A 55,319-nucleotide genomic window follows, 5' to 3' on the forward strand; every position below is an offset into this window, starting at 1 on the left:
CAATTTTCGATATTACCTTTTTCCTACAGAGGTAGGCTCATGACGAAAATTCCTGGACCTCCGTCGTTCGACGGTCTCAAACGACGGATTGCCACCCACCGGGCAGAAGGCACGCCCCGGAAGAACGATCGTTTCGTCCGACAAACCTATTGCCTCAATCTCCTCGATGCCCGCGCCAAGGCGCGCGAATGGTTCGACGAATATCCTAAGGCAGCCTATTGGACGGAAGTCGAGAGCTGGCGCCAGCTGGAAGGCGACCAGATCGAATTCACGATGCGGCGGCTGCCGTCTGCCGATTGAACGGCTTTACTCGGCGGCGCCTTTCAGCCTGCTTTCGATAAGCAGCCCGCTTTCGTCAAGGATCGGGTGTGCGACCGAAACAATGTGGGCGTTGATGCGCTTCAGGTCGCGCAGCATGTCCAGATGCAATGAGCTTGTCTGCAGGCTGTCGGCGCGGCCATCGCGCAGGCGCTCCAGATGCCGTTCCGAGGACTGCTTCTCCATCCGGCGAACCTCGACCTTCACCTCCATCAGCTGCTTGGCGAGATTGAAGTCGCGGGTGACGAGGATCGTCTGGGCAACGCGCAGGTTGTCGATCGTCAGGTGGAAAAGCTTCTGCAGTTCCTCGTAGCCTTCCTGGGAGAACTTCAGTCCCAGCGAAACCTTCTTGGTCACCTGCGGCATCAGACCCTTCTCTATAATGTCGCCCATATGTTCGAGGTTGATCGCGTAGTCGATGATAACGATGGAACGGCGACCGTCCTCTTCGCTCAGGCCACCATGCCCAAGCTTGGAAAGATAGATCTTCACCTCCTGCTGCAGGCTGTCGACCCGCTTTTCCAGCGACGGGATTTCCTTGAGTTTCGCCAGGTCATTGCTCTCGAAAGCGCTTGAGGCGCGCAGCAGCATCCGTTCGATCAGATCGCCGACGCCGAGCACCTCTCGTGTCGCGCTTGCGAGGGCGACAACAGGCGTCGAAAGTTCCTGCGCGTCGAGGTATCTCGGTCCGCTGTCCGGCTGCGTGTCGTCCGGCACCAATCTCAGCATCAGCCGCGAAAGGGGGCGCGAGAAGGGCCAGGCGAGGGCTGCAAGGATCAGGTTGAAGCCGAGATGGGCATCGACCGGCAGTTTTGCCGGCGTCAGCGGCAACGTTCCCAGCAACTCGGCGCCGTAGCCGGCGAGCGGCAATGCAATCAGGCAGCCGATTGCCCGCACAATCAAATTGCCGAGTGTGACACGCCTGGCGGCTGCCGGCCCGGCGAGCGAAGCTATCACAGGCGGAATGGCGCCGCCGAGATTGGCGCCGAGCACCAGCACGATGACCAGTCCGGCCGACAGGATGCCCGTTGAGGCGAGCGAGAGAATGAGGACGACGGCGGCTAGGCTCGACGACGAGATGAAGGCGATGCCGGCGGAAAAGGCCAGTGCGACCGGCCAGGCATTGTCCAGCAGGGCGATGAAGGCGCCAAGGGCCGGCGACTGCCGCATCGGTTCGGTGGCGCTGCTCAGCAGATGCAGCGACAGCAGCATCAGGCCGATGCCGATTAACGCCGTGCCGCCGCCCTGGCGTGACGACGAGCCGCTGCGATGGAGGATCATTCCGGCAAGGATCACCAGAGGAGACAGCCACGCGATGCCGGTGGCGACGATCCAGGCGGTCACCGCGGTTCCGACATTGGCGCCGAGCAGGACGATTTGCGCCATGCGCGGCTTCACCAGTTCGCGCTCGACGAAGGAGGCGACCATCAGAGCCGTCGCGGTGGAGCTCTGCAGCGCGATCGTGGCGACGAAGCCGGACAGGAAAGAGCGCAAGCCACTGCGGGTGCCGGTCGCAAGGCCAGTGCGCAATCGGGCTCCAAACGCTCGGGAAACGCCGTCCTTCACCTGTGCCAAGCCAAACAGTAGCAGGGCTACCGCGCCGAACAGGTTGATCATGACGATCGTCGATTCCATTCTGCCGTTTCTTTTGTCTCTTACGCGAACAGGCGCCTTCCTGTTCGAATCTCTCTTTGCCAAGTAATTGAAAACATGGCTTTCTGGACATTTTTTTAATTGTCCGGCTAAAAACTATACGCCGCTCAGGAAAATTCACAACGCCGTTCGCGACATATTCCGAGGCTATATCGGCATTTGCGTCACCGGGGCCGGAAATCAACCCCAGACGGTCTGCCGCATGGCCTCTCCGATAATCATCGCGGCCGAGACGGCAACATTGATAGAGCGTTGGCCTTCAACCATCGGAACAAGGATCCGGGCGTCGGCTGCCGCGTGCACATGATCTGGAACGCCGGCGCTCTCGCGGCCGAAAAGCAATATGTCGTCGGCACGGAATGCGAAGTCTGTATAGCGGCCGGACGACTTGGTGGATGCCAGCACCAGGCGTCGGCCGGTGCTCCTTCGCCAATCGTCGAAGCGATCCCAATTGACATGGCGGGTGAGGGCGGCAGCAGCGATGTAGTCCATGCCGGCCCGCTTGAGATTGCGATCCGATATGTCAAAGCCTGCGGGCTCGATGATGTCGATGGCAAAACCGAGGCAGGCGGCAAGACGCAGGATGGTACCGGTATTACCCGGAATGTCAGGCTGATAAAGGGCTAGTCTGAGGTCTGCCATAGTGGAATGTCGTCTTTTCCGCTTTTTCGTCGAAAGACACCTATTGCAACTGTGATTTTGACGCAACAGGACGCATTTTGGCCGATAATTGTTCAATTTCCGGCCGGCCGGGGCTGGAAATTCAGCTTAATTCGCGTTAAGGATGCACATCTTTTAATCGCCAGAAGGGAGCGCCAAGATGGAAATATTGCCGCGTATGCGCTCTCGACGCGTGAACCCACGAGTGGCGATCTGGCACGCCTAGTGCCATTTCTTTCCTGAATTCCCATTTCTAATCCATTGCGCGGCTGTCGTGGCCTCGCCCCGTGAACGTCCGGTTCCCATATGAGCTCAAGCGCCGTTTTGCGCGAGCCGGGAGGCCGGAGCGATCAAGTTTCGGAGCATTTTCATGTTTGGCTGGTTCGAACAGCGACTCAATCCCTTCCCCAGCGAGGAGCCGATTGCTCCTCCGAAGGGCCTTTTTGCATTTTGCTGGCACTATACGAAGCCGGCAGCGCCGTGGCTTGCCATCATGGCGGTCCTGACGGCGCTGATTGCCGTCGGTGAGGTGGCGCTCTTCCAGTTCCTCGGTGACATCGTGGACTGGCTGACCAAGGCGGACAAGGCGACATTCCTTCAGACGGAGTGGCCGAGGCTGGCATGGATGGGAGCGTTGATCCTCATCGGCCTGCCGCTGGCGGCGGGGCTGGATTCGCTCATCATGCATCAGGTGCTTCTCGGCAATTACCCGATGATCGCGCGCTGGCAGATGCACCGGTTCCTGCTGCGTCACAGCATGACCTTCTTCGCCAACGAGTTCGCCGGACGCGTTGCGACGAAAGTGATGCAGACGTCGCTTGCGGTTCGTGAAACGACGATGAAGATCCTCGATGTCTTCGTCTATGTCGTCACTTATTTCCTGTCGATGATCATCGTCATCGCGGCTGCCGACGTGCGGCTGATGGTGCCGATCCTCGTCTGGCTGGCCGTCTATATCGGCATCGTTTCCTACTTCGTACCGCGGCTTCGCAAGATTGCGGCGCAACAGGCGGATGCACGCTCGATGATGACCGGGCGGGTGGTCGACAGCTACACGAATATCGCGACGGTCAAGCTGTTCTCGCATGCCGGCCGCGAGGAGACCTATGCACGTAGCGGTATGGAGGAATTCCTCGGAACCGTTCACGCGCAGATGCGCCGCGTCACGTTGTTTCACGTCGCTGTCTATATGAACAACTGCGTCGCGCTCTTCGTGGTGTCGGGCCTGTCCATCTGGTTCTGGCTGAACGGACAGATCTCCGTCGGCGCCATCGCCATCGCGATCGGTCTTGCCATGCGCGTCAACGGCATGTCGCAATGGATCATGTGGGAGGTCTCGGCGCTGTTCGAGAACATCGGCACGGTCTATGACGGCATGGAGATGATGACCAAGACGCACGACATCGTCGACAAGCCGGGCGCGCCGCAGCTGTCTGCGAAGAAGGGTGCAATCCACTACGAGCGCATCCGCTTCCATTATGGCAAGGGCAAAGGCGTCATCGACAATCTCTCTCTTGACATCAAGGCGGGCGAGAAAGTCGGTCTGGTCGGCCGCTCCGGCGCCGGCAAGACTACGTTGATGAACCTGCTGCTGCGCTTCTACGATCTGGAGGCTGGCCGCATCACCATCGATGGACAGGACATCTCGGCCGTGTCGCAGGAGAGCCTGCGTGAACTGATCGGCGTCGTGACGCAGGATACGTCCCTGCTGCACCGTTCGATCCGCGACAACATCGCCTATGGCCGCCCCGAGGCGACCGATGCTCAGGTGATCGAAGCGGCCAGGCGGGCCAACGCCTGGGAGTTCATCGAAGGGCTTGTCGACATGCAGGGTCGCAAGGGGCTCGACGCGCAGGTCGGCGAGCGTGGCGTGAAGCTCTCCGGCGGCCAGCGTCAGCGCGTCGCGATCGCCCGCGTCTTCTTGAAGGATGCGCCGATCCTGGTGCTCGACGAGGCGACATCGGCGCTCGATTCCGAGGTCGAAGCGGCGATCCAGGAAAACCTGTTTGCGCTGATGGAAGGCAAGACGGTGATTGCAATCGCGCACCGCCTGTCGACCCTGACCGAGATGGACCGCTTGATCGTGCTCGATAAGGGCAGGATCGTCGAAGCCGGTGCCCATGCCGAGCTTGTCGACCAAGGCGGCATCTATGCCGACCTCTGGAACCGGCAATCGGGCGGCTTCCTGGCCGACCATTCCGAAGAAGCGGAAGAGGCGGCCGAATAAGCCAGAAGCCCTCTCTGTGGATGCGGAGAGGGCTTCTCATTTGCGTTCATGGATGTCGGCTCAGAGGCTGTCTGCCCAGTCTTTCACGCGGTTCCCTTCGACAAGCATGCTGTTGGTCGAAGCAAGCGTACGCAAGGCGAACAGGCGCCGCTCTTCCTCACGATCAATCCACGCAGATATCGCCTCTGCGACAGCCTGATCGTAGGAAATATCCAACTGTTCAACGATTGCATCAAGTCGTTCCGCAAGGGGCAGCGGAATACTCGACATGAGTGCCTTTCTTGCTTGCATCGCGGCCATCTCCCGTAAGAATCCATTGTACCCCGAGATTGTGACGAGGTCAGTCTCATTCAACGGCGATGCCGTTGTTGTTACCGATTGTTACGAAAATATAAGGTTGCGCCCTGGGGCCGTTGCTTTCCCGCTCCGGCTATTAAGCCTATATCGCAAATATGCTGATAAAACGACTCTTTCGTGCTTTCGAAAACTGGATTAATCCCTTTGCGCCGCGGGAAAACATTCAACCACCGCGCTCCACGCTTGGATTCATCTGGTTCTATATTGGTCAAGCGAAGGCGCCGTTCGTGGCGATGCTGGTGCTCGGGGGCATGTCGGCGGCGATCGAGGCGGCCTTGTTCTGGTTCGTCGGGCGGCTCGTGGATATTCTCGCGACGATCACGCCGGCGGCAGGCTGGAGCGGTCTCCTGGCCGCCCACGGCGCCGAGTTGTTCAGCATGCTCGTTCTTATCGGCATTGTCCGCTTTGTCGTCGCGCTGTTGATCGCACTTGTCGATCAGCAGGTGATCACACCCGGTTTCTACAACCTGGCGCGCTGGCAATCCTACCTGCATGTTTCGCGGCAATCGCTCTCCTTCTTCCAAAGCGATTTTTCGGGTCGCGTCGTCACCAAGGTCTGGTCGGCCGGCCAGGCCACCGGCGACTTGGTGACGTCACTGATGGAGAGTGTCTGGTTCGTCGGCATCTATGCGGCGACGACGCTGGTGCTCGTCGCAGGGCTCGATTTCTCGCTTGCCGTCGTCGTGCTCTGCTGGCTGTGCGCCTTTGGCGTTCTGGCGCGTTATTTCGTGCCACGCATCCGGTTTCATTCCCGCGAAACAGCCGAAGCCGCCTCGATGATCAACGGGCGCATGGTGGACGCCTACAGCAATATCCAGACCCTCAAGCTATTTGCGCGCGATGAGGAAAGCGACCGCTATATGCGGCAAGGCTTCGACTTCTATCAGGAGACGGTGCTGCGGTTCACGCGCTTCATCACCGGCGTGCGCGCCTCGATGGCGCTGCTCTCGGGCATCATGATCGTCAGCATGGCGGCTCTCAGCGTTCACCTGTGGTTGGCCGGCCTCGTCAGTTCCGGTGCGGTGGCCTTCTCGCTGGCGCTCGTGCTGCGCCTGAACTTTCTCCTGGGCCGGTTGATGACCCAGTTCAACGGCATCATGCGCAACCTTGGCACGATCCAGAATGCCGCGGAGTTGATCTCGCAGCCGCTTGGACTGGTCGATCGCCCCGGTGCCAGTGATCTTGTCATCCGACAGCCTGGCATCCGCTTCGAGAACATCTCTTTTCACTACGGCAGGCCAAATGGCGTCATCGACAACTTTTCGCTCACGATCGAGCCAGGCGAGAAGGTCGGCATCGTCGGGCGCTCCGGTGCGGGCAAGTCGACGCTGGTGAACCTGCTGCTACGGCTCTACGACCTCGAAGGGGGGCAGATATTGGTCGACGGCCAGAATATTGCGGCGGTCAGGCAGGAGTCACTGCGCATGCAGATCGGGGTCGTCAGCCAGGATACGTCGCTGCTGCATCGCTCGGTCCGGGACAATATCCTGTTCGGCCGCCCGGATGCGGGGGAGGCGCGGCTGGTTGAGGCGGCACGGCGCGCAGAAGCGCTTGGCTTCATCGAGCGCCTGCAGGACCAAAATGGCCGCAAGGGCTTCGATGCACATGTCGGGGAACGTGGCGTGAAACTCTCCGGCGGTCAGCGCCAGCGCATTGCGATCGCACGCATCATGCTGAAGGATGCGCCGATCCTGGTTCTCGACGAAGCCACCTCGGCGCTCGATTCCGAGGTGGAAGAGGCAATCCAATCCAATCTGATCGGCCTCATGGAAGGCAAGACCGTGCTCGCCATTGCGCATCGGCTCTCGACCATTGCTGCCCTCGATAGATTGATCGTCGTCGACGAGGGGGGGATCATAGAAGAGGGGACGCACGAGACCCTGCTGAAGCGTGGCGGTCTCTATGCCGAACTCTGGGCGCGGCAATCAGGCGGGTTCCTCGCCACCGATTTCGACGCGTCGCAGTCTGCGTCAAGAGCTGAGGGCAAACTCGGCCATGAGGCCAAAGTGGTTTGATCCCATATTGTCCTCGATCCGTTCGACCGATTGCAGCCGCAGTGGCGCACGGGCGAGCACGTGATCGATACTGATACCGAAGTCACGCGCCTTGATCGGCCAGGTCGCCGGCTCCGGAAAGACCGTATGAAAGCCGCTCGTGCGCATAAAGCGCTGGATACGTGGGTCGAGGATCGCGGAATTGAAGTCTCCGGTGAGGACAAGCGGCGCATCGATAGCGACTGTCGCAGACGCGAGATCAACGAGTTCGTCCGCCTGGAAGTCATCGAAGTAAGGCTTGGCGAGATGGGCTACGAGAAAGCTGATCTTCGTTCCGTCGAAGTCGATGGCTGAATACGTCAGCCGATTTTGCCACAGCTTGCCAAGGCTGCTGACTTTCTTCTCGATGAACGGTCGCTTCGAGAGGACGAGCGTGTCGCACTGGTTGATCTCTTCGCCGCAGCCTATGTGATAGGGATATGTGCTGGACAGGCGTGCGATGTAAGGGCGAAGCGGAGCTGCCTCCAGGATGTTCACGACATCGGCATTCGAGGCGATGACGAAATCCGCAATTCGCCCAGCATTGGAGAAGTTCTCGTGTTCGATGTTGAAGGACATCACCCTGAAAAGCGGCGGCGTATTGGCGCGCGCTGGAGTGGCGGCGAATTCCCTCAGCATGATAAAGCCATGCCCCAAGAGCATCACTGCGATGGTCAGAAGCAGATAGGCATACCAGTGCCGCTTGAGGAGCAGAAGGACCAGGCACCCTGCGATTGCGGCCAGGGCGAAATGAATCTGAAAGCTGTAGACGAAGGCGAGAAGCCAGACGTGTGTGATGTAGCGCAAAGACATCAGCGCCAGTAACAGCGAGAGGAGGACACTTCCTATGCAGTATAAAGTGTCTTTCATCGGCGGGCGCGGGAATAGGGAGAGGTTTGTGGCGCTCGCCTAGCACGAGGTTCGAATTGGTGCAATGCACAACTGTGGCAAGCATGTGATTGTCTTCGAAAATCATCTGAAAATTCCCGCGACATTGTGCCCACATGGCCTTGCCAAGGCTGGACATAATTTGCGATCAAGCTTAGAACGCGCCGGATTGGTGGGGAATCTATGGTCGAATTGTGTCGCGACAGATTCGCTGCCGCGAGGGGAAGGCGGAGTTCCGCAAAAATTGCGTAGAGGATGGTTGAAGCCGTGAGCGAACACGAAACGACAAGCGAGATCACGGGCGAGCCTACTCGCCGTGATTTCCTTTATCTCACCACTGGTATGGCGGGCGCTGTCGGCGCCGTTTCGGTCGCTTGGCCGTTTATCGATCAGATGCGTCCGGATGCCTCGACGTTGGCTCTGGCATCCATCGAAGTCGACGTTTCCAGCCTCGAGCCTGGAATGTCGCTGACCGCCAAGTGGCGCGGCAAGCCGATCTTCATCCGCAACCGTACGCCCGAGGAAGTGAAGGCTGCCGATGAAGTTCCGCTCTCTGATCTGAAGGATCCGATTGCGCGCAACGCCAACCTGCCTTCGGACGCACAGGCGACCGGCGTTGACCGTTCCGCCGGCAAGGACAAGGAAAACTGGATCGTCATGATCGGCTCGTGCACGCATCTCGGCTGCATTCCGCTCGGCCAGGCCGGCGAATATAATGGTTGGTTCTGTCCCTGCCATGGCTCGGTCTACGATACGGCCGGCCGCATCCGCAAAGGCCCGGCGCCCACGAACCTGGCGATTCCGACCTATTCGTTTGTTTCCGATAAAGTAGTCAAGATCGGTTGAGGGGGACTGATTTATGAGTGGCCATTCCAGCTACGAGCCATCAACCGGCCTCGAGAAGTGGATCGATTCGCGCCTGCCTTTGCCGCGGATGGTCTACGATAGTTTCGTCGCATACCCGGTTCCGCGGAACCTGAACTATGCCTACACCTTCGGCGCCATGCTTGCGGTCATGCTCGTCGTGCAGATCCTCACCGGCGTCGTGCTCGCCATGCACTATGCCGCGGAAACGACGGTTGCCTTCAACTCCGTCGAAAAGATCATGCGTGACGTCAACCACGGCTGGCTGCTGCGCTACATGCACGCCAACGGCGCGTCCTTCTTCTTCGTTGCGGTCTATCTGCACATTGCCCGCGGTCTCTACTACGGCTCCTACAAGGCGCCGCGCGAGATCCTGTGGATCCTCGGCGTCCTCATCTACCTCCTGATGATGGCAACCGGCTTCATGGGCTACGTTCTGCCCTGGGGTCAGATGTCCTTCTGGGGCGCGACCGTTATCACCGGTTTCTTCTCGGCATTCCCGCTGGTCGGCGAGTGGATCCAGCAGTTCCTTCTCGGTGGTTTCGCCGTCGAGAACCCGACGCTGAACCGCTTCTTCTCGCTGCACTACCTGCTGCCCTTCGTCATTGCGGGCGTTGTCGTCCTGCATATCTGGGCGCTGCACGTGGTCGGCCAGACGAACCCGACCGGCGTCGAGGTCAAGACCAAGACGGACACCGTTCGCTTCACGCCATATGCAACCCTCAAGGATGCGCTCGGCGTTTCGATCTTCCTTTTGGTCTACGCCTACTTCGTCTTCTACATGCCGAATTTCCTCGGCCACCCGGACAACTACATCCCGGCTGATCCGTTGAAGACGCCCGCCCACATCGTTCCGGAATGGTACTTCCTGCCTTTCTACGCGATGCTGCGCTCGATCACCTTCAACATCGGACCGATCGACTCGAAGCTCGCAGGCGTTCTGATCATGTTCGGCGCGATCATCGTGCTGTTCTTCGTGCCCTGGCTCGATACCTCGAAGGTTCGCTCCGCTGCCTACCGCCCATGGTACAAGGTGTTCTTCTGGCTGTTCGTTGCCAATTCCATCGTTCTCGGTTGGCTCGGCTCGCGTCCTGCCGAGGGTACCTATGTGATCATGTCGCAGCTCGGCACTCTCTTCTACTTCGCCTTCTTCCTGGTGATCATGCCGGTTCTCGGCCTCGTCGAGACGCCGCGCCGCTTGCCAAATTCGATTACGGAAGCGGTTCTGGAAAAGCGCAACAAGGCGGCGGCTGCTGAGCCGGTCAGAGCCTGAGCGTGCGACGGGAAGGGAAGAGAAACATGAAAAAGCTTGTTACAAGCATTCTGTCGCTTGCTGTCGTCGCGGGTCTGAGCGGTGCGGCATTCGCCCAGGAAGCCGCCTCGGGCGGAGCCGAGCCGGCGCAACACGCCGAAAGCGAAACGCCGCACTATCCGCTGCTTCATCCGAAGCACGAACACTGGAGCTTCGCCGGGCCGGCCGGTCACTATGACAAGGGTCAGCTGCAGCGCGGTCTGAAGGTCTACGCCGAAGTGTGCGCGGCCTGTCATTCGATGAGCCTCGTGCCGTTCCGCACGCTTGGGGCTCTTGGCTACTCCGAGGCTCAGGTGAAGGCTTTTGCCGCCAACTACGAGGTTCAGGACGGTCCGAACGCCAGCGGTGACATGTTCACCCGCAAGGCTATTCCAGCGGACTACTTCCCGTCGCCGTTCCCGAACCACGAGGCGGCGGCAGCGGCCAACAATGGCGCGGCTCCTCCGGATTTCTCGCTGATCGCCAAGGCGCGCGGCATTGAACGTGGTTTCCCGCAGTTCCTGATCGACATGATCCCGTTCGTCGGTGGTTATCAGGAAGGCGGTCCTGACTACATCTATTCGCTGCTGACCGGCTACGACGAGCAGCCGCCGGCAGGCGTCCAGGTTGCCCAAGGCACGCATTATAACCCGTACTTCGCCGGCGCTGCCGCTCTCGCAATGCCGAAGCCGCTTTCCGACGGCCAGGTGACCTATGACGACGGCGCGCCGGCGACGGTCGATCAGTATGCCAAGGACGTCTCGGCTTTCCTGATGTGGGCTGCCGAGCCGCATCTCGAAGACCGCAAGCGCACCGGCTTCATGGTCATGGTCTTCCTGCTGATCTTCTCGGGACTGATCTACCTGACGAAGCGTTCGGTCTACGCGAACAAGGAACACTGAGAGCTTCGCTCCAGACTCTAGGGAAAGGCGGTCTTCGGGCCGCCTTTTTTGTTGGTTCCGACAGTGGCAATTGATAGGGTGCAGCCGAACTGAAGCCTTGCAGAATATGGATACTCCATGAGTGAAACGATTTCGGAGCTTGCAGCGAGCATCCGCTCCATCCCGGACTACCCAAAGCCCGGCATTATCTTCCGTGACATCACGACGCTTCTCGGCAACCCGCGCGCGTTCCGCCGTGCCGTCGACGAACTGGTGCAGCCCTATGCCGGCCTGAAGATCGACAAGATTGCCGGAACCGAAGCGCGGGGCTTCATTCTGGGCGGTGCGGTCGCGCATCAGCTTTCGGCCGGGTTCGTACCGATCCGCAAGAAGGGCAAGCTGCCTCGCGATACCGTGCGCGTCGCCTATAGCCTGGAGTATGGTGTCGACGAGATGGAGATGCATCGCGATGCCGTCCAGCCCGGCGAGAAGGTTATTCTCGTCGACGATCTGATCGCAACCGGCGGGACGGCAGTGGCCGCCACGCAGCTCCTGCGGCAGATGGGGGCGGAGGTCGTTTCCGCCTGCTTCGTCATCGACCTGCCGGACCTCGGCGGTCGCAAGAAGCTGGAAGAGCTTGGCGTCGACGTCCGGACCCTGGTGGAGTTCGCGGGCCACTAGGCCCGCGACTACTCGAATTCTATGACGGTGCTTTCGAACCGGATGACCGGCGTGCCGTCAGCGATCGTTCCCTCGCAGAGGATCGTGTTCAGCCGACGTCCCGGACGCGACGCCAGGGGGCGACTTGAAAGAAGCGTGACGAAGTAGGTCACTTCCTCGCCGGCGAAGACCGGCCGCAGCCACTGAAGCGCTTGGAATCCCGGGGAGGGGCCGAGTTTCGGCGGCCTGATGCCTTCGCTCGCCAGTCGCGCGCACTCTGCACTCCAATAGGCGACGAAGGTCTTCATCCAAGCCGCGCAAGTGTGCCATCCCGAAGCGCAGAGACCGCCAAAGAGCGTAGCCTTTGCAGCTTCCGCGTCCAAGTGGAACAGTTGAGGGTCGAAGCGCTCGGCAAAGTGAACGATCCGTTCGGTCGTGAACACGTAGCTGCCGATTTCGGTCTTCTCGCCGCTGGCGTAGTGTTCCGTCATGATCATGCGGTCTTCTCCAGCGCTTCACGCAGGACGAACATGATCGAATTCTCGGCCAAGCAGACGAGTTCGCCTTTCTGATTCTCAACCTCGTGGCGGAACTTCACCATGCCGATGCCGGGCCTTGAGCGCAGCGCACGGGTCTCCATGACCGTCGAATGACCGGAAAGCGTGTCTCCGGCAAGGACCGGCTTTCGCCATTCCATGAAATCGACGCCGGGCGCACCTTGCGAAAACGAGTTGATGAGGAAGCTCTCCGCCATCATGCGCATGAACAGCGCCGACGTATGCCAGCCGGATGCCGCCAGGCCACCGAGGATGCTGGCGCGACCGGCCGCCTCATCGAGATGCATCGGCTGCGGGTCGAACTCGCGGGCGAACTCGATGATCTCCGCTGCCGTTACCGGCCTCGGGCCGAGTGCAAAACGTCGCCCCGGCTGGAAATCTTCAAAGGCAAGTTTCTGATCGGACAAATTCTTCTTCCCCTCGTAGGAGTTTCCAAACGACTACAATACCATTCGACGCGACTCAACGATTCCCGGATTCCCGCGAGATTTTGAACATGCCAGAATTGAAGTTGATCCTCGATGAGGCCACCCGAAAGGGTATCATTCCTCTCCATGCTGCTGAGCGGCTTTTGCCGTTTCTGATCGAACGCGGCGTGAAGGCGGATGGCCAGCCGGTGGAGCCTCGCGCGCAGCCAACTCCTTTTTCAGACACAGAGACGCCGAGCTTCGTGCGCGGCTTTCATGATGTGCTCATAACGATCGGCATCATCGTGGCGCTGGCAGGGCTGTGGGGCATCGCTTCGGTCTTCGCGGTGTTGCCGGCAATCGTCGTTCTTGCGGAGATCCTTGTTCGACGCCAGAGGCTGGCATTGCCTGCCGTCGTCCTGACGCTCACACTTGCGGTCTGGACTGCAATCGTGGCTGCGCGCTGGCTGGAAGGCTCTGCCGTCATGGCGATTGGCGGCAACGTGGCACTGCAGTACACGCTCGCCTTTCCGGTTGTGCTCGGAGCCTTCTATCTGCTCTATCGCATACCGCTTGCCCTTGCCCTGACGATCATGGGGGCGGCGGTGGTTGTTCTGCAGCTGGTTTTGCGCGCGCTCGGCTGGCTCACCGGCGATCCCCTCTTCGAGGTCAATCATCCCGTCTTGTTGTCGATCACCGCGATCGTATGCGCGCTCGGCCTTTTCGCACTCGCCATGAAATTCGATCTGCGCGACCCGCTTCGTCGTACAGTCAATTCCGATATTGCCTTCTGGCTTCATCTCGGCGCAGCACCGGCGTTGCTCTACAGCATCATTTCGCTTGCCGGTCTCAGCGGCGGCACACTCGCTGCGCTGCAGACAGTATCGTTTCGTACGCCGGTGGTGGTTGCGACCGTCGTCGCGCTTATGCTGATCGGCCTGATCATCGACCGGCGCGCATTCGTGACGTCAGGATTGCTGTCGCTGGGCTTTGCGCTCTACGGCATCTTCCGCCAGGGGGACGCGCGTGTCGATACCTACATCTACATCACGCTTCTGACCGTCGGCGCGATCGTGCTCGTCATCGGCACCGGATGGATGCCACTTCGGCGCTTCGTCATGCGACAGCTGCCGGTTGCCATGCAGGAGAAACTGCCGCCGGCATAGGCGGCAGTCGCTCCGGTTCCGTCTCAGGTGTTGAAGCGGAAGTGAATGACGTCGCCGTCCTGGACGACATATTCCTTGCCTTCGTCGCGACCTTTGCCTGCTTCCTTGGCGCCGACTTCACCCTTGAAGTTGATGTAGTCGTCATAGGCGATGGTGAAGGCGCGGATGAAGCCGCGTTCGAAGTCGGTGTGGATCACGCCGGCGGCGGCAGGCGCCTTGGTGCCGCGCACGATCGTCCAGGCACGGGTTTCCTTGGGGCCGACGGTGAAATAGGTGATCAGGTCGAGCAGGTGGTAACCGGCGCGGATCAGTCGGTCGAGACCGGCTTCCTCGAGGCCGAGCGCCGAAAGGAACTCGGCTGCTTCCTCGTCGGGAAGTTGGGCCACTTCGGATTCGATCGCGGCCGAGATGACGACGCATTCGGCGCCCTGCTTCTCAGCCATGGCGGCCACGGCCTTGGTGTGCTCGTTGCCGGTCGAAGCGTCGGCTTCCGCGACGTTGCAAACGTAGAGCACCGGATGCGAGGTCAGGAGGTTGAGGCCCTTGAGGATCTCGATCTCCTCAAGCGCCAGCGTCTTGAGAAGCAGGCGTGCAGGCTTGCCCTCGTTCAGCAGCTTGATCACGGCTTCCATGACAGGGAGCTGCGTCAGCGAATCCTTGTCCTTGCTGGCGGCGCGCTTGCGGGTCTGCTCGACGCGGCGCTCAAGGCTCTCGAGGTCGGCGAGCATCAGCTCGGTCTCGATCGTGTCGGCATCGCCGACCGGGTTGATGCGGCCCTCGACGTGGGTGATATCGTCGTCTTCGAAGCAGCGCAGCACATGCACGACGGCATCGACTTCGCGGATATTGGCGAGGAACTTGTTGCCGAGGCCTTCACCCTTCGACGCTCCGCGCACCAGGCCGGCAATATCGACGAAGGAGATGCGGGTCGGGATGATTTCCTTGGAGCCGGCGACCGTTGCGAGCTTCTGCATGCGCGGATCGGGGACGGCGACTTCGCCGGTGTTCGGTTCGATCGTGCAGAAGGGATAGTTCGCCGCCTGCGCCTGCGCCGTCTTGGTGAGCGCGTTGAAGAGTGTCGATTTGCCGACATTCGGCAGACCGACGATACCGCATTTAAAGCCCATGGCCTGAAACCTGCTGTTCTTGAATTCGTTGGTGCTGGCTATGGGATAAAACGCGCCTTGCGGTCAAGCTCTTCGCGCAAGTCTCTTGCATTCTCAGGGGTTGAACGCCGCCTTTGCGGTGCAATATAGATATTGCGAACTGTTCTCGCCTTTCCATGTCATCAACGGGTGGGTTTCCGATGAGTGACAACGATGTTGCCCTTAAACCGAAGACAAAGTCGAAACCGAAGCTGGATCGGCCGAAGCTCTATAAGGTCATTCTCTTCAATGACGACTACACGCCGCGTGAATTCGTGGTGATGATCCTCAAGGCTGTTTTCCATATGAGCGAGGAGACTGGCTACCGCGTCATGATGACCGCGCATAAGCTCGGATCGAGCGTCGTTGTGGTCTGCGCGAAGGATATCGCCGAGACCAAGGTCAAGGAGGCGATGGACTATGCCAAGGACGCCGGCTTTCCTCTGATGTTGACGGCGGAGCCGGAGGAATAGTCGTCAGCGCCGGATCTGGTAGCCGGTCTTGTCCTGCGTGAAGCCGCAATTCTCGTAGAAACGTAGCGTTGCCGGATCCTTCGAGCCGGTCAGGAGCATCACCTTGTAGCAGCCGGCCTTAAAGGCGGCTTCGATGGCGCACTGGATCAACGCTCGTCCGTAGCCGCGTTGCCTGAAGCGAGCAGCAGTGACAACGTTCTCGATCAGAGCATAAGACGCGCCATTCCGGGTCAGATTAGGGACGATAACCAGCGTCACCGACGCCGCGGCAGCCTGACCCGCAACGCCGACGAAAATCGTCATGCCGGGCTGTGCGAGGATCGCTTGAAACCGTTCTTCGGCATGTGCGCGGTCCATGACTGGATCAGTTGGGTTGAGCTCATGGTAGAGGGCAAGCAGGCGCGGCAGATCACCAATCTCGCAGCGCGGATGACGAGTTCGCCGGCAGACATGCTCAATCGCCCTTGTTGCCGAACATCTTCTTCAGCATTTCGGCCATTGGCCCAGTTGCAGGCAGCTTTGGCTGATTGTGATTGCGGGCCTGGTGGATATGGGACTTGGCCGCTGGCTTCTTCTCCAGCTTCGGCTTTTCCTCTTCGGCCTTTGCGCCAATCGCCAGCGCCAGCTTGTTCATCAGCTGAGAGTCTTCCTTGCGGACAAGCATGTCAGCGTTGTCGGCAAGGGCGTCAAGCAGTGGCTCAAGCCACGCCTGATCGGCCTTGGCGAAGTCGCCGAGGACGTGATGCTGCACGAGCTCTTTGACGCCGGGGTGTCCGATGCCAAGCCGCAACCGGCGATAGTCCTTGCCGCAATGCGCGTCCAGCGACTTGATGCCGTTATGGCCTCCATGACCACCGCCCGTCTTGAGGCGCGCCTTGCCGGACGGCAGGTCGAGTTCGTCATAGATCGCGACGAGGTCGGCGGGCTGCAGTTTATAAAAGCGCATGGCTTCGCCGACGGCTTCACCTGAAACGTTCATGTAGGTCTGCGGCTTGATAAGCAGCACCTTCTCGCCCGCGATGTCGCCCTCGGCGATCTCAGCCTTAAACTTCTTCGACCAAGGCGGAAAATTATGGCGGCGATAAATCGCGTCGACGGCCATGAAGCCGATATTGTGGCGGTTTCCGACGTACTTGGCGCCGGGATTGCCGAGGCCCGCGATGATCAGCATGGCTCGTTCGTTCCTTGCAATGTGCCTTATGCGTTCACCACCGCGAAACGGCGTCAAAGTCAAGGCGGAGAGGCCATAACCGCAGAAAAATCAGTTTTCGGAGCTAAGGCCATACCTGGTGAAGATGGTTTTCTGCGTGCCATCGGCAATCAGCTTGTCCAAGGCTTCCTGCATCTTGGCCAGCAGGTCGTTAGGGAAGTTCTTTTCGCAGGCTACCCCCATCGGCTGGGTGGAGAGCACCGTGACCTTCTCCAAAGGCTGCTCCGTCTTGAGTTTGGTGAAGTAGATCTCGGAGATCGGCATCATGTCGATGCGACCATTGAGCAGCTTGCGCAGTGTGGCGTTGAAGTCGGTGGCGACGTCGAGCTTGGTGAAACCGTTCTCCTTCAGCGTCACCTCTGTATAATCTTCGCGCTGTGTTCCAATGGTATATTGCCTCGCTTCCTCAAGGTTCTTCGCTGTCACGCCTGACCCGGACCTGGTGATGAGGATGTTGCGATCGACCAGCAAGGGCTCGACCCACTTGAACATAGGGTCGCGCTTCGCGCTGTGAGCGGTCGTAAAGACGCAGCTCATAGGCGTGGTCTGGGCGAGATTATAGGCCCTGGCCCAAGGCATCATCGCGATCTTGTAGTCGATACCGGCGTCTTTCATCACCTTTTCGACTTGCTCGACCGAGGCGCCCTTGATTGTCTTTCCATCACGATAGCTGAAGGGAGGGTATTCCTCGGTGGCGAGTATAACGCCGGCTGCAGTGGCTTGGGTGGAGGCGGAGATGCTCAAAAGAGTGACAAGCAGCAGCTTTTTCATCGTGTTGCCTTTCTGTGTTCAAGAGGCCCGCGCAATAAGCTGCTCAGTCGCAGACAGACGCTCGATCAGAGCCGCGGCTTGCTGCGGGCGATGGAACAGGTATCCCTGGCCGAAGTCGAGGCCCATTTCGTGCAAGGTCTGGCATTCGTCCTCGGTCTCGATGCCCTCGGCAATAACGATGCAGCCCATCTTGTGAGAGAGCGTGGTGATGCTTTCCACCAGCGTGCGGCTTTTCTCGCGAACGTCGTCGTTGGCGTCGTTGATCGACTGCGTGAAGGACTGGTCGATCTTGATGATGTCGACCGGGAAGCGGTTGAGATAGCTCAGCGACGAATAGCCCGTGCCGAAGTCGTCGAGGGCAATCCGGCAGCCGAAGCGGCGCATCTCGGCGACAACAGCGCGGATTTGCGGATTGTTGTGCATCAGCACCGCCTCTGTGATTTCCACGACGATGCGCTGAGGGCGGATGCCATGGCGGCCGAGCAATGCGGCAAGCCGCGCGGGCAAAGCGGCTTCGAATTGCAGTGGCGAGAAGTTGATGGCGAGATAGCTGTCCTGCATGCCGGGGAGGCGGGAGATGACCGCAAGATGGGCGATCGCCTTTTCCATGATGACGTTGCCGACGCGCACGATCTTTGCGGTTTCCTCCGCGACATTGATGATTTCCGCCGGTGCCATCAGACCCTTTTGCGGATGGTTGAGGCGCATGAGGGCCTCGAAGCCGGCAACGCCGCGGCCGTTCAGGTTGACGATCGGCTGCAGGTAGGCGTCGAACCAATCATCGGTGAGACCGGCTTCGATGCAGCTTTCGATTTCGGCGCGTGCCCTTGTGTGGTCCACCATGCTGGCGTCGAAGAGCTGCGCGCCGTTCTTGCCATCACGCTTCTTGGCATACATGGCCATGTCGGATTTCTGCAGCAGCTCGGCGGCGTTGGCGGCATGGCGTGGGTAAATGGCGATGCCAACGCTGGCACTCAGATGCAGGTCCGGGCCGAACGGCTCGATGAAGATGGAGGCGATCTGCTCAGCCATCGCGCTTGCCCTGCGGGCCGCATCCTTTGCCGGCAGAAGTATCGCGAATTCGTCACCACCGAGGCGGGCCGCCTGATCCGATGGCGCCAGATGCGTCTTCAACCGGTCAACAAACTCGCGGAGCGCCTTGTCGCCCTCGGCGTGGCCGAGATTGTCGTTGATCCACTTGAAGCGATCGAGATCGACGAACAGGCAGGCAAGTTCCTGGCCGACCGCATCCGCTTCACGGATCTTGGTGTCGAGCACCGACTCGAATCCCTGACGGTTCAGCAGGCCGGTCAGATGATCCCGGATCGCTTGCTGGTGGTTGCGCGCCTCGGATGCTTTCAGCTCGGTGACATCGGTCATCACCGATAGCGAAAGTCGGTCATACCCCGTCGTGGCTGCCGTCGATTCCAGGATGAGAACATCCATGAGGCGGCGGTCGGCGCATATGAACTTTACCGTCACGTCGACTGCGGCGCCGCCGTCGAGGTCGTTCTTGCGCTTCAGGAAGGCTTCGCGCGTATCTGATGTCACAAGGTCTGCGAACCTGCAGCCGATCACGCGCGGCCGGTCGTAGCCGGTCGCGACGAGCCAGTAGTCGCTAACAGCCGTTATGCGATCATCCTCATCGAGCGAGAACAGCATGGCCGGCGTCAGGTCGTAGATGTCGACAGCGCGGCGATGCGCGAGCTTCAGTTCGCGTTCCTCGCTTTCGAGCTTCGATTGCATTTCGTTGAAGCCGCGTGCCAGGCGGCCCATCTCGTCGTTTGACTGCCAGTTGACGTGATGCCGCGAGCCGAGCTGGCGGGTCGCCTCGACGGCTGCCGTAAGGCGCATCAGCGGCCGGATAATGAAGATGCGATTGCCGATCAGTGCCGCGCTGAAGACCGCAAGCACCGCGAAGATGAAGATCGACATGAAGACGACCTCTTCGTGCTTGAGGCCGGAGAACAAGCCAAGCGCCGGATAGAAGACGGAGATGCTGCCTAAATTCTTCGGGCCGTCGATGGTGTTGTATATGATCGCGCGCGATACCTGGACGAGATTGCCGTTGAACGATTTCGGTATTGTCGACTGCGTCACGTCGAGCTGACCGGATTGATCCCGGACCTGAACCTTGACGATGGCGCCCTGCGAAACGATCGTCGCGCTGATCTGGGTTACGCTGTCATCATCGAGGTCCCAGAGCGGCTTTGCGAGCGCCTGAGAATTGGCGACAAGAAGAACCGAGATATGGTCGCGTATTTCCTTGTCTGCGCGCTCGGAAGAAAGAAAAAGGAAAAGGACGAACAGTGGAGCAACGAACAGGAGCAAAGCTCCGCAAATGATTGCTAAAAAACGATTTTCAACGGAATTGTTCATTGTTCCGTTTGCCCCCAGCCGCACTTTGCGCTCACGGTTTTCTACGCCCGTCGGTCTTTAAAAACCTACCGGCATGCTTCCATGAAATGTATTAAATGTTGCTGAAACAGGCTCCTCGCGTGCAAATGAAAAGGCCCGCTTTCGCGAGAAAGCGGGCCCTATGCTTTACAAATTATGGAAGCGATCAGGCTTCGGCTTCGCCTTCTTCTTCGACCGTTTCGTCAACGCCGCCAGCCGGGGCGATGATCGTTGCGATCGTGAAGTCGCGGTCGGCGATAACCGGCGCTACACCCTTCGGCAGGGTGAGGTCGGAGATGTGGATGCTGTCGCCGATCTTCTTGCCGCTCAGGTCAACGTTGAAGAATTCCGGGATCGCATCGGCCGGGCACTGCACTTCGATTTCGTGACGAACGATGTTCAAAACGCCGCCAGCCTTGAGCCCCTGGGACTTTTCTTCGTTGACGAAGTGAACCGGGATTTCAACGGTAACCTGGGTGTTGCCGGAAACGCGCAGGAAGTCCACGTGCATCGTGAAGTCGCGGACCGGATCGAGCTGATAGTCCTTCGGCAGAACCTTGTACTTCTTGCCGTCGACTTCGATGGTCGCGATGGTGGTCATGAAGCCACCTGCGTGAATGCGCTTCGTCACCTCATTGGTGCTGAGAGCGATAGAAATGGGGGCCTGCTTGTCACCATAGATGACAGCGGGAATCAAACCGTTGCGGCGAAGTTCACGGGCGGACCCCTTACCAACCCGTTCGCGCGCCTCGGCCTTGAGCTCGTAGCTTTCGTGGCTCATGACTTTTCCTTCCGAGGTTATTTGGAGAGCCCCGCGGAGGCCTATGCTTGCCGCGGAACTGGAGGCGGGTTACCCCATCCTCATCCGCGTTGCCTCCAAGGGTGTCTGCGCGGACGCGTGCGCTATAGTATAGATGCGACGGAAAGGCAAGCTGGTGCCTTGCCAGCGGCAGCAGCAACGATTTCGGACAAGCTGCTGGCGAGTGGTGTCGTTCGGGCGATTCCAGAAGTTGAAGCGGATCGCGAAAGCTTAACCATATAGCCGGATTTCGCGCGAGATTAAGGAATACAGAATGTCACGGCGGCTATGAAGGCCAAAACGTAACCTGGTCCCTTCGATGCCTCGTCTCCTTACCTGCATTGTTGCCGAACACAGCTGGCCGCATCTGATCTTCGCAACCGTTATCTGCCTGCTTGGGTCCTTGCTGACGGTGCGGCTTTTTTCGCGGGTTCGGCGCACGCAAGGACTGCAGAGATTCAATTGGCTTTTCCTGTCGGGCTTCGTAGGCGGTGCGACGATTTGGACGACCCATTTCATTGCCATGCTTGGCTTTCGCGCGCCGGCGCTCAGCGGCTATGAGCCCGATTTGACGCTGCTGTCGCTTTTCATCGGCATCGCCTCCACGATGATCGGCTTTGCCGTGGCCTCGATGCGAAGCCGGGACGCGCTTGTCGAGGCCGGCGGCGCCATCGTTGGACTTGGCGTGGCAGCCATGCACTATGTCGGCATCGCTGGCTACAGGGTGGCCGGGGATATCCAGTGGAGCAGCGTCTATGTCATCTGCTCGCTGATTGCAGCGGCCGGATTCGGCGCCTTCGTGACGAGCCGGGTTGCTCGCCCGACGACACGTTTCAGCCCGCTGGGCGCCGCCCTGCCGCTGATCCTTGCAATCGTTTCGACGCATTTCCTCGGCATGGCAGGCATGACGATCGTCCCCGACGCGACCGCGTCCGTTCCCCGCGAGATTCTCTCCGTCGGCGTGATGACCAGCCTAGTTGGCGCAGTCATGATCATCATCCTGCTTCTCGGCGCCTCCACCTACATCATCGACATGCAGTCGACGGAAGCGGCTGTGGCCCGCTACCGCCATCTGTCGCTTCACGATCCGCTGACGAACCTCGCAAACCGCTCCGCGCTGAACGAACATCTGGCGACCTCGACCAAAAACACCCATGAAATCGGCTGGAATGTCGCGGTCCTCTGCTTCGACCTTGATCGGTTCAAGGAAATCAACGACGTCCACGGTCATGCGGCTGGCGACGCCGTGCTCCGGGCGATCGGCGAGCGGCTGGCGAAGGTCATGCAGAAGGGACAGTTTGCAGCCCGCGTCGGCGGTGATGAATTCGTGGTCGTGATGCGCGATCACGCTGGCCGTTCGGAGGCCAGGAGCATAGCACAACGCCTGCTCGACGAGATCGAGCGACCTGTGGAGTGGAACGGCCAATCGCTCAGCGTCGGATCCAGCATCGGCATTTCCAGTTTCCCGGACAGGGCGCGCACCGTCGATGACCTGCTTTCGCAGGCCGATGTCGCCATGTACCGCGCCAAGACGACGGTGGGAAGCAGCATCTGCTTCTACGACCCCTCGATGGACGAGGCAGCGCGGGAACGAAGTGCGCTGGCGATCGAGATGCGCGAAGGACTGAAGAAGGGTGAATTCGAACTGTTTTATCAACAACAGAACGATACCGTGACGCGCGAGGTGCTGGGTTTCGAAGCGCTGCTGCGCTGGAAGCATCCGACGCGCGGCTATATCTCGCCGGTGGAATTCATCCCGATCGCCGAGAAGACGGGGTTCATCATGGAACTCGGCGAATGGGTGCTGCGCAGTGCTTGCGTCGAAGCGGCCAGCTGGAAGAACCCGTTGAATATAGCGGTCAACGTGGCGGCCCAGCAGCTCGCCGATAGCCGTCTGCCGCAGATCGTGCATCAGATCCTGATGGAAACGGGGCTGGTGGCAGCGCGGCTCGAGCTCGAGATTACGGAATCCGGCATCATTGCCGACCACGGGCATGCGCTGAATGCGATCCGGCGGCTCAAGGCGCTTGGCGTCAAGGTGGCAATGGACGACTACGGCACCGGTTACTCCTCGCTGTCGACGTTGCAGAGTTTCCCGTTCGACAAGATCAAGATCGATCGTGCCTTCGTCGATGGCGTCGTCACCAACAAACAGTCAGCTGCGATTGTCCGCTCGACGCTTATTCTAGCGCAAAGCCTTGATATTCCGGTTCTCGCCGAGGGCGTGGAACGAGAGGAGCATGTCGATTTCCTTCGCCGCGAAGGTTGCCTGCAGGTGCAGGGCTTCCTTTTCGGAAAGCCGATGCCGCGTCCCGACATCGAGGCCTTCGTCAATGCCGACAATACAGTCGCAGCAGATGGTCCGGCGCTCGCCGCTAAGACCGACGCCGCGGCCTGACCGCGGCGTTGCAACACAGCTTGACATCCGCCGCCCGGAAACCTCACATGCTGGCAAAACGCAAGCGGCGGAGGAATTCAGGTATGCGGCTCAATCTCATTGCGGCAACGAGCACGATCGCGATCGCTCTGGCATCCGGAGCCTACGCCGCCGACATCAACCAGGCAGGGGCGAAACAAGTCGAAGAAAGCCTGACGAAGCTGCTGCCGAGGAGCGTGGCGAAAGACGGCTTCGTGACCGTGAATCCGGCAGGGACACGCTACGAGATCATCTATGATTTTGCGAAGCTCCTGAAGAAGATCGATCCGAGCAGATTTTCGATCACCGGCTTGGCGCCCTGGTCGATGTTCGCGACACCGCAGGATGCCGGCCTGTGGAGCGTCGAAGGGAACAATTCCCTCAATGTTTCCGGCAACTTCAAGGCGCCGGGACAGCCGAGAACGGATTTTACCTACGCCATCGATACCTTCGCGTTCAGCGGCATTTTCGACCCGGCGATCAGCTATTTCCGCTCGGGTGACTTCTCCACGAAGGCGGTCAACTTTTCGTCGAAGGCCGAAGCCGAGGAGGTCCGTGCCAGCTTTGACGGCATGAAGTACAAGGTGACGTCGTCGGAGGGCGCCGCAGCTGGTACGACGAACTTTGCCACCAGCGGCTCCGCCACCGGATTCATGGAGAAGATCAGCAGCCGTGAGGTGCCTCCGGTCGAAATTCGCGCCGACGCATTTGATTTTGCCGCGGCGGTGAACGGCCTGCCTGCGAACAAGGTTCGCGACATCATCATGTTCGCGATCGACCACGCTGATGAAAAGAAGCTTGCCACTGCGGACAGCGACAAGTTGAAGGCGATGCTTCGCGATGCGTTCCCGTTGCTCACGAGCTTCAACGAAACGATTGGCTTTAATAATCTAACGGTCTCGAGCGCTGCAGGGAACGGTGGTGCGAAGAACGTCGGTTACGAGGTCACGCTCGACGGTCCAGCCGATGCCACTCGTTTCGGCGTCGGTGTGACTGCGGAGCAGATCAGCTTTGCGAGCCCCATCGTTCCTGCAGCCTATTCTGCTTTCGTGCCACAGGAATTGCAGCTGCAGTTCGCCATTGCCGACATGGATTTCGCGGCCTTCGGCGACGAGTTTCTCAAAGTTGATTTCACCGGCGGCGCCGTATCGCAGGACAGCGGCAAGAAGGCGGCCGAGCGGCTCTTCAAGGGCGGCGAGCTGGTGATGGATTTCCCGAAGATCAGCGCGGTCTCAAGTGTTTACGATGCCGAGATTTCCGGAAAAATTCGGGGACGGATCGACTCGTCCAAAGACTATTCCATGGACGCGACGGTTCTGGCCCGTGACCTCGACAAGACGATCGCCGCCGTTCAGGAGCTTGCAAAGACCAATGCCGATCTCAATCAGGTTTCGTTTGGCTTGATGATGGCCAAGGGTTTTGCAAAGACGGATCCCGATGGACGCCAGCGCTGGGATATCAGTGTTGCGCGAAACGGATCCGTCACGATCAACGGCCAGGTCGTCAAGGGCGCGGACTGAGCTCTAGGCACGGATGGCTCTTGCGGGTCACCCCAGGCAGGTTCATGCTGTCTTCTAGCGTCGGCTCCAGGTGAGGGGCGGTACGCGTCCGAGAGGCAGGCCGATGAATTGTGCCGCCTGTGGTTTTGCGATCGAAAGCAGTTTTGCGTTCTGCCCCAAGTGCGGCGCAAGACAACCTGTAGTATGCGTCGCCTGCGGTGAGGCCTGCCAGCCCGGTTTCGCCTTTTGCCCGAAGTGCGGAACGGCCGTTGGTCGGCCTGAGAGCCCCACTGCTCCAGCAGAGGTGCCGCGGCCCCTCACGCCCCTGTCGTCACTCGACGATGTCGCCGACCGACGGCCGCTGACCGTTTTGTTTGCTGATCTTTGTGGCTTCACTGCTCTTAGCGAGAGAACCGACCCCGAACTGATGCGCTCCCTGCAAAACGAGCTGTTCGAAGAATTGACGCACGCGGTGGAAGCTTACGGTGGCTTTGTCGACAAGTTCGTCGGCGACGCGCTGCTTGCTCTGTTCGGTGCGCCGACGGCGCACGAGGATGATCCCGATCGTGCGCTTTGCGCAGCGCTCGACATGATTGCAGGCGCTGACCGTCTTGGCGCCAAATGGCTGAATCTGGCTGGTGGTGACCCGCTGCAGCTGCATGTCGGCATCAACACCGGACCGGTGGTCAGCGGCGGCTTTGGGGCGGTGGCAGCGCGTTCCTATTCGGTGACCGGCGACACGGTGAACACCGCTCAACGACTGCAAACCATGGCAGGCCCGGGCGAGATTCTGGTCGGGCCGGTGACCTGGCGCCTGACGCGGCATGCGTTTGCCTTCGAAAATCTCGGCTCTCTGGCGCTTCGCGGGAAGGCGGGCAATGTGCAGGTGCATCGTCTCATCGGGCGGATGGAGACGCCCCATGCAGCGCGCGGACTAGAGAGCCTGGGACTACACGCCGAACTTATCGGGCGTGACGCGGAACTGTCGCGGATGTCCGATTGTTTGGATTCTGCCTGTGGCGGAAATGCGCAGCTTGTCCAGCTCATCGGCGAGGCCGGTATCGGCAAGTCAAGGCTGGTCAAGGAGTTCCTCGCGACCGTGGCTGAGGGAGAGCGATTTCGTCACGTTGTTGTGCGCCGCGCCGTCTGTTCGCCACTCGGCGAGCAGTCCTACGGCACGCTCGCATCCGTACTGCGCAGCGCTTACGGGATAGCCGAGCGGGAAACGGCAGCCCGGACTGCGGAACTGCTGGCATCAGGATTGATCGACCTCGGCTTTAGCGAGAGCGAGGTCGCCGGTCTGACACCTCTCTTATCTTACGTGCTTGGCCTGGGAGATCCCGATGGAGCGCTGCGCCATGTCGAGCCGGAGCAGCTACGGCGGCAGATCTTTTACGCAACGCGCACGCTCTTCGAGCGGCGCCTGGCGCTCAGTCCGCTGTTGCTTGTCGTCGAGGATCTTCACTGGGCGGATGCTGCTTCCATCGAGGCGCTTCGCTTCGTGCTGGACAGGCTGGAGCGAACGCGCCTGATGATGCTGACGACAGGGCGGTCGGTTGCTGAAGGCGAGGGCCTGGAGTCGAGCCGGATCAACCGTACGCTCATGCGGCTCGCGCCGCTCTCGGTTGGGGACGGCGAGGCACTGCTGGCCCAGCTATTCGGCATAGACAGTTCGGTGCCTGCAAAAACGCGCTCACGCATTCTCGCGAGAGCGGGCGGCAATCCGCTGTTCATCGAGGAGATCGTCCGGGCCTTGATCGAGACGGGCGTGCTGCACTCCGAGGACGGATGTTGGAGTGTCGCCAGCGCTGAAATGGGAACCGAGATACCGATGAGCCTGCAGGCGATGCTGCTTGCGCGCGTCGACCGTCTGCCGCCCGAAATCAAGCGCTTGGCGCAGGAAGCCGCTGTCATCGGTCCGCGCTTCGATCTCGCGCTACTTCGCGCCGTCGCATCGGATACAGCGCGCGTTGAGCATGGGTTGGACTATCTCTGCCAGGCTGAGATCGTGGAGGAGACGCCCGGCGCCGCTGCGACCAAGGCAACGTCCTATCGCTTTCCACAACAGCTATTGCACGATGCCATCTATAGCAATCTCTTGCTACAGCGTCGCAAGCAGCTGCACGCGCGCATCGGCGCTGCGATCAAGCGGATACATCATGGGACACCAGATCGGCTTGAGGACATTGCACAGCTCGGCCGTCACTACTGCCGGGCGGGCGAGACGAGCGAGGGTGTGCAATATCTCATGGCGGCGGGCGATCTGGCCCGCAAGATTTACGCCAATGACGATGCGATGCGTCTCTACCGCGAAGCGCTCGGGGCGATTTCGGAAGATCCGCAGGCCAGTTCGCAATTGCTTGCCCTTTCTGAGCGGTTCGCCGATCTATGCGGCCCGGCGGGAGAGCGGGACATAGCACGTGAACACTATGGGCGCGTACTGGCGACCTTAAGGAAGGCTGGTGATCGGCCTGGTGCGGCACGGATCCTTCGAAAGCTTGGCCGTCTCAATCTCGCCGCCGGCAGAAGCGATCTTGCCGATGCCGACTATGCCCAGGCAGCTTCGCTGCTCGGCGAGAGCAATGCGCCGATTGAGCTTGCCCATCTTCTTCAGGAGCGGGGGCATCTTGCCTTCCGAATGGGCGATCAAAGCGCGGCAGCACGCTGGGCCGATGATGCGCTATCCTGCCTCGACACAGCGGCGATCGATGGGGCAGGTTCGGCTGCCTCGGAATCCGCGCAGGTGCGCGCGGAGGCGCTCAATACCAAGGGTGTGGCATTGGCGCGGCTGGGGCGGCACCGCGAGGCCGTGCGCGAGGTCGAGCGAAGCCTGGAGGTCGCCGAGGCGGCCGGCTTGTTCAGCGCTGCGTGCCGCGCCTATTCCAATCTGGGAGTGCTCTACACGATCGTCGATCCGGCGCGCGCCATCGATGTGTGCCGCCAAGGCCTGGAGGTCGCCACGCGGATTTCCGATCTCGGCTTTCAGGCTCGTCTCTTTGCCAATCTCGCTGTCGCTTGCTGCACCTTCACGGACAACTGCGCCAAGGAGGGAGTTCCGGCGGCGGAGAGGGCGATCGAGATCGACCGGGCGCTGGACCAACGCGATCATCTGGCGGTGCCGCTCATCGTGCTCGGACAGATCCATCAATGTCACGGCAAACCGGATCTCGCCTGGAACTATTATGAGGAAGCGCTTCAGCTCGCGCGCGAAATCGGCGAACCGCAGCTCCTCTTTCCATGCTATGATGGGCTTGCGACGTTGAACCTTGAAAAGGACGACATGGCCGAGGCCGAGCGATACTTTTCACTCGCCCAGGATGTTTGCGTCAGGCATGGGCTGGATCCCGACGCACTGGTCGTACTGCCCTTCCTGGATTGATTCAATGCCGGCAGGTAAAGTGCTGAGTTTTCGCTATTTTGTTCTTCTGCTCGGCCTTCGGCCGATGCGCAAGCGAGGGAGGGTGTCATGCCCGAAAGTCAAAGCGAAAGACCGCTGCAGCCCGGAGACCGCGCGCCAAACGTCGTTCTCGATGCGATCACGCGTCAGGGCAAAATTTCGATCGATGACTTCCGCGGGCAGAAGCCCGTGCTGATCGGTCTGTTTCGCGGGCTCCACTGTCCGTTCTGCCGGCGGCAAATCGCCTCGATGGCGAGCCTTGCCGGCGATCTCCAGCAAAAGGGCGTCGAGAGCCTGACGATCGTCAACACCCCCATCGATCGGGCGCGCCTCTATTTCCGTTATCACCCCTTGCCCAATCTGGTGGCGGCGTCCGATCCTGATCGAATATCGCATCGCGCCTTCGGGCTTCCGAATCTCGAATTCACACAATCGGAGACAGTATGGCCTTACAAGGTCAGCCTCGACACGCTCACCTCGATGCGCGTCAACATGCCCGATCTGCCTGAGCCGATGGCTCCGATGGCGGCTGTCGAATACCTCGACAATGCCGATGGCTACGAATTCACCGACGATGACAAGCGCATGATCGCAACGGGCGAGGGCCAATTGGTCGGCGAATTCCTGCTCGACCGTGATGGCGTCATCAGATGGTGTTTCACGGAGGTCGCCGACGAGGGGCGTCATATGTTCGGCGTACCGGCGCCCGAAGAAGTCATGTCGGCAGCATCGAACTTTGCCGCTTAACGCGCGCCGCGAGCTTTCAGGTCCGCTTGTCACGCCTTAGTCCATCTCGTGAGATGCGCTTCGGCTCCCGCGCACACAAAAGCCGCCCGTCAGGGTTGCTGCTTCACCGCCGGCACGTCCCCTGGCTTATGATGCGGAAACCGCTATTGCCTGCTTCGCAGGCGTTCGGGAAGGTCCGCATCTGCGGTCCACGCTGGCCGCAGACCGGCCGGTATTCGCGGGTGCAGATGCCACCGGGTCGCGGCGGTGCGGGAGGCTGCGGGCGGATTGTTATGCCGGGCTGTCGGCGGCACTGGCCGCGGCTGATGACCGTGAAGTTGGCGGCGCGGGCCTGGCACGCGTTGGAGAATGTCTGGACACGCGCCCCACGCTGGCCGCAGACCGGAGCATATTCCATGGTGCACATCTGCGGCCCGGCCGGGCGAAGAGGAGGCGGCGGACGCGGACGCGAATAACTGGGCCCGACGTCGACCGTGCAGGCGGAAAGAAGCGGGATGAGTGCAAGCAGAGCGAGCTGTCGCAGCGACAGGAATCCGGCGAGCGTCATTATTCTTCCCCTCACAGCTGGATTTCTTTCTAAATCCTAGCGCAAGTTGCATTATCGGGGAAGTTCAAACCTCAGCGGTCGTTCAGAATTTTGTAGCGGTTCAGTCGAATAGGCTGGAGACCGACTCTTCCTGGCTGGTTCGGTTGATGGCTTCGCCGATCAGGCTTGCCGTGCTCACGACGCGGATGTTGTGGGCCGACTGGACAGCGGTCGTCGGCTGGATGGAGTCAGTGATGACAAGTTCGCGCAGCTTCGAAGAGGTGATGCGGGTAACCGCGCCGCCGGAAAGAACGCCGTGGGTGATATAGGCGGTGACGCTTGCAGCACCCTGGGCAAGAAGCGCATCGGCGGCATTGCAGAGCGTGCCGCCGGAATCGACGATGTCGTCGATCAGCAGGCAGTCCTTGCCTTCAACTTCGCCGATGATGTTCATGACTTCGGATTCACCCGGGCGGTCGCGGCGCTTGTCCACGATCGCCAGCAGACAGTCGAGGCGTTTGGCGAGCGCGCGGGCACGAACGACGCCGCCGACGTCCGGCGAAACGACCATGACGTTGCTGATGTCGTGTTTCGCCTTGATATCGCGGGTCAGGACCGGGATAGCGTAGAGGTTGTCCGTCGGAATATCGAAGAAGCCCTGAATCTGGCCCGCATGCAAATCGAGAGTCAGCACACGATCGGCGCCGGCTTCCGTAATGAGGTTCGCCACGAGCTTGGCCGAGATCGGCGTACGCCCCGAGGCGCGGCGATCCTGACGGGCATAGCCGAAATAGGGAAGGACGGCGGTGATACGGCGCGCGGACGAGCGGCGCATCGCATCGATCATGATAAGCAGTTCCATGAGATGATCGTTCGTCGGGAAAGACGTCGACTGAACGACGAACACGTCCTCGCCGCGGACGTTTTCCTGGATTTCGACGAAGATCTCCTGGTCGGCAAATCTTCTGACGCTGGCTTTGCCCAAGGGCACATTGAGATAGTTGCAGATCGCTTCGGCGAGATGCCGGTTCGAATTGCCTGCGAAAACCTTCATCTTGGTCCGCCTATTACCTGCTGATAGCCGCGCTTTTTAGTCAGCTTGCTCCTGAATGCAAGGGCTAACGCGTCATCTCGGCTCATATTTCTAAAAAGCTTGTGGCTTAACCGCCACGAGCGTCGCGCCACGTTGAGAATTCGGTGATGGTTTTCGAGGCGATTTGCTGCATGACCGAGGCGGGAACGCCGGCCCAGGGATCCTGCGCTTGCGAGGGCACGCTTTCCTGTCCCTGGATACGGTGCAGGCGTGCGCCCCCGCCATCGAGAATGTCCCAGACGTAGACCACGGTCACCTTGCCGCTGTCGGAAAAGGCGGAGAGATATCCTTTCAGAATGTAGGCGCTGGAGCTGTCGTTCGAGCTTTTGATCGAAAACCCGTGCGAGCGCGCCTCGGCTCCGAGTTGACGCGAAAGCGGCGTGACGGCTTGAACCGGTGCGCCGATGATCGGCAGGAAGCGGACGGTCGTGGCGCGTGTCGAAGGCGAGCTGGCATTCAGCATGGCAGTCTGGGTCTGCTGCCGTGGCGGCTCACGCGGGGGCGTTTCCACCATGTCTTCTTCTTCGGCCTGGGCGTTGGACACCGGCTCAGGCAGCGCCTCGGCTTTTATCGCAGCGGAGGCGGCGGACGAGCGCGTGTCGCTTTCGAGCGCCATAGCCTGGGCTTCCATCGTGGTCGGCGGTGCGCCGGAACCCTGCCGATAGCCCGTCTGGCTGTAGGCAGGGTGATATCCGTTCGATCGCTGTTCGGAGGCAAAAGCCTGCTGGCGTGGCGGCGATCCTGCCATGCGTTCCACGTCGCCCTGTGTTACCGGCGATGAACGCATGCTTGCGGAGGAGTCGCCGATGTCGACCAGGGGGACTAGGGCGTCGGTCGTGTTGCAGGCGGATAGGACAAAGCAGGCAAGGAGCATTGGCGCAGTCGCAACTCGCTTCATCCTTCGTTACATCCTTCCCAGTGCCGCGCCCCGTGCACTTTATGAAGGCCGGCGCTGGCATGTGTCAATTCCGGATTCTTGCCCGCAATGGTTTGCGTCCTGATCTGCCTCTAGTGGATAGAACGGGATTTCAGCCGAAAGCCGCTCACACTTTTGGGATCCGGCTCTAGACGCTGATGAAGTCCAGAGAGTGACGGGAAAGCGCGCGCGGCGCATCGTCAGTCGTCAGGTAGGTCTGTCCGAGGGTCATTGCCGTTCCCGTGTCGGAGTCCATGATGATCATGTGCACGAAGAGCGACATGTTCGGCTCGATCGGCTGCTGATTGCCGACATGGAACATCTGATGCTCCATCCAGGACGGCGAGAAACGGGCGCCCAGCGAGTAGCCGCAGGCATTGAGACGGTGGCGGGAAAGGCCGCGCTCATCCATGATTTTCGCATGCATATCGAACACGTCCCCGAAGGTGTGGCCCGCCTTCAACACCGTTTCGATCGCCTGGATCGTCTCGAAGCAGGCATTGTAGAGTTCACGGTGGCGATAGGTCGGTTCACCGATGACGATGGTCCGCATCATTGCCGCATGGTAGTGCGCGTAGGTGCCGGCCCATTCGAGTGTCAACTGATCGTTCGGATCGAGTTTGCGGCGACCGGCCTTGTAGCGGCAGAGCAGGGCGTCCTCGGCGGAGCCAATGATGAATTCGTTCGCGGGGTAGTCGCCGCCACCGGCAAAGACGGCGCCCTGCATCGCGGCCAGAATGTCCGCTTCGTCCGCACCGGGCTTGGTCAGCGCGAGTGCCGCATCGAGTGCATCGTCGGCCAAAACAGCAGCACGTTCGACATATGCGACTTCGGCCGGGCTCTTAATCAGCCTCAGGCGGCTGACGAGATAAGAAGCGTCGACAATCTGTCCGAACGACGTCAACTGCGCATCGAGCATCCGGGCAACGCGGCCGGTCATGCCATGCGTATCGTATTCGACGCCGATCCTGGCACCGAGCAGGTCCATCTCGACCAGCAGGTTCTTGAGATCGACGGTCGGGTCGGCATTCACGCGGTCGACCCAGATCTGGACATTTTCCAGGATAGAAGTGTGCTTGGCCTGGCGCAGGTCGGCGGAGCGCGTGATCAGGGCCATCGTCCCGTCGGCCTTGACGACAAGGGTCTGGAAGAAGCAGTAGCCGAAGGTGTCGTAGCCGGTCAGCCAGTACATGCTTTCCTGCGCGAAGAGCAGCAGGGCATCCAGCTTTTCTTCCCGCATCTTATCGGTCAGACGCGCAAGACGGACGGCGAATTCGGGTCTGTCGAAGTGCAAGGCCATGCCGCTCAAGTCTCCCTGATTGCGATTGCAGAAATCTGCCGGCCGTAATCCGGCTCGTTATTATGTGTGGTCCGGCGATAAGAGAAGAAACGCTCGGCGTCGGGATAAGTGCAAAGCCCCAGGCTTTCCGCCCGGACACCCGCGGCGCGAAGCCGGTCGACTGTCAGCGCCTGCAGGTCGAACATCGCGTGCCCGGGCTTTTCAGAAACCACGAAATAACGCTCGTAGGATGGATCCTGTGTGACAAAGCGCTCCACGAATTCCGGGCCGACCTCGTAGCTCGCCTGGCTGATCGATGGACCGAGACAGGTAACGATTGCCTCCCGCTTCGCGCCAAGTCGGACCATGGCGTCGATCGTGTTTTCCAGCACACCGGTAAGGGCGCCTTTCCAACCGGCATGCGCGGCGCCGATCACACCAATGTCCGGGTCGGCGAACAGGATTGGTCCGCAATCGGCTGCCAGCACACCAAGCGCTATTCCGGGGGTTGCCGTTACCATCGCATCCGCTGCAGGACGGGAGCCATCATAGTCTTTGTCGACGATCACCACATCAGGGGAGTGGACCTGGTGCACGGTAGCAAGACGCTCGACGGGCAACTCAAACCAGCTTGCCACGCGGCGGCGATTTTCCTGAACCTTCTCGCGCTCGTCGTTCGAGCCGAGGCCGACGTTCAGGCCGCGATAGATGCCGTTTGAAACGCCGCCTTGCCGGGTGAAATAGCCATGGAGAATCGCGTCACCGGTTGCCTCTTTCAGCAGCGCGCTTTGGATCGGTGCCGGAGATGCTGCTTGTGTCATTAAAACTTCCAAGATTGCTTGAATTGCTTACGCGCCATTTCGCATGGCGAAGCCTTGTCGATTGCCGCGGATGTTGGCCCAGCAGTGCTCGGGCTGTCAATCCACTGAACGGAAGGGCATCAAATCCAGGGCCGGGTGCGAGACCGCCAAGACCTTGAAGAGTTCGCCCATGCGCCCTTCACCTTCGCCGGCCAGCCGATCGACTGCCGTTTGGATAATTTGCCGCGTATGTGCTTCGCGATCCCGGCCAAGAGCGGCGGCGCGGTCGAGAATGCCGAGGCCGACAAGAAAATCGCCTTGGTGAAGCATGCCGTTGACGTAGACGCCGGCTGAAGTCGTGGCCTGTGCCAGCGCCTGGAAATCGACGTGGCTCGTCAGGTCCGCTTCGCCCGGATGCGCCAGCGGCGGGTCATACTCATGCATGCGCACCGCCTGTAGCGTATCGCCGTAGCCGCTCACGAGATGCCCGTAGTCGATGGCGACAGCCGTGCCGCCACATTCCTTCAGCCGATCGCAGATCGCGAGCATCACTGACTGGCGTGCCGGCGAGACTTCAAACACCGTTCCCGGGAGCACGTCCTCTTCCGGCCAGGGGAGAAGGCTTGGATCGATCCCTGCCACGCCGGCACCGAACGTCAGTTCGCCCGCTGCGTCGACGCCGACCATACGTTCACGAAAGCCCGCCGGCGTCTTCACGAACTGACGGATCGGAATGGCATCGAACAACTCATTCGCCGCGACGAGCGAAAATCCCGGCGGCACTTCATCGAAACCCTGATGCCAGCTGACCTTGTCGCCATAGGAAGCCAGCGTCTCCTGCTGGATGTCGCGCAAGCGTCCGCTGGTTTCGACGAGGTGCACCGTCATGTCCTCAAAGAGGGGCGGCGCGATACGGGAAATGACACGCAGCATATCCGACATCATGGTGCCGCGGCCGGGGCCGATCTCGACGAGGCGGACGCCTGCGGGTGTTCCGTGCCGCTGCCAGGCGTGTACGACGAAGACGCCGATCATCTCGCCAAAGAGCTGGCTGACCTCGGGCGCCGTCACGAAGTCTCCCGAGCGCCCGAACGGCTCGCGCGTCCTGTAGTAGCCGTGTTCCGGATCGGCGAGGCACAGCGAGAAAAAGTCCGTGACGCTGATCGGGCCGTTCGCCTGAATGATAGCCTTGATCTTCTCACCGAGCGCGGTGCTCATGGATCCCCCTCCTGTCCAGCCGCGGTCAGTGCTGCAGAGCAGCCTGACGGCGGGCTCGAAGCATGGCCCAGATTCCCAGCAGAACCATCGGCGTGGAAAGCACCATGCCCATGGTGAGCCAATCGGTACCCAGCAGGTAGCCCAGCTGGGCATCCGGTTCGCGGAAGAATTCAACGAAGATGCGAGAGAGCGCATAGCCGCAGGCAAAGACGCCGGTGACGAAACCGGGAACCTTCAGAGCGCGGAAGCTGTAGATCAGAAGGGCGAGAACCAGGAGCAGCACGACGCCCTCCAGGCCTGCCTCATAAAGCTGGCTGGGGTGGCGAACAAAGTCGCCGCCGGGGCAATAGCCGTTGGTCTTCTCGATGTATTGGTTGCAGAAAACCATGCCCCAAGGCGCGTCCGTCAAGCGGCCCCACAGTTCGCCATTGATGAAGTTCGCGATGCGGCCGCAAAACAGGCCGATCGGGACGACTGCCGAGACGACATCGAACAGGCTCCAGATCGATATGCCGTTGCGACGTGCGAAGATGATCATCGCGATAACGGTGCCCGTCAGTCCGCCATGGAACGACATCCCGCCGTTCCATATCTGGATGGCCCGGATTGGGCTCTCGATCACCGACGGAAGATCATAAAAGAGGATGTAGCCGATGCGGCCGCCGAGAACGATGCCGAGCGCGACCCAGATGATGAAATCGTCGAGTTGCACCTTGGTGATCGGTGAAACATCGCCCGGCCACAGCTTGTTGTTACCGGCGATCTGACGCGCATAGTACCAGCCGAGCATGATGCCGGCGACATAAGCAAGTCCGTACCAGTGAATTGAGAGTGGACCGAGCGAAAAGGCGATCGGGTCGATCTCGGGGAAGGGCATGATCGCCATGAGATTGGCTACTGTCGGCAAGGTTTTCCCATTCGCTGGCGTGAGCCCTATGGAGTGACCGGTCGGACGTCAACGCGCTTCAGTTCAAGGCGTCCTTTGCGACTTTCTGAAGGCGCGCCAAGCTCGATGTGGGCGGAAGATGGCGCTGGGATCAAGAGCGGTCAAGTCGATTGTTGGCGATCGGAAGCCTACGAGCAGGCTTATCCAGAGCAAAGCGCTTGCATCCTTGGTGGCGAAGCCCTACCTCATTCTTGAGGGGCTAAAGAGGCCCTAAGTGGTATGTTGCAAAGGGAGAAAACCGCCATGACGACAGGAGCAAACCGCATCATGGACGAGTTCGCCAAGCTGATGACGGATGCCGCCGGCGCGGCCCAGGGTGTGCGTAAGGAAATCGAGACAGCCTTCAATGCGCAGGCGGAGCGCTGGCTCAATACGCTCGATATCGTCAAGCGCGAGGAATTCGAGGTCGTACGCGAAATGGCGATCAAGGCACGCGATGAAAACGACGCGCTACTTGCCCGCATCGCGGCGCTTGAAGAAAAGCTTGCCGCCAAAGGCAAGTAATTCCCGTTGTGACACAGGCCGTGGTGTGACCTTTATGAGACACGCCGCGGCTGCGACCTAAAAACCAGGTGCCGTTATCCACCTGTGGACACTGCCAAAAAGATCAATGGGCAGAGTCAGTTAAACCCTCCTTCTGAATCTAAAACCGAAAAGCTTTCCACAGTGCCGTTCCCTAAAACGGCTGTGAGGGGCTGGCGTGTCGCCTAGCCCGTTATACACTGATTTTAAATGATGATTCGAAGCGGTTGGTAAGCTCCAGGCAGGTTTGACTGCGTTAAGTCTGGTAGCGGTTCAACGGTCATCAGGGTTGGTGGTTCCGGCTGTTGCGTGTGTTCTCCTTGTGTCTCGTTGACGAAGTTGGTTCGCATTCACTCCGGTCAAGAAGGTGCTGCATGAGCCTCATGGAATTGGAAGTCGAGCGTCAGTCGAACCCGGTCGATATGATCGAGTACGTCGCCGCCAATAACGACTGGTCTTTCGAGCGGTCGGGCGATGACGAGATTGCGATGACGGTTGAAGGGAAGTGGACCGACTACCACGTTTCCTTTTCCTGGATGGAAGAGTTCGAGGCGCTGCACCTGGGCTGCGCCTTCGACGTCAAGGTTCCCGAACAGCGTGTCAACGAAGTCACCAAGCTCCTGGCCGCGATCAACGGTCAGGTGCTGATGGGACACTTCGATCTTTGGCGCCAGGAAGACGTCATCATCTTTCGCCAATCGCTGCTGCTCGCCGGTGGTGCCGAGCCGACCAATCGGCAGGTCGAGGTTCTGCTTGCTAGTGCGCTCGACACCTGCGAGGCGTATTATCAGGCCTTCCAATTCGTGATCTGGTCCGGCATGGATGCGAACCGCGCGATGGAAGCGGTTCTCTTCGAAACGGTCGGCGAGGCGTAAATGTCATCCGCATCTTCAGGTCCTGTCGTTCTCATCGGTGCCGGCAACATGGGGGGCGCAATGCTCTCCGGCTGGCTGAAGAGCGGCGTGGCCGGTTCCTCCATCGTGGTTGTCGATCCCGGTCCGTCTGACCAGATAATGAAGACCATCAACGATGCCGGCGTGACCCACGTTACCTCCGCTCCAGCCGGATTGACGGCAGGTGTCCTGTTCCTCGCGGTCAAGCCGCAGGTGATGGAAGCCGTGCTGCCGCCGGTGAAGGGCACGATCGGGCCTGAGACGGTGGTCGTTTCCGTCGCAGCCGGCAAGACGCTCTCGTTCCTTGAGGGGCATCTCGGCGAGGCTGCGATGGTGCGCGCCATGCCGAATACGCCGGCCATGGTCGGTCGCGGCGTCACGGGCGCCTTCGCCAATACGCGCGTCACGGCTGCGCAGCGCGAGCAAGTCCATTCGCTCTTGCGAGTATCCGGTCCCGTCGAGTGGGTTCCAACCGAAGCCGATATTGATGCTGTCACGGCGCTGTCGGGAAGCGGACCGGCCTATGTGTTCTATCTCGTCGAGTGTATGGCAGAGGCAGGCCGTAAACTTGGCTTGCAGGCGGACCTTGCCATGCGCCTTGCACGGGAAACTGTCGCGGGGGCTGGTGAGCTTTTGCACCAGTCCCCCGACGACGCCTCACGCCTGCGCCAGAACGTGACCTCGCCGGGTGGCACGACGGCTGCTGCGTTGTCCGTTCTCATGGCTGAGGATGCGATGCAGCCGCTTTTCGACAAGGCCCTTGCCGCAGCACGCAAGCGCGCCGAAGAGCTTGCCGGCTGAGGACATCCGAACATGGCTGACGAAATCACCTATGCCGACTTCGAGCGTGTCGACATCCGCGTCGGTACGATTGTCGAAGTGAGCCCGTTCCCGGAAGCACGGAAGCCGGCCTTCAAGCTGTTGATCGACTTCGGGGCGGAAATCGGCCTCAAGAAATCATCGGCCCAGATCACCGTTCACTATACGCCCGAGAGCCTGATCGGTCGGCAGGTTCTCGGTGTGGTCAACTTTCCGCCGCGACAGATCGGCCCGGTCCGCTCAGAAGTCCTGACGCTCGGCTTCGAGGACGAAGCCGGCGCCATCGTTCTTGCGGCAACCGATAAGCCAGTGCCGAACGGCAAGAAGCTGATGTGATCAGTGGATCTCGCGCGACAGTGGGTCGGTCAGCGAGAAAGCATGGAATACGGCTTCAAAACCGGCGCGTTGGGGCGAGCAGAATGCCGGGCCGACGGCAACCTCCACAAATGCCGGATCAAACCAAGCAAGCCGCGCCATGCGCCAGTCCTCCATGCGGTCTGTTCTGTATTGAATGAACAGAGCATCGCCAGTTCGCGTTACGCGCACGCCCATGCGGTCGAATGCGTGGTCGAGCCGAAAGGCTGACCAGTCGGAGTTGCGGTTGGTGACGACGACGCTGAAGTGCATTGCTCCATCGGTATATTCGATCCCGCATTTCATCCAATGCGTCGCGTCGGCCCGAACCATCATGCCGGCCTGGTCGTAGAGTTCCTCATAGCGTGCGGAGAAGGATACGTCGGCCGTGAAGTCGCCCTGCCGCGGCTGATGCAGGAAATGCGCGTCGTCGCGGTGAAAGCCGTAGTAGGTTCCTTGCCAGAAGTCCGTCTTCGGTCCGGACCAGACATGCAGGTCGCCGTTGCGCTCTTCGGAGCGAGGCGGCGGGTTCAGCCATGTCATTGGCGCCGTATCGATCGTCATCTGTTTTTCACGCGGGTAGGCGCACGGTCGCCCGCAGACCGCCCAGAGGGCTGTCGCCGAGCGTGACGTTGCCGCCGTGGCTTCGGGCGATGTCGCGGGCAATGGCAAGGCCGAGGCCGGTGCCCGAGGCATCGAGATTGCGCGCTTCATCGAGCCGGAAGAATGGCTTGAAGACATCCTCGCGGTTCTTCTCGGGAATACCCGGACCATCGTCGTCAAAGGTGATCGTCAGCCACTTGGCGCTGTGTTTGGCGTTGACGTCGAGGGTGCTGGCGTAGCGGCGAGCATTCGAGGCGAGGTTCGTCACAAGGCGCGTGAAGGCGTTTGGACGCACCGCAATACCGTCCTCGCCCTCTATGGAGTATTTGAGTGTCTTGCCCTCGTGAAGTTCGAAATCGGTCTCAAGCTTTGCAAAGAGGTCGCTGAGCTTCACTTCGCCGACGTCTTCTTCGACTTCGCTTCGTGCAAAAGCCATGTAGGCCTCGAGCATCGATTGCATGTCGTTGATGTCGTCGTTCAGGCCGTGCAGGTCGGGATTGTCGCCGGCCAGCGCCAATTGCAGCTTGAAGCGGGTCAGGATCGTGCGCAGATCGTGGCTCACTCCGGTCAGCATCGCGGTGCGCTGCTCCATCTGCCGCTCGATGCGCTCGCGCATCAGAATGAAGGCAAGGCCCGCGCGGCGAACCTCGTCTGCACCGCGCGGGTGGAAGTTGTCAGCCTTCTGACCCTTGCCGAAGCTTTCTGCTGCGTTTGCGAGCGCGAGGATCGGTCGGATCTGTCCCCGCAGGAAGAGGATCGATATGCCGATCAGCACCAGCGAAGCGCCGACCATCCAGACGATGAAGATGTGGGTGTTGGAGGCGTAGGTCGAGCTGCGTCTTGCCAGCACGCGAAGGATCTTGTCTTCGAGCTTGATGCGGATCTCGACGAGATTGGAATCGCCCAATGTGTCGATCCAGAACGGGCGTTTGACCTGGTCGCTGATCTCGTCGCTCAGGATGCCATCAAGGATTGAGAAAAAGGGCTTGGTTCGTGGCGGCGGAAGATCGCCGTCCGGTTCGATCGAGATCTGCAGGCCCAGCTGGTCGCGTGCTATGTGAGTGACCTCGCTGTAATCCGTATCCTGCGGGTAGGTCTCGATGATCTGGATGACCGCTGCAATGTCGCGTGTGACCGCAGCAGAGAGGCGCTGCGTCACCATCTGCCAGTGGCGTTCCATGAACAAGGCCGCGACAACGGACTGGAGCAGCAACATCGGGATGATGATGATGAGAAGCGAGCGGACGTAGAGGCCGGTCGGCAGATAGAGCCGTAATCTGCGGATCATCCACCGCCATCCGCGGGTGGGCGAACGGTCTTCGCGCCGAAGAGAGTCGAATGTCACCATTTGGTCGCTGGTCCCGGGGTTGCGACTGTCAATCGATGCTCAATCGGTATCCTATACCACGAACCGTCTGCAGCCAGACCGGATTTGCGGGATCGTCCTCGATCTTGCGTCGCAGGCGATTGATCTGCACATCGATGGTGCGCTCGCCGACATCGACATCGTTGCCGATAAGCTCATGCCGCGGAATCGTGTCGCCGGCGCGCTTGGCAAACAGCAGCATGATTTCCTGCTCGCGATCCGTCAACCGGACCACTTCGGAGGCCTTCTTCAGCTCCTTGCGTGTCAGCGAGAAGGTATATGGTCCGAACATCACCTGTTCGATCTTCGGCGCATCGTTCGAGACATTGCGGCGCAGGATGTTGTTGACGCGCAGCACCAGTTCGCGCGGATCAAAGGGCTTGGCCAGATAATCGTCGGCGCCCGCCTCCAGTCCGGCGATGCGGCTGCCCGATTCCGCCAGTGCCGTTAGCATGATAATCGGCACGTTCTTGATCGTGCGCAGGCCCCTGGTCACGTCGATCCCGGAATCGCCCGGCATCATGACGTCCATGATGATGAGGTCGAAATCCAGTCCGGCGAGCTTGCGTTGCGCCTCAGCACCGTCTGCGGCCACCGTCACCCTGAACCCGTTCTCGGTCAAATAGCGGTTGAGCAGAGCGCGGATACGCGTGTCGTCATCCACAACAAGCAAGTGCGCAGCGTCGTCCGAAATCACTGTCTTTGTCGCCATTCAGTCTGCTTTCGCGTTTTGTCTGTTACGCATACCCCTCAGGAAGGCCTTTATGCCCTCCCGTACCTCCGGAGAAGCCCCGTCGAATGCTCTCTCAATACGGCGCGATTGCGGCTCCGCCAGAGCAAGGGCCAGCTCGCGCCCCATCTTGGTAGGATAGAGCTTGCGCTGCCGCCTGTCTTCAGGCCCCGCAATCTGACGAATATACCCCGAATCGATGAGTTGTTTGAGCACTCTTGCGAGACTCTGCTTGGTAATCTTCAATGTATCCAGCAGATCGGCAACCGTCATGCCGGGGTTGCGGTTAACGAAATGAACGACGCGGTGGTGCGCACGGCCGAAACCGATCTCCGCAAGAATGGCGTCAGGATCGGAAACGAAGTCACGATAGGAAAAGAACAGAAGCTCGATGATCTCGAAATCGATGGTTTCCGTGTCTTCCATCGGCATTTTCAGCGGTTCGGGCTTGCCCGCCTTCGGGCTCGTCTGGCGTGCCAATTTGGCATTTCCTTTCTTGTTGCGCACCTCGGGGCAAGCTTTCGTAAAAATATGTCAGCATTGTTGACGTATCTCTGCGCCGTTGCTAGCTTCCCTAAGCGTTGCGAAGCGGGAAGAGGACGCCATTTCCACTGGAAATTTGGCCCGACTTCGCAAACTTCACTACAATGCGTAATTTTCCCCTGCGTGAGTGGATAAAACGTATTGGGGACAACAATCAACAGCAATGGCGTGCGGGCGCCGGAGGAGTGCGAAATGGCTTCAGTTCCCTTTGATCAAATGGATGGCGAAATCTGGTTCAACGGGGCGTTCGTGCCGTGGAAAGACGCAAAGATCCACGTGCTGACCCATGGGCTCCACTACGCAAGCGCGGTGTTCGAAGGTGAGCGCGCCTATGGTGGCCGGGTCTTCAAGCTGACGGAACATAACCAGCGCCTGCACAAGTCGGCCGAGATTCTCGGCTTCAAGGTACCATACTCGGTTTCTGAGCTGGATGCGGCGACGATCGAGCTCCTGAAGCGCCAGGGCTTTTCCGATGCCTATGTCCGCCCAATTGCCTGGCGCGGCAGCGAGATGATGGGTGTGTCCGCGCAAGCAAGCCGGATCAATGTCGCGATCGCCATTTGGCAGTGGGGGAGCTACTTCAATCCGGCCGAGAAGCTGAAGGGCATCCGGCTCGACATTGCCGAGTATCGCCGGCCCGATCCGAAGACAGCGCCTTGCGCATCGAAGGCCGCCGGTCTCTACATGATCTGCACGATTTCAAAGCATGCGGCCGAAGCCAGGGGATATGCCGATGCCATGATGCTCGATTATCGTGGCCAGGTGGCGGAAGCGACCGGGGCAAACATCTTCTTCGTCAAGGATGGTGTCATCCACACACCAACGCCGGATTGCTTCCTGAACGGCATTACGCGACAGACGGTGATCGAACTCGCGAAGCGTCGCGGAATCGAGGTGATCGAGCGCGCCATCATGCCGGAGGAGCTTCCGGGTTTCAGCGAGTGCTTCCTGACGGGCTCTGCGGCAGAGGTGACGCCGGTCTCGGAAATCGGTCCACATAAATTCACGCCGGCCACGATCAGCGAAACGCTGATGAACGACTACATGAAAGAGGTATATCCAGCCGCTGCAGCGGCCGAGTGATCTTTACCAGCAGGAGCGGCCGAGTTCCTCGCGAGCTCGGCCGTTTTTCGATGCGCTGTCTACCTCGCGCGAGCGACTACCGCGCCGACGATCGTCGACAGGATGCCGCCGCCGATCAAGCCGCCTATGCCGTCAGCAATGAGGCCGGTCATTGCGGCTTCTCCACCGACCATGCTGAGCAGCATGCCGCCGCCGATGCCGCCGATTGCGCCGGCGATCGTCCGGGCAACGGTATTGATTGCAACCTGCTTCAGTGCGCCGCTCGCAACATTGCCGCCGACGGCACCTGCTATCACTTGTGTGATGATAGGCAATAAGGCTTCCACGATTTCCCTCCTTTGCGTTTCCTCAAAACGCCGCTGCCGGCTGCGCGGTCCGAAAGGATAGCCAGCCATACAGGCGATCCGACGTCCGACTGGGAGCAGGGATATCGTCTGAATTTCAGTATTTTATCATGATTGAATGTAAAGTGGAATGGAGAGCAACCCATGCGTGAAAGTTTTCCACGCTGCCGTCAAAGAAAAGGCGCGCGAAGGCGCCTTTTCCATGTTGTGCATCATGGTCAGTTGTAGACATAAACGATGCGGCGAGTACCGGGGTCCACAAGAACCGGCTGATCGTTGATGCGGACATATCGATACTGATAGTCCGGAATCTCCCGGAACGTCACGTTATCCGGCACCGCTGCACCGACAACGACATCTCCGCGGAGGCGCACGGTCTGGGCCGGATTGGTTTGAACATAGGTCGTAACAGTTTCAGGCGGGCTGATCGCTTCGACGGAACCAACCGGGCCCAGCAATTCGTCACCTGGTGCCGGATCGGCAGGCGCGACACTCGCCGTTGTCTCATAGGTCACGACGGGAACGCCGAGATTGGCTTGGTGCTGTTCGACGATGACGCTGTTGCCAGCTTGTTCAACCTGCAGATACTGTGCATAGACCCAGCCACGGACGCCGTTGACGTCAACACGGCACCAACGGCTTCCCTGGATGCAGCCATCCAGCATTGCCTGCGAGCCACGTGTCACCATACCGATGGAAGGATACTGCGGGCCGGGGCCGGCACGAACGTTCAGATCGTTGATGGCCGTGGCAACCATGTCCGCCTGGGCAAGACCGGCGCTTCCCACGACGATCGCGCCAGCCAGGAACAGATTTCGCTTCAAGGTCATCTCGTTTCTCCTTGTTTTGTACAGGCAGGTAACGTTTTGGTTGATGGCGATGTTCCCGCGCGCCCAGTCTCGCCGGTAAACGATTGTATCAATGTGTTAAATTCGAACGGAACGGATGCCGAAACCTAGGCCCAGATAAACCTAGGCCCAGGTGTTGACGGCCTTTGCCTGACGCTGCGTTCGATAAATCCCGGGCTGTGCACGCCGCGGTTTCGGACTATAGGGACACAGGATATAGAGAAGCGAGGCACTCATGGGCATGCTCCAGGCCGGCATTATTCCGGTGACACCCTTTCAGCAGAACTGCACGATCCTCTTCGATCCTGAGACGAAGGAGGGCGTCGTGGTCGATCCGGGCGGGGATGTGCCGGCGATCCTTGATGCCATCAAGTCGAACGGTTTCAGTATCAAGGAAATCTGGCTGACGCACGGCCATCTTGACCACGCCGGCGGTGCGAAGGAGCTCAAGGAGGCTCTAGGTATTGATATCGTCGGCCCGCATGAGGATGATCTTCCCCTGCTGCAGCGGATCGAGACGCAGGCGCAGAAATATGGTCTGCCGCCGGGCATGCAGAACGTCGTTCCCGACCGCTGGCTGAAGGACGGTGACAAGGTTTCCTTCGGCACTCACGAGTTCGAAGTCTATCACACGCCGGGCCACGCGCCGGGCCATGTCATTTATTTCAATCGCGCGCAGAACTTTGCCCATCTGGGCGACGTGCTGTTCAACGGCTCGATCGGTCGGACGGATCTGCCGGGGGGGAACCACCAGCAACTGCTCGATTCGATCCGCGACAAGGTTTTGCCGCTGGGCGATGACGTCGGCTTCATTTGCGGGCACGGGCCGGGCAGCCGCATTGGTGATGAGCGACGCAGCAACCCGTTCCTGCAGGGGATCTGACCGACAAAATAAAAGCGCCGCTGAAAGCGGCGCTTCGTGTTCCATCATATAGTGCGACGATCAGCCAGCTGTGCAGAAGTGGCTGCGACCGTCGTAGCCGATGTAGGTGCCGCTACGCGGGTCGAAGGACTGGTAGCGATAGGAGCAATAGCGCTCCCACTGCGGGGTCCAGGGCTCGACGTCGGCACGATAATAGCGAGCCGGGGGCGCGCGATAGACCGGAGCGGCGTCGTATTCCGGCTCATAGGGGGGATCGATGTAGCGCGGCTCATCATAACGCGGGGCGCTGGCGATGGCAGAACCAACGATAAGACCTGTTGCCAAGCCTACGGCACCGCCGACGAGGGCATCGTCGTTGTGGTGGTGGCGACGCCAATCACCGGCGGACGCAACGCTGATCGACGATACGGTGAGGGCAGCAGCAGTTGCCGTCATGAGGAGCGTTTTCGCAAGCCTGTTCATTTGTCTTTCCCTGTTTCAACCGATTCCGGTTCTGCACCTTGATGATGGCAAGGTAAGGGCCGCGATGTGAATGCAGGCTGAATGACAAAACCCGGCATCGCTGCCGGGCTTCAACTCGAATTGACAGCGTTGGCTGGAGGCTCAGCCTGCAATCTGCAGGTTGACAGCCTTGGGGCCCTTGCCGCGCCGATCCGGCTCCGTGTCGAAGCTAACCTTCTGATTCTCCGTCAGTCCGGCCAAGCCAGAAGCCTGAACGGCAGAAATGTGCACAAAGATGTCGGCGCCGCCCTTGTCCGGCTTGATAAAGCCAAAACCTTTGTCGGTATTGAAGAATTTTACAGTGCCAGTCTCGGCCATGCGTCAGGTCCTTTTATCTCTGCCCGCCATCCACACGGGCAGCATCACTGATATTGCCTCCTTGCGGAGACGTTAGCAGGCAATCATTGAAATGTGAGAAAAAGGTCCCCTCTAGCTCAACCAGATTCGCCACGGAACTGACGCCCGCGTTGTTGCAACTGGTTGACCGGAATATTAGCGTCTCCGGCGCGCACATTCCTAAGGACTTCCCATGCTCGCAAAATGCCCGAACACGGTGAGAGTGCTGCGATTATTAAATTTTGGCAAGCAAAAGTTTTTTAACGCCTCTGTGCCGATACGCCTCTTTGAACGGCATTTTCGCGCGTCTAGAGCAAAAATTTGGTCGTCAGCCGCCGCAGATCAACGCTTTATATCGTTGGCAATATAGTTTGGGAGCAGATTTTGCCAAAAATGCAACAATAACGCGACTACGCAAGAGCTAAAGTTTTTTTCTTTTCTGGACATTCAACCCAAATTTGGGCTCGGTTTCAGTCTGTCCGAAGCACGGCGGCGTGCCATTTCGGGCACCACTTCAACCAGAAGCATAGCGGTAAACATCAACGCGCAGCCGGCGTAGCCGAGCGGTGGCATGGTTTCGCCCAGCATCAGGGCGCCGAGCGAGGCGCCGAAGAGCGCTTCAGAGGACAGGAAGATCGCTGCCTGCGACGGGGTCGTGTAGCGTTGGCCGATGATCTGCAGCGAAAAGGCGACACCCGAGGAGAAGAGGCCGACATACAGGATCTCGGGGGCCGCCGCCCATACCGCCTCCCAGCTGATCGGTTCCGCGACGATGGCAACGGCGAGCGCACAGGCCCCTGCCACGGCAAACTGGGCGGTCGAGAGTGCAAGCGGACGACCGGTTTCGGATACCGTAGTGCCTGCCAGAGTGATCTGCCCGGCCCAGAAGATCGCGCAAACGACCGTCAACAGATCGCCGGTCGTCAAGGCCGAGAGCTGTCCGCCCGACAACAAGTAGATGCCGGATACGGCCATGATCGCACCGGGCCAGATGACCCAGTGCGGAGAGCGGCGGAGGAAAACGACGGCGATCAAGGGGACGATCACGACATAGAGCCCGGTAATGAAACTCGAATTCGTCACCGTCGTCGTCTGCAGGCCGATCTGCTGCGTTGCGGCGCCGCCGAACAGCGCAAGACCCGTCAGCACATAGAGCTTGAGATGGCGCGGCGCGGTCTTGACCGCCGCCTTGCGTGCCTCGAGCAGCATGAAAGGCAGAACCGCCACTGCAGCAATCATGAAGCGCAGGCCAATGAACCAGAACGGACCGATCGCCTTCATTGCCGTTGACTGCGCGACAAAGCCGCCGCCCCAGATGGCAGCTGCAAGCAATAGAAGGAGGTTCGCCTGAATGCGCGTCATTTCGTCCTCTGGGCGGGAGCGGGAGAGTATGGCCGAGCGTTAACAGTTGCCTTTCGTTTGAGCAAGGGTGAAGAATGTCGCCACCGCGTTAGCGCCTGAAGGCAAACGGATGACAACGAAAGCGGTTTCATCGCCTGACGAAGAGGCTGCGCCGTCACCGCGCGGACATGATGCGCCGGCGGGGTATTCCGGCAGTTTACTGACGCGAAAGCTAGGCCTGAGGGAAGGGCAGGCGGCACTGTTGATCGGCGTGCCTGCGATCACCGAGATACAAGGTTTTGATCACTTCTCCTCTGTCGAGACCGCTTTGCCATCAATGATCGAGCGTCGCTTCGACTATGGCCACGTTTTTGAAACGCGCCGGCCAGTTCTTGAAGACATGGCACCGGCTCTGTCGGGCGTCCTTAAACCGGACGGGATGCTGTGGATTTCCTGGCCCAAGAAAGCGGCACGGGTGCCGACGACAATCACCGAAGACGTCCTAAGATCGATTTTCCTGCCGTTGGGACTGGTTGACGTCAAAGTTTGCGCCATAGACGAAACATGGTCCGGCCTGAAGTTCGTCATTCGAAAGGAACTGCGCGCCGGTCTTTAGGCTTCGCATCAACCATTGTTGGCCGGCGCTCGCGACACTCTGAGCAAGGCACCATCATCTTCATCCGTGAGGATCAGCAGGGCGCCGTCCGGTGCAATGACCACATCGCGCATGCGGCCATAGGAGCCGTCGAATATCCGCTCCTCGGCGACAAAGGCTCCGCCATCATCGCGCTGCATACGCGAAAGTAGCTGAAACTTCAGCGCGGCAACGAGAAAGTTGCCGTCCCATTCGGGGAACATCTTGCCGCGATAAATGGCCAGCGCTCCCGGCGCTATGGACGGGTCCCAATAATAAAGAGGTTGTTCAAGTCCTTCCTTGGCTGTGCCTTCGCCGATCTCGGCGCCGGAATAATCGCGGCCATAGGTGATGATCGGCCAGCCGTAGTTCTTGCCGGGTTCGATGTCGTTGATCTCATCACCGCCACGGGCACCGTGCTCAGCCGTATAGAGCTTGCCGTCGGCGGCATCGAAGGCGATGCCTTGCGGATTGCGATGGCCTTTCGACCATATTTGCCGAAGCGCCTTTTCGCCGTCCTTGAAAGGGTTGTCATCAGGAATGCTACCATCAGCGCTGATGTGAATGATGGAGCCGGCGTCGTCCCTCCAGTCCTGGGAGCGATCCCTGTCGCCGCGATCGCCGATGCTAATGAAAAGCGAGCCGTCCTTGGCGAAGGCGATGCGAGAGCCGTACTGGATGTTGCCGCTGGTAAAACGCTTCATCGCAAAGATGGATTTGACGTCCTCGAGGCTCGTTCCGTCTTTTGACAGCGTAGCGCTGAAGACCTCAGTGCCGGAGCCACCCTTGGCCCTTGTCGCAGCGGTGAGGAATATCCTGCGGCTCATTCCAAAATCAGGCGCGAGCGCAACGTCCATCAGGCCTCCTTGGCCGCGGGCATTGACATCAGGGACGCCGGCGATGGGGGCGGAGAGCTTGCCGTTGCGGATGATGCGCAGCCGTCCCGGTCGTTCGGTGACAAGATAGGAGCCGCCAGGAAGAACCTCTACGGCCCAAGGATGCTCGAGCCCGGTCGCAATTGTATCGACTTGCACCTCAACCGTTTTCGTCTTGACGATATCGGCAGAGAGGCCGGGGGAGGCGGCCAAGGCCGCTGTTGCGAGAAGAAATCCGAATTGAAGCCTTGCAAGTGTCGTCATGGTCCGTCCCGTCGTCTGTCCAGATCAACGTGGTGCGTCGGACACCTGCTTCAAGCTCATTCGCGCTGGGATAACGGCTTTGTGTTTGCCGCTGGCACGGTGCCGATTGGCTGCGGATCGACGAGTTCCGCTTCGACGATGTAGCGCAGTGGGCCGCGTTCCGTCGCGCCGAAAGGCCAGCAGGTCGCAAGCACGAGATGGCGGCCTTGCGCTGTCGGATCAATGCCGCTTTGATCCCATGGCACGACGCGGCCTTCGCCCGCCTTGAAGGTCAGGACCTTGCCATCGCGACGTGTGACCTCGATTTCGTCGCCTGCTTCGACGTCCTTCAGCCAACGGAAATGCGTGTCGCGATGGGCGGCGATGACGGAGGTGCCCTCATCGCCGGGTTGGGGCGTATTGGCGAGCCAGGCGGGGCCGAAGGCCAGAGCCTCGCCGGAGGCGCCGGACAGGACGATCGCATGCTTGCCGAGGCGAGGCGCGGTCACTTCCGCCTCGGTCGTGAAATCCGCCCAGGGCCAAGGCTTGGTGTCTTCGCCGCGAAGTTCGGCGGCAAAGGCCCTCTTCAGGAGAAGCTGCGACAATTCCGCCTTGGCCTTGATGTAGAGCCCGTCGGCCACCAGTGCCGTTCCGTACAGCGCGAGGGCGGCGATGCTCACAACAATGGCCTTCTCGACGACGGAGAGACGGGGCAGGAGCGAGCGGCTTTGCTGCGCCGTCGCAGTATCGTAAGCGGTCGCCGCCGCCGTCGCCATGGCGAGCTCGAGGTAGGTCGGAAGTGGGCCGAACTCCTCCGCTTCGTGGTTGCCAACTGCGGCTCGCGAGCTCACTGGCGTCATTGCCTGTCCCCTGCGAAGACGCCGCGTACGCGCCGGCGCCAAATGGCAAACCCGCTTGCCGCGATCAGTGCGGCAAAAAGCATGACGATGCCGCGGACGATCTGCTCGTCTGCACGCGTTGCGGTTTGCGGCAGCTTTACCGACGCGGGCTTCTGGGCAATCAGCCCGGCTGCCTTCGCCGTAGGTGCGGCAGCCATGCGCGATGCCGCCAGCTGCGCAAACTCCTGCCGGGGCGTCGCCATCGCATGATCGGGCGGGCTGGTCGGGGCCGGGGCTTCCTCACCGAAGACCTTCTCGAAATCCCAGCCATCAGGCAGGTTAAGCGGCAGCTTTGCCGAGCCGACGGGCTCGCCTGCAGGACGCGATGGTGTGACGTCGACCGCGACGAGGCTCGTTACACGCGAGACGAGGTGGTGGGCGAGCGCCACCGTCTCGATGTCCCTGTCGAGCGAAGCGCGGTCCTCCCGTTCGTAGGCGCGGGCTTCGAGGTCGTCGATCTTGCGCCGCGCCCAGAGCTTGGAAATGCCCTGGCCATCGGCGGCGTTGGCGATATCCACGTCGACGCGCCAGGGCTGGATGCCGGTCTTGCCGATGATCTGCAGCTTGCCGGCGGGTTTTTCTTCCGGCAGTTCCGCGGTCAGGACGACCGGCTCGCCGGTATAGAGGTCAGGCATCGGGTTCGGGGTGATGTCCTTGGCCTTTATACCTTCGAAGGTTGCCGTAATATCGGTCATTGCCGGGTTCTGAAGCTTCGCGAAAAGCTCTCCCATGCGGGTCGCGACCTGCTCGGCGGAGCCGATCTGGGTGAAGGTACCGCGGCCCATTTCGGCGGCTTTGGTCATGAAATAGGAGTTTGGCGCCGAGCCGATGCCGACTGTGAAGACGCGGGCCTCGCCACGGTTTTGGCTGATCTCGCCAAACAACTGCTGTTCATTGCCGATTGCGCCGTCTGTCAGGAACACGACCTGGCGAAGCGCGCCGTTGGCGACAGGCCCCTGGTTGCGCAGCGCATCCTGTAGCGCCGGCAGCATTTCGGTACCGCCGTCTGCGGTCAGTCCGCGGACATAGGCGATGGCCTTCTCGCGATTGTCGGGTGAGGCCGCGACGAGGCCGTTGAAATAATCGGTCATCGTATCGTCGAAGCGGATGACGTTGAAGCGGTCGTCGGGGTTGAGCTTCGAGATCGCAAGCGCCAGGCTTTCCTTCGCCTGCGCGATCGACGGGCCGGACATGGAACCGGAATTGTCGATGACGAAGACGACTTCGCGCTTGGCTGTCGGCGACGATGTATCGGGCGTTGCCGGCGGTGTGACGAAGGCGAGCAGGTAGGTCTTGCCGTTGATGACCTCGCGGAAAAGTCCGGCACTTGGCGTTTTGCCAGGCGCGGCCTTCCAGGTGAGTTCGAAGTCCTTGTCGGCCGGAACGCTCTCTCCCGTAATCGAGATCGTGCGGCTCTGGTCGCCGTCCTGCTTGATGTCGACGTCATGGAAGGAGGATTTCACGTCGCCGAGCGGAAAGCCGGCCTTGAGATTGACGGTGAGCGCGACGGGGTTGATCTTCGCGTTCTCGCGCGGATCGAGAACCGGCGCCTCGATTTTCTCGCGATTTTCCACCGGGTCGGTCGGGACCGCGAAGCCGGCACCATTGTTGAATTCCACGGTCTGGACGATCGGCGCCGGATTGTAGCGGGGGGCGACGACCATCGGGAAGCGCAGCGAGAACTCGCCGCCGGACTGGTGGACGGCCTGCTGGTATTCGATCTGCACGACAATCGTTTCGCCGGGGCCGATGTTGGCGACCTGGTTGGTGAAGATGTTGGATCGCTGCTGCTCGAGAAGAGCGGCCTTCTTGCCTTCTGCCTTTGCCTGTTCGTAGATTTCGCGCGCTTCCTGGCGCGGCTTGATCTGACCCTCGATGAAGCGCTCGCCGATCTGCATCTTCAGCACGTCGACAGCGGAGTTTTCCGGGAGCGGAAAGACATACGTACCCTCAACCCAGCCCTTGCTCGGGTTCTGGAATCGTTGGGTGACCTTGACGCGGGCGATGGGGCCGGAGACATCCATCTGGACGTCGGTCTTCAGGCGTGGTGCCTCGACGAAGAAGCCGGGCTCCTTAGCGGGAAAAAGGAGGGAGCCGCTGTTGACGTCGTTCGGTCGAACGAGACCGGCGAGTTGCTCGACCTTTTGCTGGCTTTCTTCGGCGTAAACCGTCGTGACGAGCCCGAATGTCATAACTACCGACGCGGCGAAAGCCACGAATGCAACCAGCAATGAGATGGATACGCGACTGGCGCGAAGGCGCCTTATGACAAACTCGTCTTCCACAAACATGGTATGCCCTCAATAACCAATGTCGGATGCACCAAGATGCGGCTTCGATCTCGGCGCGCTCGCGACCGAATTGCGGCATGCCGCGGCATTTGTTGCGGCCAATTCGTGGCAAAGCCTGAAAAAGGCGAAGTTTTTGATTTCAGGGCGTAAATCGGGCCCTCTTCAGAAATCGATTCAAGGGCTTCGCAAAATTGTTCATCGGGCCGAGTGGGTGATGTCGCGAATTGACAATCGTATGAGCCAACTGATCACGAAGAATCATTGGCACCATCACGCCTTTGCGCTTGAAATGCCTGCTCACATTGGACATAGAGCTTAGCGCAGAATTCCGGTCCCGGCTTTCTGCCCAAATCAACCGTATAGGACCGATATCATGGCCTTTCTTGCCGATGCTCTTTCCCGTGTGAAGCCTTCAGCCACCATCGCCGTTTCCCAAAAAGCGCGCGAGCTGAAAGCGAAAGGACGCGATGTGATTGGCCTCGGCGCCGGCGAGCCGGATTTCGATACGCCAGATAATATCAAGAAGGCGGCCATCGACGCGATCAACCGCGGCGAGACAAAGTACACTCCGGTTTCCGGTATCCCTGAACTGCGCAAGGCGATTGCCGCGAAGTTCAAGCGCGAGAACGGCCTGGAATACTCCTGGGAGCAGACGATCGTCGGCACCGGCGGCAAGCAGATCCTCTTCAATGCCTTCATGGCGACGCTGAACCCGGGCGATGAAGTCGTCATCCCGGCGCCGTACTGGGTGTCCTACCCGGAAATGGTGTCGCTGTGCGGCGGCACCCCTGTCATCGTTTCGGCGACGCAGGAAAACAACTTCAAGCTGCAGGCGGGCGATCTCGACAAGGCGATCACGCCGAAGACGAAGTGGTTCGTCTTCAACTCACCGTCCAACCCGTCGGGTGCTGCCTACACGCATGCCGAACTCAAGGCACTGACGGACGTGCTGCTGAAGCATCCGCATGTCTGGGTGCTGACCGACGACATGTACGAGCATCTGACCTATGGCGACTTCAAGTTCGTCACGCCTGTCGAAGTCGAGCCGAAGCTCTACGATCGCACGCTGACGATGAACGGCGTCTCCAAGGCCTACGCGATGACCGGCTGGCGTATCGGCTATGCGGCAGGTCCGATCCAGCTCATCAAGGCGATGGACATGATCCAGGGGCAGCAGACCTCGGGTGCGACGTCGATCGCGCAGTGGGCTGCCGTCGAAGCGCTGAACGGCACGCAGGATTTCATCCCTCAGAACAAGAAGATCTTCGAAGGCCGCCGCGACCTCGTCGTGTCGATGCTGAACCAGGCCAAGGGCATCACGTGCCCGTCGCCGGAAGGCGCGTTCTACGTCTATCCGTCCTGCGCCGGCCTCATCGGCAAGACCGCACCCTCTGGCAAGGTTATCGAGACGGACGAGGACTTCGTGTCCGAGTTGCTTGAAAGCGAAGGTGTAGCCGTCGTTCACGGCTCGGCTTTCGGCCTTGGCCCGAACTTCCGCATCTCCTATGCGACCTCGGAAGCGCTGCTTGAGGAAGCCTGCAAGCGCATCCAGCGCTTCTGCGGCGCCTGCAAGTAAGCAATTCAGGAACGAATGCGAAATCCCGCCGGAAACGGCGGGTTTTTTGTTGGTCGGACGTTGCCAACCGGCTGAGATGAAAAGTCTACCGAATTCCCGGCGAGAAGTGCCATGTTCCTACCCAGTACCGCAAGGCAAGGGCGGGTCCGCTGGGATCGCTTCAAATGTGCGACAAGTGTCCCTTGGTCATTCCTTGATCGGCGTTGCATGGGAAGATTGCCCGGCCCGAGCGTGCGCTTCTTGCTCAAGGCGCATCGCTCTCAGTCGAGCGGTCTTCTCATTTCTGGCGGTAGCAACGGCATCGATTTTCAATGCTTCCTGTGTGCGGGACAACATCTGTGTCTGCGTCAATCCGAACGCAGCTTCTGCGCGTTGGCGGCTTTTGCTCCATGGCTCATGCATACGATGGTCCTCGTTGTAGGGTTGGTTTTCGGTACGGGCTTTGGTGTAGGAAAAAGCAAACTGCGATCGATCTGCTACTTGAAATCCGACAGTTTCAGGACGATCGAATTCTCTCGTTTAGAGCCATAGACGCGTTTGGCGACATCTAGAATTTGGGTTCGAAGCCCGTCAAATCCCGCGAGATAGTCGCGTTCCGATGTCGCTGCCGGGCAAGGTCCCTTCGTCAGCACGTCAATATCCATCGAGAAACGAATCTCGAACATACCATCATGGCCGAGGAAGCGGATGCGCCTGGCGGTTTCGTCATAGCTTCTGGCGCGGTTGGGAAATGCGATTGCCATAATGCTCCTCTCGTTTCTCTACTGGAATGCGTTGTCGAATGGCCGCCGCTCGGTCTTTAAGCCGCATCGCTCGGTTGTACTGGCATCCTTGGCCAAGGCAGTTTCAATTTCCTGCGAAGACACGCTCAATCGCTGCCTGGTGCCGTTATCCGTTGCAATCGCCGGTATTTCGAGATGGGTATCGGTTCTCCTGAAGGCGGAGAATGATAGGCCTTCGATCTCTTCTTCGTCGACAATCAGCCGATAGGTCCCCGCTTCCAACGGGACTACCAGTGAACTCAGAACGAAGGGGTGAGCAAACGTTATTTCAGTTTCTCTGGTGCGCTCTGCCATGGTGACCTCGAATGAAAGGGCCCTCGGTAATGAATTGTGGGTTCAGAACGGCTGCTCCTACCAAAGGATACCCCGGAACGTGACGTAGGCGATGAATGCCAGACTGATTGCCGGGGTCGACTTGATAAGAAAATCGACATAGCGGAAGCGCAGAGCTTCCCGCATCACATTTTCCATGAACTGTATGCTGGAGGCGGAAGACATGCGGTCCTCCTTTGTTGGGGCTGGAACGCTTCTGATCGTCCGCACCCGGCAGCGCCCGTTTCAGATGCTGCCGATGCCTTAGAGATGGTGTGCACGTATACGAATTGCAAGGTGCGATCTCCTAGCCGTAGCGACGCAACGATCGGACAGGTTCCACAAAATCAAAGTCCCAATGCCGACAGCATCAGGAACGTCGCGAAGAGGATGAAATGCGTCATGCCTTCGATGGCATTGGTTTCACCGTCGTTGAGGTTGATGGCTGCCGCGATCAGGGTGATCGCCACCATGACAGTCTGGACCGGTGTCATGGCCATGATGAAGGGTTGACCGGTATAAAGCGCGATCGCCTCCATCACCGGAACCGTGAGGATGACAGTCGATAGTGAAGCACCCATGGCGATATTGACGGTCGCCTGCATGCGGTTGCGCAGCGCTGCACGCAGCGCTGTCAGGATTTCGGGCGCCGCGGAAATCGCTGCGACGACGATGGCGGTCAGGGCAACGGGAGCGCCGGTGTCCCGCAGGCCCTGCGTCATGAAGGTGGCCATGAACTCCGCAAGCAGGCCGATGATGACCACGCCGATCAAGATCGTGGCGATCGAGGCGGCCGCGGAATCCTCGGTCGAGTGCTCTTGCGGATCGGTCTTCTTCCGCTCGCTGCGAGGATAGGCATAGCTGAAGAAGTAGCTATGCTGACCGACCTGCATACGCAGGAAGAGGCCGTAGAGGGCGACCATAGCCAGGATGGTGAAGGCGGAGTA

At 59.9% G+C, this 55,319-nt stretch carries 57 protein-coding genes (1 of these 57 running past the window's edge); 22 read left to right on the forward strand and 35 right to left on the reverse strand.

All coding sequences use genetic code 11. The annotated features are described in order from the left end of the window. Positions 1–39: 39 nt before the first annotated feature. Positions 40–300 carry a hypothetical protein gene (locus PMI09_RS06075; RefSeq protein ID WP_007789934.1) on the forward strand — a complete coding sequence of 87 codons (261 nt, stop codon included), beginning with the start codon at positions 40–42 and terminating at the stop codon, positions 298–300. A gap of 6 nt (positions 301–306) precedes the next feature. Here PMI09_RS06075 and PMI09_RS06080 read toward each other — a convergent pair whose 3' ends face one another. Then, entirely contained in the window at positions 307–1,953 is a 1,647-nt protein-coding gene (locus PMI09_RS06080; RefSeq protein ID WP_007789939.1) for a Na/Pi cotransporter family protein, read from the reverse strand. A 198-nt stretch (positions 1,954–2,151) separates the two neighbouring features. After that, positions 2,152–2,613 carry a tRNA (cytidine(34)-2'-O)-methyltransferase gene (locus PMI09_RS06085; protein ID WP_007789940.1) on the reverse strand — a complete coding sequence of 154 codons (462 nt, stop codon included), beginning with the start codon at positions 2,611–2,613 and terminating at the stop codon, positions 2,152–2,154. Between the two features lie 388 nt (positions 2,614–3,001). Here PMI09_RS06085 and PMI09_RS06090 point away from each other — a divergent pair, with 388 nt between their 5' ends. After that, positions 3,002–4,858, forward strand: coding sequence for an ABC transporter ATP-binding protein (locus PMI09_RS06090; protein ID WP_007789941.1), 1,857 nt, complete (start codon positions 3,002–3,004; stop codon positions 4,856–4,858). Positions 4,859–4,918: 60 nt separating this feature from the next. On the opposite strand, the gene PMI09_RS06095 is transcribed toward PMI09_RS06090, so the two are convergent. Continuing rightward, positions 4,919–5,128 carry a hypothetical protein gene (locus PMI09_RS06095; RefSeq protein ID WP_037082082.1) on the reverse strand — a complete coding sequence of 70 codons (210 nt, stop codon included), beginning with the start codon at positions 5,126–5,128 and terminating at the stop codon, positions 4,919–4,921. 182 nt (positions 5,129–5,310) lie between these two features. On the opposite strand from PMI09_RS06095, the gene PMI09_RS06100 reads away from it, so the two are divergent. Next, positions 5,311–7,230 (forward strand): ABC transporter ATP-binding protein, encoded by a 1,920-nt coding sequence (locus PMI09_RS06100; protein WP_007789943.1) that lies wholly within the window; start codon positions 5,311–5,313, stop codon positions 7,228–7,230. Here the strand turns inward: PMI09_RS06100 and PMI09_RS06105 are convergent. Beyond that, positions 7,186–8,118, reverse strand: coding sequence for an endonuclease/exonuclease/phosphatase family protein (locus tag PMI09_RS06105; protein WP_007789944.1), 933 nt, complete (start codon positions 8,116–8,118; stop codon positions 7,186–7,188). The two genes, PMI09_RS06100 and PMI09_RS06105, sit on opposite strands and share 45 nt — an antisense overlap. Before the next feature lie 285 nt (positions 8,119–8,403). Between PMI09_RS06105 and petA the strand changes: the two genes are divergently transcribed. The 4 genes from petA to PMI09_RS06125 all read left to right on the forward strand — a co-directional run bounded on the left by petA (position 8,404) and on the right by PMI09_RS06125 (position 11,853). Then, on the forward strand, positions 8,404–8,982 hold the full coding sequence (gene petA, locus PMI09_RS06110) for a ubiquinol-cytochrome c reductase iron-sulfur subunit (protein ID WP_037082086.1): 579 nt from the start codon (positions 8,404–8,406) through the stop codon (positions 8,980–8,982). A gap of 13 nt (positions 8,983–8,995) precedes the next feature. Next, a complete protein-coding gene (locus tag PMI09_RS06115; RefSeq protein WP_007789946.1) occupies positions 8,996–10,273 on the forward strand; it encodes a cytochrome b in 1,278 nt (425 codons plus the stop codon). Positions 10,274–10,299: 26 nt separating this feature from the next. Next, positions 10,300–11,193 carry a cytochrome c1 gene (locus PMI09_RS06120; protein WP_007789947.1) on the forward strand — a complete coding sequence of 298 codons (894 nt, stop codon included), beginning with the start codon at positions 10,300–10,302 and terminating at the stop codon, positions 11,191–11,193. Positions 11,194–11,310: 117 nt separating this feature from the next. Then, positions 11,311–11,853 carry an adenine phosphoribosyltransferase gene (locus PMI09_RS06125; RefSeq protein ID WP_007789948.1) on the forward strand — a complete coding sequence of 181 codons (543 nt, stop codon included), beginning with the start codon at positions 11,311–11,313 and terminating at the stop codon, positions 11,851–11,853. 8 nt (positions 11,854–11,861) lie between these two features. On the opposite strand, the gene PMI09_RS06130 is transcribed toward PMI09_RS06125, so the two are convergent. Together PMI09_RS06130 and PMI09_RS06135 are read right to left on the reverse strand one after the other, a co-directional pair. After that, complete coding sequence (locus PMI09_RS06130) at positions 11,862–12,329, reverse strand: MaoC/PaaZ C-terminal domain-containing protein (RefSeq protein WP_007789950.1); 468 nt, start codon at positions 12,327–12,329, stop codon at positions 11,862–11,864. Next, positions 12,326–12,796, reverse strand: coding sequence for a MaoC family dehydratase (locus PMI09_RS06135; RefSeq protein WP_007789952.1), 471 nt, complete (start codon positions 12,794–12,796; stop codon positions 12,326–12,328). The genes PMI09_RS06130 and PMI09_RS06135 overlap by 4 nt, the downstream gene beginning before the upstream one ends. An 89-nt stretch (positions 12,797–12,885) precedes the next feature. On the opposite strand from PMI09_RS06135, the gene PMI09_RS06140 reads away from it, so the two are divergent. Further along, positions 12,886–13,962, forward strand: a complete 1,077-nt coding sequence (locus PMI09_RS06140) for a hypothetical protein (protein ID WP_007789954.1) — start codon at positions 12,886–12,888, stop codon at positions 13,960–13,962. A gap of 23 nt (positions 13,963–13,985) precedes the next feature. On the opposite strand, the gene ychF is transcribed toward PMI09_RS06140, so the two are convergent. Then, positions 13,986–15,089, reverse strand: a complete 1,104-nt coding sequence (gene ychF, locus PMI09_RS06145) for a redox-regulated ATPase YchF (protein WP_007789956.1) — start codon at positions 15,087–15,089, stop codon at positions 13,986–13,988. A 179-nt stretch (positions 15,090–15,268) separates the two neighbouring features. On the opposite strand from ychF, the gene clpS reads away from it, so the two are divergent. After that, positions 15,269–15,580 carry an ATP-dependent Clp protease adapter ClpS gene (gene clpS, locus PMI09_RS06150; RefSeq protein WP_007789958.1) on the forward strand — a complete coding sequence of 104 codons (312 nt, stop codon included), beginning with the start codon at positions 15,269–15,271 and terminating at the stop codon, positions 15,578–15,580. Between the two features lie 3 nt (positions 15,581–15,583). On the opposite strand, the gene PMI09_RS06155 is transcribed toward clpS, so the two are convergent. The 5 genes from PMI09_RS06155 to PMI09_RS06175 all read right to left on the reverse strand — a co-directional run bounded on the left by PMI09_RS06155 (position 15,584) and on the right by PMI09_RS06175 (position 20,739). Beyond that, complete coding sequence (locus PMI09_RS06155; RefSeq protein WP_052026513.1) at positions 15,584–16,039, reverse strand: GNAT family N-acetyltransferase; 456 nt, start codon at positions 16,037–16,039, stop codon at positions 15,584–15,586. Further along, positions 16,035–16,751: an aminoacyl-tRNA hydrolase gene (pth, locus tag PMI09_RS06160; protein ID WP_007789962.1), complete on the reverse strand. Its 717-nt coding sequence runs from the start codon at positions 16,749–16,751 to the stop codon at positions 16,035–16,037. Before pth ends, PMI09_RS06155 begins: the two co-directional genes overlap by 5 nt. 90 nt (positions 16,752–16,841) lie before the next feature. Then, positions 16,842–17,561, reverse strand: coding sequence for a substrate-binding periplasmic protein (locus tag PMI09_RS06165; protein ID WP_007789963.1), 720 nt, complete (start codon positions 17,559–17,561; stop codon positions 16,842–16,844). A gap of 18 nt (positions 17,562–17,579) precedes the next feature. Next, a complete protein-coding gene (locus PMI09_RS06170) occupies positions 17,580–19,940 on the reverse strand; it encodes an EAL domain-containing protein (protein WP_037082045.1) in 2,361 nt (786 codons plus the stop codon). A 184-nt stretch (positions 19,941–20,124) separates the two neighbouring features. Further along, a complete protein-coding gene (locus tag PMI09_RS06175; RefSeq protein WP_007789967.1) occupies positions 20,125–20,739 on the reverse strand; it encodes a 50S ribosomal protein L25/general stress protein Ctc in 615 nt (204 codons plus the stop codon). Positions 20,740–21,076: 337 nt separating this feature from the next. Between PMI09_RS06175 and PMI09_RS06180 the strand changes: the two genes are divergently transcribed. The 4 genes from PMI09_RS06180 to PMI09_RS06195 all read left to right on the forward strand — a co-directional run bounded on the left by PMI09_RS06180 (position 21,077) and on the right by PMI09_RS06195 (position 28,816). Continuing rightward, positions 21,077–23,155: a putative bifunctional diguanylate cyclase/phosphodiesterase gene (locus PMI09_RS06180; RefSeq protein WP_007789971.1), complete on the forward strand. Its 2,079-nt coding sequence runs from the start codon at positions 21,077–21,079 to the stop codon at positions 23,153–23,155. An 83-nt stretch (positions 23,156–23,238) separates the two neighbouring features. Next, complete coding sequence (locus PMI09_RS06185) at positions 23,239–24,693, forward strand: hypothetical protein (protein WP_007789973.1); 1,455 nt, start codon at positions 23,239–23,241, stop codon at positions 24,691–24,693. Positions 24,694–24,796: 103 nt separating this feature from the next. Beyond that, on the forward strand, positions 24,797–28,051 hold the full coding sequence (locus tag PMI09_RS06190) for an adenylate/guanylate cyclase domain-containing protein (protein WP_007789975.1): 3,255 nt from the start codon (positions 24,797–24,799) through the stop codon (positions 28,049–28,051). A gap of 87 nt (positions 28,052–28,138) precedes the next feature. After that, positions 28,139–28,816, forward strand: a complete 678-nt coding sequence (locus tag PMI09_RS06195) for a peroxiredoxin-like family protein (RefSeq protein ID WP_007789978.1) — start codon at positions 28,139–28,141, stop codon at positions 28,814–28,816. 103 nt (positions 28,817–28,919) lie between these two features. On the opposite strand, the gene PMI09_RS06200 is transcribed toward PMI09_RS06195, so the two are convergent. The 7 genes from PMI09_RS06200 to lgt all read right to left on the reverse strand — a co-directional run bounded on the left by PMI09_RS06200 (position 28,920) and on the right by lgt (position 35,555). Further along, on the reverse strand, positions 28,920–29,363 hold the full coding sequence (locus PMI09_RS06200) for a Kazal-type serine protease inhibitor family protein (RefSeq protein WP_007789979.1): 444 nt from the start codon (positions 29,361–29,363) through the stop codon (positions 28,920–28,922). A gap of 100 nt (positions 29,364–29,463) precedes the next feature. After that, entirely contained in the window at positions 29,464–30,396 is a 933-nt protein-coding gene (locus tag PMI09_RS06205; RefSeq protein WP_007789981.1) for a ribose-phosphate pyrophosphokinase, read from the reverse strand. A gap of 106 nt (positions 30,397–30,502) precedes the next feature. Beyond that, a complete protein-coding gene (locus PMI09_RS06210; RefSeq protein ID WP_007789983.1) occupies positions 30,503–31,333 on the reverse strand; it encodes a hypothetical protein in 831 nt (276 codons plus the stop codon). A 166-nt stretch (positions 31,334–31,499) separates the two neighbouring features. Next, positions 31,500–32,651: a M24 family metallopeptidase gene (locus PMI09_RS06215; protein ID WP_007789986.1), complete on the reverse strand. Its 1,152-nt coding sequence runs from the start codon at positions 32,649–32,651 to the stop codon at positions 31,500–31,502. Positions 32,652–32,656: 5 nt separating this feature from the next. Continuing rightward, positions 32,657–33,451, reverse strand: coding sequence for a peptidoglycan editing factor PgeF (pgeF, locus tag PMI09_RS06220; protein WP_007789988.1), 795 nt, complete (start codon positions 33,449–33,451; stop codon positions 32,657–32,659). Positions 33,452–33,547: 96 nt separating this feature from the next. Continuing rightward, positions 33,548–34,648 carry a class I SAM-dependent methyltransferase gene (locus PMI09_RS06225; protein WP_007789990.1) on the reverse strand — a complete coding sequence of 367 codons (1,101 nt, stop codon included), beginning with the start codon at positions 34,646–34,648 and terminating at the stop codon, positions 33,548–33,550. A gap of 25 nt (positions 34,649–34,673) precedes the next feature. Then, positions 34,674–35,555 carry a prolipoprotein diacylglyceryl transferase gene (lgt, locus tag PMI09_RS06230; RefSeq protein ID WP_193385383.1) on the reverse strand — a complete coding sequence of 294 codons (882 nt, stop codon included), beginning with the start codon at positions 35,553–35,555 and terminating at the stop codon, positions 34,674–34,676. 282 nt (positions 35,556–35,837) lie between these two features. On the opposite strand from lgt, the gene PMI09_RS06235 reads away from it, so the two are divergent. The 4 genes from PMI09_RS06235 (at position 35,838) to PMI09_RS06250 (ending at position 38,164) form a co-directional block, all read left to right on the forward strand. Then, entirely contained in the window at positions 35,838–36,098 is a 261-nt protein-coding gene (locus PMI09_RS06235; RefSeq protein ID WP_007534115.1) for an accessory factor UbiK family protein, read from the forward strand. 392 nt (positions 36,099–36,490) lie between these two features. Continuing rightward, complete coding sequence (locus PMI09_RS06240) at positions 36,491–36,991, forward strand: YbjN domain-containing protein (RefSeq protein WP_007789996.1); 501 nt, start codon at positions 36,491–36,493, stop codon at positions 36,989–36,991. Continuing rightward, positions 36,992–37,810, forward strand: coding sequence for a pyrroline-5-carboxylate reductase (gene proC / locus PMI09_RS06245; RefSeq protein WP_007789998.1), 819 nt, complete (start codon positions 36,992–36,994; stop codon positions 37,808–37,810). Positions 37,811–37,822: 12 nt separating this feature from the next. Further along, positions 37,823–38,164, forward strand: a complete 342-nt coding sequence (locus PMI09_RS06250) for a tRNA-binding protein (RefSeq protein ID WP_007790002.1) — start codon at positions 37,823–37,825, stop codon at positions 38,162–38,164. On the opposite strand, the gene PMI09_RS06255 is transcribed toward PMI09_RS06250, so the two are convergent. Genes PMI09_RS06255 through PMI09_RS06270 form a run of 4 tightly spaced genes read right to left on the reverse strand, consistent with a single transcriptional unit; the run spans position 38,165 to position 41,361 of the window. Beyond that, positions 38,165–38,746: a DUF1349 domain-containing protein gene (locus PMI09_RS06255; protein ID WP_007790005.1), complete on the reverse strand. Its 582-nt coding sequence runs from the start codon at positions 38,744–38,746 to the stop codon at positions 38,165–38,167. It lies immediately after the preceding gene. A gap of 7 nt (positions 38,747–38,753) precedes the next feature. Next, positions 38,754–40,133, reverse strand: a complete 1,380-nt coding sequence (locus PMI09_RS06260; RefSeq protein ID WP_037082050.1) for an ATP-binding protein — start codon at positions 40,131–40,133, stop codon at positions 38,754–38,756. A gap of 28 nt (positions 40,134–40,161) precedes the next feature. Beyond that, entirely contained in the window at positions 40,162–40,863 is a 702-nt protein-coding gene (locus PMI09_RS06265; protein WP_007790008.1) for a response regulator, read from the reverse strand. Beyond that, positions 40,864–41,361 (reverse strand): MarR family winged helix-turn-helix transcriptional regulator, encoded by a 498-nt coding sequence (locus PMI09_RS06270; RefSeq protein WP_007790010.1) that lies wholly within the window; start codon positions 41,359–41,361, stop codon positions 40,864–40,866. A 255-nt stretch (positions 41,362–41,616) separates the two neighbouring features. Here PMI09_RS06270 and PMI09_RS06275 point away from each other — a divergent pair, with 255 nt between their 5' ends. Further along, positions 41,617–42,507: a branched-chain amino acid aminotransferase gene (locus PMI09_RS06275; protein WP_007790012.1), complete on the forward strand. Its 891-nt coding sequence runs from the start codon at positions 41,617–41,619 to the stop codon at positions 42,505–42,507. A gap of 59 nt (positions 42,508–42,566) precedes the next feature. Here the strand turns inward: PMI09_RS06275 and PMI09_RS06280 are convergent, their stop codons facing one another. Further along, positions 42,567–42,833, reverse strand: coding sequence for a hypothetical protein (locus PMI09_RS06280; protein ID WP_007790016.1), 267 nt, complete (start codon positions 42,831–42,833; stop codon positions 42,567–42,569). A gap of 236 nt (positions 42,834–43,069) precedes the next feature. Further along, on the reverse strand, positions 43,070–43,681 hold the full coding sequence (locus PMI09_RS06285; RefSeq protein ID WP_007790017.1) for a DUF1236 domain-containing protein: 612 nt from the start codon (positions 43,679–43,681) through the stop codon (positions 43,070–43,072). Between the two features lie 253 nt (positions 43,682–43,934). Here PMI09_RS06285 and PMI09_RS06290 point away from each other — a divergent pair, with 253 nt between their 5' ends. Further along, the gene (locus PMI09_RS06290) at positions 43,935–44,582 is read left to right on the forward strand and encodes an MBL fold metallo-hydrolase (RefSeq protein WP_007790018.1); all 648 of its coding nucleotides are present in this window, start codon (positions 43,935–43,937) and stop codon (positions 44,580–44,582) included. Positions 44,583–44,642: 60 nt separating this feature from the next. Here PMI09_RS06290 and PMI09_RS06295 read toward each other — a convergent pair whose 3' ends face one another. The 3 genes from PMI09_RS06295 to PMI09_RS06305 all read right to left on the reverse strand — a co-directional run bounded on the left by PMI09_RS06295 (position 44,643) and on the right by PMI09_RS06305 (position 46,781). Next, entirely contained in the window at positions 44,643–45,044 is a 402-nt protein-coding gene (locus tag PMI09_RS06295; protein ID WP_007790020.1) for a BA14K family protein, read from the reverse strand. 141 nt (positions 45,045–45,185) lie between these two features. Further along, on the reverse strand, positions 45,186–45,401 hold the full coding sequence (locus tag PMI09_RS06300; RefSeq protein WP_007534130.1) for a cold-shock protein: 216 nt from the start codon (positions 45,399–45,401) through the stop codon (positions 45,186–45,188). 465 nt (positions 45,402–45,866) lie between these two features. Continuing rightward, positions 45,867–46,781, reverse strand: coding sequence for a DMT family transporter (locus PMI09_RS06305; protein ID WP_007790022.1), 915 nt, complete (start codon positions 46,779–46,781; stop codon positions 45,867–45,869). Positions 46,782–46,890: 109 nt separating this feature from the next. On the opposite strand from PMI09_RS06305, the gene PMI09_RS06310 reads away from it, so the two are divergent. Beyond that, on the forward strand, positions 46,891–47,376 hold the full coding sequence (locus PMI09_RS06310) for a hypothetical protein (RefSeq protein ID WP_007790024.1): 486 nt from the start codon (positions 46,891–46,893) through the stop codon (positions 47,374–47,376). An 8-nt stretch (positions 47,377–47,384) separates the two neighbouring features. Here the strand turns inward: PMI09_RS06310 and PMI09_RS06315 are convergent, their stop codons facing one another. The 3 genes from PMI09_RS06315 to PMI09_RS06325 are packed head-to-tail and all read right to left on the reverse strand — an operon-like array spanning position 47,385 to position 51,702. Continuing rightward, positions 47,385–48,533: a PQQ-dependent sugar dehydrogenase gene (locus tag PMI09_RS06315; RefSeq protein ID WP_007790027.1), complete on the reverse strand. Its 1,149-nt coding sequence runs from the start codon at positions 48,531–48,533 to the stop codon at positions 47,385–47,387. Positions 48,534–48,589: 56 nt separating this feature from the next. Next, the gene (locus PMI09_RS06320) at positions 48,590–49,372 is read right to left on the reverse strand and encodes a class GN sortase (protein WP_007790028.1); all 783 of its coding nucleotides are present in this window, start codon (positions 49,370–49,372) and stop codon (positions 48,590–48,592) included. Further along, the gene (locus PMI09_RS06325) at positions 49,369–51,702 is read right to left on the reverse strand and encodes a marine proteobacterial sortase target protein (protein WP_007790029.1); all 2,334 of its coding nucleotides are present in this window, start codon (positions 51,700–51,702) and stop codon (positions 49,369–49,371) included. Before PMI09_RS06325 ends, PMI09_RS06320 begins: the two co-directional genes overlap by 4 nt. A 19-nt stretch (positions 51,703–51,721) precedes the next feature. Between PMI09_RS06325 and PMI09_RS06330 the strand changes: the two genes are divergently transcribed. Beyond that, positions 51,722–52,021 carry a hypothetical protein gene (locus tag PMI09_RS06330; protein ID WP_037082054.1) on the forward strand — a complete coding sequence of 100 codons (300 nt, stop codon included), beginning with the start codon at positions 51,722–51,724 and terminating at the stop codon, positions 52,019–52,021. 54 nt (positions 52,022–52,075) lie between these two features. Beyond that, positions 52,076–53,278, forward strand: coding sequence for a pyridoxal phosphate-dependent aminotransferase (locus PMI09_RS06335; protein WP_007790030.1), 1,203 nt, complete (start codon positions 52,076–52,078; stop codon positions 53,276–53,278). Between the two features lie 476 nt (positions 53,279–53,754). Here the strand turns inward: PMI09_RS06335 and PMI09_RS06345 are convergent, their stop codons facing one another. From PMI09_RS06345 to PMI09_RS06355, 4 genes are all read right to left on the reverse strand, one after another. Next, the gene (locus PMI09_RS06345; RefSeq protein ID WP_007790035.1) at positions 53,755–54,021 is read right to left on the reverse strand and encodes a DUF1488 domain-containing protein; all 267 of its coding nucleotides are present in this window, start codon (positions 54,019–54,021) and stop codon (positions 53,755–53,757) included. A gap of 18 nt (positions 54,022–54,039) precedes the next feature. Continuing rightward, complete coding sequence (locus tag PMI09_RS06350; RefSeq protein ID WP_007790036.1) at positions 54,040–54,354, reverse strand: hypothetical protein; 315 nt, start codon at positions 54,352–54,354, stop codon at positions 54,040–54,042. Between the two features lie 57 nt (positions 54,355–54,411). Then, complete coding sequence (locus PMI09_RS31665; protein ID WP_007790038.1) at positions 54,412–54,558, reverse strand: hypothetical protein; 147 nt, start codon at positions 54,556–54,558, stop codon at positions 54,412–54,414. Positions 54,559–54,719: 161 nt separating this feature from the next. Continuing rightward, positions 54,720–55,319 carry the 3' portion of a calcium:proton antiporter gene (locus PMI09_RS06355; protein WP_443216172.1) on the reverse strand. It continues 468 nt past the right edge of the window, so the window shows 600 of its 1,068 coding nt (coding positions 469–1,068); its start codon lies off the right edge, out of view; its stop codon occupies positions 54,720–54,722.

Origin of the sequence: Rhizobium sp. CF122 (genome assembly GCF_000282035.1) — a bacterium.
Lineage (GTDB): Bacteria > Pseudomonadota > Alphaproteobacteria > Rhizobiales > Rhizobiaceae > Rhizobium.

Bases quoted from the DNA above. Each gene is read 5' to 3' on its own strand.
- PMI09_RS06120 (WP_007789947.1), top strand. From the start codon at position 10,300: ATGAAAAAGCTTGTTACAAGCATTCTGTCGCTTGCTGTCGTCGCGGGT.
- PMI09_RS06255 (WP_007790005.1), bottom strand. From the start codon at position 38,746: ATGACGATCGATACGGCGCCAATGACATGGCTGAACCCGCCGCCTCGC.
- PMI09_RS06320 (WP_007790028.1), bottom strand. From the start codon at position 49,372: ATGACGCCAGTGAGCTCGCGAGCCGCAGTTGGCAACCACGAAGCGGAG.
- PMI09_RS06210 (WP_007789983.1), bottom strand. From the start codon at position 31,333: ATGAAGCGAGTTGCGACTGCGCCAATGCTCCTTGCCTGCTTTGTCCTA.
- PMI09_RS06175 (WP_007789967.1), bottom strand. From the start codon at position 20,739: ATGAGCCACGAAAGCTACGAGCTCAAGGCCGAGGCGCGCGAACGGGTT.
- PMI09_RS06250 (WP_007790002.1), top strand. From the start codon at position 37,823: ATGGCTGACGAAATCACCTATGCCGACTTCGAGCGTGTCGACATCCGC.
- PMI09_RS06265 (WP_007790008.1), bottom strand. From the start codon at position 40,863: ATGGCGACAAAGACAGTGATTTCGGACGACGCTGCGCACTTGCTTGTT.
- PMI09_RS06300 (WP_007534130.1), bottom strand. From the start codon at position 45,401: ATGGCCGAGACTGGCACTGTAAAATTCTTCAATACCGACAAAGGTTTT.
- PMI09_RS06275 (WP_007790012.1), top strand. From the start codon at position 41,617: ATGGCTTCAGTTCCCTTTGATCAAATGGATGGCGAAATCTGGTTCAAC.
- PMI09_RS06115 (WP_007789946.1), top strand. From the start codon at position 8,996: ATGAGTGGCCATTCCAGCTACGAGCCATCAACCGGCCTCGAGAAGTGG.
- PMI09_RS06325 (WP_007790029.1), bottom strand. From the start codon at position 51,702: ATGTTTGTGGAAGACGAGTTTGTCATAAGGCGCCTTCGCGCCAGTCGC.
- pgeF (WP_007789988.1), bottom strand. From the start codon at position 33,451: ATGACACAAGCAGCATCTCCGGCACCGATCCAAAGCGCGCTGCTGAAA.
- PMI09_RS06130 (WP_007789950.1), bottom strand. From the start codon at position 12,329: ATGATCATGACGGAACACTACGCCAGCGGCGAGAAGACCGAAATCGGC.
- PMI09_RS06225 (WP_007789990.1), bottom strand. From the start codon at position 34,648: ATGAGCACCGCGCTCGGTGAGAAGATCAAGGCTATCATTCAGGCGAAC.
- PMI09_RS31665 (WP_007790038.1), bottom strand. From the start codon at position 54,558: ATGTCTTCCGCCTCCAGCATACAGTTCATGGAAAATGTGATGCGGGAA.
- PMI09_RS06290 (WP_007790018.1), top strand. From the start codon at position 43,935: ATGGGCATGCTCCAGGCCGGCATTATTCCGGTGACACCCTTTCAGCAG.
- PMI09_RS06140 (WP_007789954.1), top strand. From the start codon at position 12,886: ATGCCAGAATTGAAGTTGATCCTCGATGAGGCCACCCGAAAGGGTATC.
- PMI09_RS06215 (WP_007789986.1), bottom strand. From the start codon at position 32,651: ATGGCCTTGCACTTCGACAGACCCGAATTCGCCGTCCGTCTTGCGCGT.
- PMI09_RS06295 (WP_007790020.1), bottom strand. From the start codon at position 45,044: ATGAACAGGCTTGCGAAAACGCTCCTCATGACGGCAACTGCTGCTGCC.
- PMI09_RS06335 (WP_007790030.1), top strand. From the start codon at position 52,076: ATGGCCTTTCTTGCCGATGCTCTTTCCCGTGTGAAGCCTTCAGCCACC.
- PMI09_RS06125 (WP_007789948.1), top strand. From the start codon at position 11,311: ATGAGTGAAACGATTTCGGAGCTTGCAGCGAGCATCCGCTCCATCCCG.
- PMI09_RS06345 (WP_007790035.1), bottom strand. From the start codon at position 54,021: ATGGCAATCGCATTTCCCAACCGCGCCAGAAGCTATGACGAAACCGCC.
- PMI09_RS06350 (WP_007790036.1), bottom strand. From the start codon at position 54,354: ATGGCAGAGCGCACCAGAGAAACTGAAATAACGTTTGCTCACCCCTTC.
- PMI09_RS06090 (WP_007789941.1), top strand. From the start codon at position 3,002: ATGTTTGGCTGGTTCGAACAGCGACTCAATCCCTTCCCCAGCGAGGAG.
- PMI09_RS06075 (WP_007789934.1), top strand. From the start codon at position 40: ATGACGAAAATTCCTGGACCTCCGTCGTTCGACGGTCTCAAACGACGG.
- PMI09_RS06235 (WP_007534115.1), top strand. From the start codon at position 35,838: ATGACGACAGGAGCAAACCGCATCATGGACGAGTTCGCCAAGCTGATG.
- ychF (WP_007789956.1), bottom strand. From the start codon at position 15,089: ATGGGCTTTAAATGCGGTATCGTCGGTCTGCCGAATGTCGGCAAATCG.
- PMI09_RS06190 (WP_007789975.1), top strand. From the start codon at position 24,797: ATGAATTGTGCCGCCTGTGGTTTTGCGATCGAAAGCAGTTTTGCGTTC.
- PMI09_RS06315 (WP_007790027.1), bottom strand. From the start codon at position 48,533: ATGACGACACTTGCAAGGCTTCAATTCGGATTTCTTCTCGCAACAGCG.
- PMI09_RS06195 (WP_007789978.1), top strand. From the start codon at position 28,139: ATGCCCGAAAGTCAAAGCGAAAGACCGCTGCAGCCCGGAGACCGCGCG.
- PMI09_RS06185 (WP_007789973.1), top strand. From the start codon at position 23,239: ATGCGGCTCAATCTCATTGCGGCAACGAGCACGATCGCGATCGCTCTG.
- PMI09_RS06200 (WP_007789979.1), bottom strand. From the start codon at position 29,363: ATGACGCTCGCCGGATTCCTGTCGCTGCGACAGCTCGCTCTGCTTGCA.
- PMI09_RS06305 (WP_007790022.1), bottom strand. From the start codon at position 46,781: ATGACGCGCATTCAGGCGAACCTCCTTCTATTGCTTGCAGCTGCCATC.
- PMI09_RS06165 (WP_007789963.1), bottom strand. From the start codon at position 17,561: ATGAAAAAGCTGCTGCTTGTCACTCTTTTGAGCATCTCCGCCTCCACC.
- PMI09_RS06205 (WP_007789981.1), bottom strand. From the start codon at position 30,396: ATGAAGGTTTTCGCAGGCAATTCGAACCGGCATCTCGCCGAAGCGATC.
- PMI09_RS06085 (WP_007789940.1), bottom strand. From the start codon at position 2,613: ATGGCAGACCTCAGACTAGCCCTTTATCAGCCTGACATTCCGGGTAAT.
- PMI09_RS06285 (WP_007790017.1), bottom strand. From the start codon at position 43,681: ATGACCTTGAAGCGAAATCTGTTCCTGGCTGGCGCGATCGTCGTGGGA.
- PMI09_RS06080 (WP_007789939.1), bottom strand. From the start codon at position 1,953: ATGGAATCGACGATCGTCATGATCAACCTGTTCGGCGCGGTAGCCCTG.
- PMI09_RS06095 (WP_037082082.1), bottom strand. From the start codon at position 5,128: ATGTCGAGTATTCCGCTGCCCCTTGCGGAACGACTTGATGCAATCGTT.
- pth (WP_007789962.1), bottom strand. From the start codon at position 16,751: ATGCTGATCATCGCGGGCCTCGGCAATCCCGGCGCCAAGTACGTCGGA.
- PMI09_RS06100 (WP_007789943.1), top strand. From the start codon at position 5,311: ATGCTGATAAAACGACTCTTTCGTGCTTTCGAAAACTGGATTAATCCC.
- PMI09_RS06170 (WP_037082045.1), bottom strand. From the start codon at position 19,940: ATGAACAATTCCGTTGAAAATCGTTTTTTAGCAATCATTTGCGGAGCT.
- clpS (WP_007789958.1), top strand. From the start codon at position 15,269: ATGAGTGACAACGATGTTGCCCTTAAACCGAAGACAAAGTCGAAACCG.
- PMI09_RS06180 (WP_007789971.1), top strand. From the start codon at position 21,077: ATGCCTCGTCTCCTTACCTGCATTGTTGCCGAACACAGCTGGCCGCAT.
- PMI09_RS06260 (WP_037082050.1), bottom strand. From the start codon at position 40,133: ATGGTGACATTCGACTCTCTTCGGCGCGAAGACCGTTCGCCCACCCGC.
- PMI09_RS06310 (WP_007790024.1), top strand. From the start codon at position 46,891: ATGACAACGAAAGCGGTTTCATCGCCTGACGAAGAGGCTGCGCCGTCA.
- PMI09_RS06240 (WP_007789996.1), top strand. From the start codon at position 36,491: ATGAGCCTCATGGAATTGGAAGTCGAGCGTCAGTCGAACCCGGTCGAT.
- PMI09_RS06330 (WP_037082054.1), top strand. From the start codon at position 51,722: ATGTCGGATGCACCAAGATGCGGCTTCGATCTCGGCGCGCTCGCGACC.
- proC (WP_007789998.1), top strand. From the start codon at position 36,992: ATGTCATCCGCATCTTCAGGTCCTGTCGTTCTCATCGGTGCCGGCAAC.
- PMI09_RS06105 (WP_007789944.1), bottom strand. From the start codon at position 8,118: ATGAAAGACACTTTATACTGCATAGGAAGTGTCCTCCTCTCGCTGTTA.